Below are 55,297 nucleotides of genomic sequence, written 5' to 3' on the forward strand. Positions count from 1 at the left end.
GAGTCCATGCATATTGGCGAGTCTGAGAGAACATCAGAAATGGTTAAAGAATTTGACATCGATGAATACTCAGCTGTGAGCCATGAACACTTAGCTGGCCTATATGGAATGGATCACGGAAGTTTTTCAGGTACTTACTTTGGAAATGTGAGAAGAGGTGAAAATGAATTGCCTGCTATCCAGGATAAAAGACCTGCCTACCACTTTGTAGTAACTGAAGATAAAGGGTTATACCAAATTACAGATGATAAAACCTATGCAGCAGGTATAGGCAGTGGTGAGATCGAAGTCAGAGATGAAGAACTATGGCAGAATGAAGTCTTTCAAGAAGTACTGTCTGAGTGGTCAGAATGGAGAGATGATCAAAACATCTTGGGGACATTCGACACGAGAGACTTGAAAATACATAAGAATTTCTGAAGCACTATTGGGTCCTGTATCTTCTTATTTGTCTCAAGAAAGTCTGTGCATAAGATGATAGCATGACACTGATAATCTTCCGAATCAGATTGAACTAATACCAGATCGTGTGGTCCACTCTATGGATTTCATGGTCGTTTTCAGCTTCTTCTTTATAGTCAGTGAAAAGAGCTCCATCAAGGCCTGCGGCAGTAACTTCTTCGTCAGTGCGACTGTCAAGTTCGTTGATGAGATTTCTTCCGTGATAAACTGCTGCTGCCCGGAGTTCTGCTTCCCGTCGGCCACCTCCATCAAGTTCATTGCCTGCCTCGATGTCGTTGACAAGTTCTTCATCGTATTCGTGGAGGCCGAGATGGCGGAAGATATTGGGGAAATGATAGTCCGCTGCTATTTCGAAGTTCTCTTCATCTTCAACTTTTAACGGGTTTTCAGTCCCTGTTACTTCGAGATGTCCGAGCGGCATCCATACGGCAAGTTGTGCACGTTTGTAGAAATCGATTTCATTTCCATCAACTCTAACACTGTCATTATAGGTTTCAAAGTCAGTTATATTGTCTATTAAACCGTTTCCGTCGCTGTAAAGCCGTTTGTCTGATCTTTCAACGAGCTTATGGAAGCTTCCGTCATATTCTTCGCTGAGCTGTTCTCCTATGCTGTTGAGGATTGTTCTTCTATCTTCTAGCTGAGGGAGTTCGACATCGTTATCTGCGCTGAATAACTCTTTGATGTCGGTTTCGTCTAGTTCTGCTAATCGTTTGCCATTGAGAATGGAGGAGTCTTCCTCATAGGCGTTGTGAAGTGCGGCCCACATACCAAATGCTCCTTCGTGAAGCTGTCCGTTTCGTTCGTGACCATATCTTCGCCTGTTTTTGGATCGCGGAACTGGAAGTTGATGGCGTTTCCAACCATGAAGAAGTCGATAATATCTTTTTCACCTATTTCATCGGCATTCGGGAATGGCGGCCAGTTCCAGGGAACGTAGCCAAATTCTTTTTCTTCTATTTCGTCTACAACGTTTCCATAATTATCTTCTTTAAGATCTATGTGTTCAAGGTCATCTTCGACAAATTCTTGTACTGATGTGCGTACCGGATTCGTCATGAGTAAGGATTCCCTGTGTTAAGGCATAAAGCGTTGATTCTTAAATAGATAAGAGGTAATCAGCCCGTATTTCTTTTTAGTACGGATCGTCCAGTCAGCTGTATTTATGTCGAGGAATAAGTCTCTGAATGCTTTGGACCCAGTTTTTACTGAGAAAGTTTTGAATGGCTGAATCCTTCACATCAGAGGATTATTTTTGGGCTGTCGATGTCGCCAGCTACGGTGATTTAAATGAGGTATTATGGCTTTGGCTTGTCCTAAGACCTCTCCTTCTACTACAGCTTCTGCATAAGTATCTTTGGCTTCTTCAGATACATACTCTTCTACTTCAGAAAGAGTTTCTCCAGTGTAGGAATTATCGTCAACTATCAGCACGTCATCATTACTGTAATCGCCATCAACTTCTTGAACTGTTTCATCCCCGTGGTCGTTTTTTGAATATCTTACAACACTTAATTCGGCATCAAGAAGCTCTCCAGCGACAATACCTGGTTCAAGACCGCCAGCTGCTACAGGAACAACTTTTTCGATATTTTCTGGACCATAATCTAGTCTTTCAGCCCAAGACTCGATAACGGCGTCATCACCGGGAAGTCCTGATTCACGGGTTTCCCTGTCCGTTGTTGGTGTATAGATTTCTCCTTGGTTGTTTCCAGCATAAAAGCTCTTAACGTTGTCTAACGTGGAGTCCTTGACCTGAAGATACTCTTCCTCGGAGACTTTTCCTTCCAAGTATCCGTCTACAGCAATTTGGAGGGACTGGACTGACATATTTTTCTTTACTCTTGAGTTGCTCTTCTCATATCTTTCCTCTATTTCTTCTGAATCTCTTCCACCCAAATTTGTGAATCCGAGAGCTCTCTTACCGCCTCCTAACCGATCAAGGACTTCTTCCCAGGACATAGATGTTATTTAGTAGTAGTAACTTAAAAACTTTTTGGGTAAAAGGCTTTGCTCATGTAATGCCGATTGTCCACGATTCTTCATTCTTACGAACTCATGGGTAAAATGTCTGATCGTTCCTATCTTATGAAAACCCCTTTATCTGAGGGATCTTTTTCATCAGATACAAACTCTCTAGCGGATTTCTTCAGTGCAGATTCCATTTCCTCCTCATAAAATTGATCTAGTTTATCTACAGTCCGTCCAAGAGTCTCTAAATCCTCAGAAAGTTTTCCAGGCCTTAAATCAAAAGCCGGGGCTGAAACACGTATTATGCCTGTACTTACGATTTCTTTTTCGCTCAAGTCTTCCGGAATTTGATTCACATAGGTAGCATCTTCTGGAATTGCTTCACCTGCAGCTTTTCTATTCACTCGAGAAATCTCATCTTGGAAGCCTGCTAAAGCCGGCTCAAACCGATAGTTCAATGTTCCAGTTAACATTTTATCGTTCCTCACATCAGGAAATTGAAGATTGAGAGCGGCGTCTGTATCCTCTTTATGATTATCGTAGCTTAGAATCACTTGATACCCATTCTGTCCATCTTTATCCAATAAATTTTCCAGATTCTCTTCAACTTCAGCTACTATACGATCATATTTTCCAGGTGTTGAAGGTTTCCAGCCTTCAGCAGTCTCAAATATATCTACAATTTCGGACGTATAACTAGGTATTCCATCATTTGATTCTAAATCTTGAACTCTCTCAATCAGTTCCGACATATTAATCTGTTAGTTTTCAGTTCTTATATCTTTTAGCAGGTAACTGGTAGAAGAAAAACTTTTGGAAAAACTCCAACCCTATATAAAGCTTAACTCCGCTTAACCGGTTAAGAGGTTATTGAAATGGGAGATAGACCTGCAAGCATCTATAGAGAGAAACCGAACCAGCCGTACACAAGGAAGTCTCAGAAAGGGAAAGACAATTATATTAGCGGAGCACCAGCTCCAAGAGTCACACAGTACGATATGGGAGCCCGGAATACAGAGTTTGAACGCTCCATAGTTCTACAGGTAGAGGAAGGATGCGCCATTAGAAGCGAAGCACTGGAATCTGGAAGAATAGCAGCAAATTCTCATCTCAGCAAGGTTCTTGACCCTGAAGAAGAATACTACATGAAAATCCTGCCGTATCCTCATCATGTCCTGAGATACCACCCACTGGCAGGAGTAGCACAGGCAGACCGTTACTATGAAGGTATGAGGAAGCCGTTCGGAAGACCGATTGGCAGAGCAGCACTGGTAGATGATGATCAGACTGTAATGAGAGTTGAAGTAGAAGACGGAGATGAGCAGGAGGCAAGGAAAGCCCTAAAGAGAGCAAACCACAAGATGCCTGTCAGCTGCAGAGTCAAGATCGAGGAATAGAATTTTTTCCCCCAATTATTAATTTCTCCAATTTCCAATGTATTACATGGTTGAGTGGAAAGGCCATCTAGAAGGAGATATTGGACAGAAGGCGAGAATGCTTGACAGGGCTGAGAACTTTCAGGTACCTAATTTTTTCGTTATAACCTCGGAAGAACTCGAACAGATTTTTGACAATTTTACTTCCGCTGAACAGATACTTAACGCTAGTATTGGTTCAGATTATCGGAAGGAAATTAAGGATGCATACAAGGATATAGGGATGAGCTCCGAGGTCAGAAACTCGACAGGAAAAGCTAAGAACCTTGTCGGAGGACAGAGGAATAACCAGTTTGTATCGATCAGGGTATCAAATAGACGGGCGCATGCCAAATACAGGTTAAATGTCGGCTCGTCGGACCTCTTTGAAGCTTTGAAGGACGTAACCGGCTCTTACTATGAGAAAACCGGTGAAATGCCGTCTATAATTGTACAGAAAATGATTGAATCCGAGTACTCTGGTTCGGCTATTACGGGAGGTATGGAAACCCCTGGACTTGTCGAAGTTGTTGAAGGACTTGGTACCTCTTTGGAGGAAGGAGAGAACCGGCCCTACTTCTACACCCTTGACTCCGGAGAAATTGACTCGAAGAAGCCGGAGGAACACAGGAAGATCACCCGGAACCCTATGAACGGAGAGGAGAGACACAAAAAGGTTGAACCAGAGATGCCGTTTGAGGATTCAGAGATCAAGGAACTGCTTGGAAAACTTGACAGACAGGATATTAATGCCAAGTTTGCTTACAAACGCGGAGATTTCTATATTGTGGATGTTTGGGAAGAAAAGCCACGTTACGAAGTACTGAAAAATCCTGAGATACAGGGGTTAAAGGTATCAGAAGGCGATATCAGCGGAACTGTCGGCCAGGAAATTACTTATTCAGAAACTACATTGTCACCAAAGAAGTATAGAAAACATCTTGTGACTGGAGCAGGAGGTTACACCAGCAGAGATGCCGAAAAAGCCCGGGAAGAGGGCAAAACCGCTGTATTCAGCTTTGCTGAAAAACTTGAAAACGGGCAGAGAATCAATATGAAGGAGCAAAAAAGCGGTCGAAAGAATAAAAGACAGGCCAGAATGGACGGTGGAACCAGAGATAGTTTCCCATTCAGTCGAGATAGCAATGACTCCAGAGATACGAAAGCGATAACCGAAGATACTACTGATTCGCCGGTCGCCACAGAAGTTCTACCTCTTAATCCCAGAAACGGTAGAGGAGTTTTTACTTCGCCACCATACGGAGATGGCTACGTACTCAATGATAAGGCTGCAGGAGAAAATCAGTTCTCCAGAAAAAACTACGTTGATACAGCCGAACAGGCCTTCGTGTTCGACGGAGATAATTTAATGTTGGATGTGAGAAAGCTGGGGAGAGAAAGCAAAGAAATGATCAAGTATCTGGATGCCGAGAAAAAAGTTCTTATTGTAAATCGGCCGAAAATCGATGTTTTAAAAGAAGCAGTGGTAAAAGGTTACGATGCAGTTTCCTGTGAGAAACGTTTCATGGATGATTTGGAGAAAAAAGTTCAAAGAGCAGAAAAGAAGTTCATGCTGGAGAAAATCCGGGAAATTGATTCTAACTAAAAAAGTTTACCGCACATTCTTCTAACATGACTGGAGCTCAAAAACAGGAAAGACAACAGTACAACTACGAGACCTTTGAAGAAGTTCTTGAGGAACTGGAGGGAAAAGACTACGATAAGATCGGCCTCCAGGGCCCTGATGGCATTAAACCGCAGATAATTGACTTCGCATCGGATCTAGAGGATGAAGGATTTGAAACAGTTATAGTTGGAGCCTCGACTTTTGGCGCATGTGGAATTGCTGATGAAAAAGTGAATAGAATGGGTGCTGATGCCCTGGTTCACGTTGGCCATACACGGTTTCTGCACCCTGAGAAAGCAGATATGAAAGACTACGATGTATACTATCTTCCATACAGGGAGGATCGTGACCTCATGAGCGTGCTCGAAGAAAATTATGATGAAATCGATGAGGATGAGACATTGGGACTTGTCGGTGTTACCCAGTACATGGATAGAGCGGAAAAGGCTCGTGACTTCTTAGAAAGTAAGGGTTTCGAAGTGGTTGAAGGTAAGACCGGGCTTCGAACCTCAGAGCCTGGACAGGTACTGGGATGTGACGCAGGCGCCGCCCACAATATCGCTCATAAAGTAGATGCTTTCGTCTTTCTCGGCTCTGGACATTTCCACCCTTCACAGGTATCGGAGGCTGGAAAGAAAGTATATGTCGTAGATCCATACGAAAAACATATCTGGATCGAACCAGCTAATTCACTTGATGACAAGATGCAGGCAGAGTACGCCAGAGTTCTCAAGCACAAGGATAAGCAGAAATGGGGTATTGTAACCTCCTCAAAGAAAGGACAGAACTACATGAAAGCCGTTGAGATCGCTAAAGAGAAACTTGAGGAACATGGCAAAGATGTCTATGTATTTGTCGAGGATAGAATCTTCGAAGCAGACTATAGAGGATACGGAATCGATATCTATGTCAACTGTGCGTGTCCACGTATGACTAAAGACTGGCAGGACCTTGCATTTGTCTCCCCTAGGGCGCTAAGAGTTCTGGATGATGATTTTGGAGATGAATAAGGCTAGGATGAGGAGAGGATTATTCTGTTAATTTTCGTGTCATTTGCACCTCAGAGAACGTGAATTTCTGAACTGAGACCTAGGTCCAGTACTTTTTATCGAGCAGTTCTTCCCTGTTCTCAATTTTTTCTTTCTCTTTAATCATTCTCTTGATCTCTTCTTGTCCTTTAGTAAATCCTATCATTACAGCTCCAACAAGTCTTTTATCGTCAAAGAATAGTCTTCTGTAATGATTTTCTTCACCGTATTTTCTTGATAGAGTTTTTCCGGTCCAGTCCCCGATTGCCAAAAACTGTGCATTAAAATGTCCTACGCCATAAGTGTTTACATAATCAAATTCTTTTTCTGATCCAACCATGTTTTTTCCGGCGGTTTCTCCCATGGCTTCGCTGTGATCCCAGGAACCGTTTACAGTCTGTCGCTCAAATACAGGCGAGTAATATTCTACCATGTTCCCCGCAGCCAATATGTCTTTATCTGATGTCTGGAGATATTCATCAGTCTTAATCATTTTTGATTCGTTTCTCTCTACATCTACTATGTCAGAGTTCGGTACTTGGCCGATAGCGACCGCTACTGCATCACATTCATAGTTTTTGCCGTTACTCGCTTCCACACTTGTGACATCTCCGTTCTCAGCGTTCAATTCCTCTACAACGGTATTTGTTATTACTTTTACTCCTTTCTCCTCCAGTTTTCGATGTATGATCTCAGCGCCTCCAGCATTAATTCCTCTGTTCCACCAACACTCATCCTTTATCAGGTAGTATGTCTCGGCATCGTTCTCTGCATAAGCCATCGCAAGATCAATTCCAAGTAAACCACCTCCAACTACTACCGCTTTTTCAGCCTCCTCAGCTGATTCTTTAATTGTTTCTGCGTTCCCCATCGTCCACATGTAATGAAGATTGTTATAATCATCGTCCTGAGGAAGCTTTCTTGGTGATCCGCCTGTCGCAATCAGTAACTTGTCGTATTCAAATTTGTCGCCTTCAGCCGTCTCAACCATTTTTTTCTGACGATCAATGTTATCGACTTTCTTGTCAAGGTTGAGGTCGATATCTCTTTTTTCATACCAGTTCTCATCGTGAACCCGGGTGTACTGTTTCGGCAGTGTACCCTTCATGTATGTTTTCAACATTATACGATTGTACAATGGTTCGGACTCTTTGGTGACCAATTTTATATCTGCGTCTTGGTTTTCTTCTTTTATCGTTTCTGCTGCGGATGCTCCCGCTATTCCATCTCCAATAATTACGTGTTTCATTTCCCTATCTCCTCTTGATATATTTTCTCTAACTGATTGACTGTTTTATTCAATCCGTATTTCTGAACTGCTTCCCTAGTATTAAACTCTGAATTCAATGCTTCTTTAACTTTCTGTTTCAGATCTTTCTCTGAATTGTCTTTGTATAACATGCCGTTCTCAGATTTTATCGTCCTGTTGAAAGGAAAGACTTCTGGTGCTATCACAGGTGTTCCACAGGCATTGGCTTCTAAAGGGGAAAGACCGAGAGTATCTCCTGTTGAAGCAGTTACATAGAGATCTATACTTGAGTAAAAATCCGTAAGCTTATCTCTTGGTAGAAAATCAAATGTATAGACGTTTTCTGGTTTTATCCTATCTATCTTTTCACGAGTAGGGCCTTCCCCTACCAATAGAACTGTTCCATCAAACTGTTCAGCAAAATCTATTATCTCCTCTAAGTTTTTTTCCATGCTCATTCTTCCACTGTATCCTAAAACAGGTTCGTCCCAGTCCTCATCTTCTTTGAATTCCTGATCTGATGGCTGGAAAAACTCTAAATCTAGTCCCACAGGTAGTTGTCGAAACTGGCAGTTCCTTGAGGGCTCCCCTACGGATGCCGTTTTCACATCGTATTTTCTCAGATAATAGTTTTCCATCGGTACATAGATTCTCTTGAGGAACTCTGCCAAGGTATTGATGTGGATTGCTTGTTCGAAGTATTCCTCGACTGGAGTATGATGGGTATAAATTTTCGGTGTATCATGCAGGCAACCATACATTAAACCGGACATACTTGCAGGTCCAGGTCCGTGGCAATGAATTATATCTAGCTCATCGAACTCGAAGTTTAGCTGGAACAGTGGAGCTCTGTAACCGCTATAGAAAGGATTGGGTAGAGATCTTAATGGATGTTCATTTTCATCCGGTAAGTAATCAGGTGATCCCGGATAAATTATATGTACATCGTGACCTTTTTCTTCAAGTCTATCTCTCCAGGCTTTCAGGGTATAGGTTACTCCATCGATTTCCGGGAAGTAGCTGTCTGTGAAAAAACCAATTTTCATTTGATCGTATCACCGTCTAGGTCAACATAGATCTCTAAAAGTTTATTGCCTACATTTTGAAGCGTGTGTTTTTCTGCTGTTTCTCTGGCGTTCTCTCCAATTTTCCCTCTTAACTCTTCATTGTCTCTGAGTCTTTCAAGCTGTTTTGCGAATCCATCTACAGAGTCTGCTTTTAAACAGTTTACTTCATGTTCCAGAAGATCTTCATAAACTTCAATATCTCTCACTACTAAAGGTTTCTCCCGGTAAGCGGCCTCGAGAAGCGAAATTCCTTGATTTTCTTCTCTGGTAGGGAAAAAGAATACATCTGCAAGTGTGAAGGCATCTCTAACATCTTCGAGATATCCTGGAAACTTCACATTTTCCGGTGAATTTTCAACTAGTTTTTTGGTTTTTCTTTTCGCCGCAATTTTTCCACCGGTCGATCCAAACCATAATAGATTTTCATCAACTTTTTCTCCCACCTTGATGAAGTCTTCCAGGCCTTTTCTCTCAAGTATCATCCCGAGATTAACTGCATGGAAACCATTTGTCTCAAACTCTTTCTCCAGTCTGGATTTTGACTGGTTCTTTCCTTCAAGTCTTTCAGTATCTATGCCGTTTGTCAAGACTTTGATTTTGGTTTCTATTCCTCTCTGCTCCAGTATTCTTTTTGTATAATCTGATGGTGCAATTAAAAGATCGGCTTTGCTGTAAACAAAGTCAGAAATCCTCCCTACGATAGGCGCTAGTTTGTTCGAAAATTTGAAGCTGTCGCGGAAATCTTCTTCCGTTACGTGCGTGTGAAAAATTACTTTTTTACCCGATCTTTTCGCTCTGAACATCTGATAAATTGATATTGGATCACTAAGATTCAGATGTAGGATATCGTAGCCCTTTCCAGCTTCAGTTACCAAATCTATCTGTTTTTCTTTCTCTAACACTTTTCTCTGCTGTCTTATAGATCTCTTGATTCCTCCCTCAATCATTTCGTGAAAGGGTGAATAATGACAGATTGTTAATTCCACAAAACAAGGTTTGACTTGTGCTTTCTAAAGTGTTGTCGAGACACTGTAGAGTGTTTTTAAAAGACTTAGAGGTAAATAGAATTTTACCAGCGTGCGGAGCTGGTGTAGTCTGGCCCATCATATCACCCTGTCACGGTGATGACCCGGGTTCGAATCCCGGGCTCCGCGTAAACGATCCGCTATGAGCATGACAGCCGATCCGTTGAACCAGTTATTCGAGGGTTTTGGGCGTAGAGCCTTCGATCCTTCCGGCCAAAGATGGAAATCGATGGCTCGGTCTGATAGTAACAAGTCTGGAATCCTCGGGCTGAAAGTTCAATGGATTCTGGGAGATCAGCTATTCGAGGGATCGATAGGAGATCACCTGAAAGAAGCCTGGGGAGGCCTCCGTAGGGTGAACTCCGAACACCATCTACGGCCTCGATCCCTCGAGCTGAAAATCTCTCAGAAAACCATGAAACCGAGAATAAACATCTTTTTAAGTCAAAATGACAATTCTTTCCTATAGCCTTCAAGCAGGCATCACCTCGGTTATTACGTTGTTGATGTCCTGCTTGAAGCCCCAATCTTCCATATCGAAAGACATACTAAATTCTAAAGTCAAATCCATATATAAATCTGTTCACAGCAAAGGATTTCTTCTATCTCTGAAGAATTTAGCCGTAGGAGCTTTTCTTGTACTGCTTTTCGCCTACTTCGCATTTCCTTTACAGTTTGAGCTGAGAGTTCAAGATTTAAAATCTGACCTAGAAAATATTGAAATTGGATCCGAAGACTCTGATCTACCTTCTTTATGCGGAAAGAATAAGAAGCTCCTAATCAGCAATCTTAACGAACACGGAGAGATTAACTCGCCTCGAGATTATGGCTCTATTGCGTTGATAACTTATGATGGGGGAGGATTTGAGAATTGGGAAACTGAATTAAGTAGTCAGAGCTTCAGATGTTCTAAAGGATCCGAAGAAGGAGAAATAGAAAACCATCAATACTGTGATGGAAGGGGAAACCCGATGAAGTTGAAAAGAACGGTAACTGATGAAGAAGGAGAAATTATAGAGACAGATAGTCTGAAAATAAAAGAAATAGAACTCAATGAAAACGATAGAGTGGAGGATCTGAAATGTTCGAAAAACTAATATCTATCAAAAGCTGGGAAGATATATTCAAGTATGGAGGCCACCTTTTCACAATCCTTTTCCTATCCACAGCTTTCACAGGAACTACAGCAGAATCAGCTGGAAACATACTGAGAAATATGGCTTTTTTCTATGTGTTCTTCCTGGGAGCCAGATCTATGAACGATGAAGACCTAAATGAGAAAGAAAGATTCGAATATCTAAAACAGAATACCTGGATTATCCCTATTACCGCTGTTTGTTTCCTGATCGGGTTCTTCCTGCTGTGAAGGAATCCCTCTGGGTTCCAAGCCGGTCAGAGTTCCCTCGGTATCTTCTTCATCCGCTCTAATGCCGAGAGCTATACCTTCAATCGAAGGAGCAAACTCTCCCTCCGGCCTAGTAGCATCATCAGATCTGGAGCTCTCTCCGAATCCTCCTCCACCGATCAAAGGAGAACCTGGCCTTCCCGGAGGAGCAGCTGGAGGCCTTCTGACTCCTCTACCAGTAGGAGGTCTCAAAGGCTGCCTCTGCTGCAGCTGTTCTCTTTGAAGCTCTATCTGGCTAGTTTCAAGCTCTGTTCTCTGAGGCTGAAAAACCCCTACTTCCTGGAGCTCTCCTACTCCCTGCCTCTGAGGCTGACCCAGATCTTGATCAAGGCCTGAAACCTGTTCTTCTCGAGGAACAGCTGTTTCTCTCCGATCTTCTCTCTGAGGCTGATCTTCGAAGATGCCTGGAGATTGATCCAGAGGATCTCGAGTTTCTTCCTCAAGCCCTGGGCCTCCAGTATCAATTTCCTCTGAGGCGAAGCCAGGATCGGCATCCCGAACTGTCTCCTGACCTCCCTCAATTGTTTCCAAAGTTTCAGATCTGGATCCGAGAACAGGCTGTTCGCTGGTAGGAGCCCGTTCTACTTCCTGGCTCTGGGCTTCTCCCTGAAAAAGCCCTGAAGCCTGGGCCTGTTCCTGAGAACCTGTTTCCTGACCTCCGAAGATACTATCAGCTAGATCGGCCGTAGCTCCCTGGGCTCCTCCTCCAGATTGAGAAGTTCCGGCTGAAATCCCCACGGTATCTGAAACTCCTCTGGCTACTTGATCGGAGAAGTCGAACTGGCCATCTTGGAAGTCGGTTCGAGTCCTTGAACTGCCTTGAAGCTGGGCTCCGGAACCTCCTTGAGAGCCCCCAGTTCCTCGAACACCTGAACCTCTTTCAAAGCCACGGGTAGAAGGAGAATCTCTTATTATGTTGGTGGTTTCTGAGATAGCTCGAACATCTCCAGAATCCTCTGTAGATCTGGAAGCTGTTTCAACTACCCTGGCTTCTTCAGATCTGAACAGGCCATCAGAAATTTCCTGAACTTCCTTGGTTTGATCAGATTCTCTGATATTCCTGGAAGATCCAGTTCTGGTTTCAGTATTTCTGAAAAGCGGGCCCTCTGATTCAGATCTGAGAACATTCCTGGAGAGAGTTACTTCCTGGCCTGAAGGAGTTTCTCCAGTTCCTGTTCTGATGTTCACAGCCTCAAAATCCCTGGATTGAGTATCTCTTCCAGGAACATCTACTTCTAATCTTCCTCGGGCCTGGCTGGAAGATTCAAATCCAAAAGTTCTGAATTGGGCTCGAACAGTTCCTTCTCCAGATTCAGCTATACCTAACCTCTCTGAGATCCGGGGAGCCTCTACATTGAAACGGCCTTCGAACTGGCCAGATCCTTCAAAACCTCCTTCCTCAGTAGCTCGAAGCCTATTAGTTCCTTCTCCTCGAACCACTCTATCCCCAGAAGGAAGCCTGGAAACTTCAGGAGATAAAGCTCTGGAAGCTCCCCTGGCTCCAGCTGCGAAACCTCCGAACTCTGTTCCCAACTTCAGAAGGTTTTCAGTAGCCTCCTGGTTTTCTCCTTCCTGGAACTGCCTTCTGGATTCATCTACCTCGGAGGCAGCGTAAACTCCTCCGGCTACAGCTGCCGTTCCTTCTATTCCTTTAGCTGCCGTAGCTGCTTTTCCTCCCTGAGCTGCTAGGGCTGCGGTTCCTCCCTTGAATAAGGCTCCAGCTGCCCGAGCTCCGAAGGCCAAACCAGCCGGAGAACTCAATGTATCTACAGCTTCTTCTCCAGGATCGAAACCTGGATCTGTTCTCTGTTCTCTCCTGGATTCTACTATGTTTTCCTTGATTACCTGGGCTCCTGATTTATCTACCCAGGGAGCTGCCGTAGAGAGTTGTTCGAACCCTCTGTCAGAAGTGAAGGTATCGAAACTGGCAGCTGTCCGAGCTGGAAGCCCTGTTAAGGTAGCATCAGGCTCTCCTTCCTGACCTACGAAAGGAACATCTACATTAACCTGGGCATTATCCAGATCCATTTCTCGGGCTACTTCCTCAACAGATTTCGTGGTTCTACCTCCAGATTCCTCCAGGTTCTTAAGCTCTTCCTGAGTTAATACTGGATCCGGAGCTCCCTGACCTTGAGAAGCTACTCCGGAGATACCTGGAGCGGCTATTCCTAGAGGGTTCTCAGCTATCTCCTTCCTGGTATCCACAGCCCCCTCCAGTTCATCGATGTTGGAAGAGGCTTCTCCCTGGAAACTCTGGATCTCCTGTTTCTGGCTCCTAATCTGATCCCTTTTCTGTTCAAGATCCTGGATCAATTCCTCCCTGGTAATAGTTTCTCCTCCCTTCTTCAGTTCAGCTCCTTCATCGAAAGATCTGGCTCTCTTCAACCTGTTTTGAACGAATTTCTCCTGAGTCTCTAGCTGTTCTTTATTTCTCTTGGCTTCAGCCAATTCGAACTGCTGCTTCTGAAGCTTCTTCTGAGCCTCCTGAACACTTTCAGGGGCATCAGCATTTATAGTATCTATTTGAACTCCATCTCTAGAAGAACCTCCCTCTGGAGTCAATCGGGAAGCTGCTGCCTCTGTAGTAGCTACCTTTTTAGGGCCTGTAGGCTCCCCAAACTTATTCAATTCCTGCCTGATCACTTTAGCATTATCAGGAACTTCTTCTCCCTGTTCTACAGTTACTACAGATTTATCAGCCGTGTTACGATCCTGTTCATTGAAAAACTCCTCCATCTCCTGTTTAGCATCTTCAGGCATACCCTGATCCTGATTCGGATCCGGAGGAGAAACAGATTCTACAGTCCTGGAAACTGTTCCACCTGAAGACCCACCTCCAGAAGAAGAACTTCCGGAGCTGCCTCCTCCCGAAGAACTTGAAGAAGTAGAGCTCGAGGAACCCGAGCTGGAAGATCCAGAAGAACTACTTCCTGAAGAAGAGGAACCTGAAGAACTCGAAGAACTTGAAGAGCCTCCAGAACTGAAAGAGGATTCAGTAGTTTCCGTATCGGAATCATCAGAGCCTCCTCCTGATCCTCCCAGATCTACTCCAGTTTCCTCTTGAACCGTATCCTCAGCCTGATCTACGGCCTCTCCTACAGAATCAGCTACATCTTCGGCTTTATCCTGGGCTTCATCTACAGCATCCTTAACATCATCAAATAAACCCATAGGGGGAGACCTCCTATCAACTATTTAGAGAATCCGTTAATAAATCAGTTTTGCTTGTTCAGTCGAAAAGTCCTTCCAGAAGATGTTCCTTCTCCTCCAAGAATTTATCCTTCTTCAAGGCTCTCTTAACCACTTCATCCTCAGAAACCTCTTCCCCTCTCCTGGCCTCCAGAATATTCACTCTCTTCCTGATCTCCTCCTTCGTTTCCTTATCCGTTAATATAGGATGGTTTCTGGCCATCCTGTTCTACCTCCCCAGACCGGAGAAAATCTTCGATCCCATCTCCGTAAAGGTTTTAGCCACAATGTAAATGAACCACAGGAACAATGCCGGAATCATAATGTAGAGAGCTCCTGTCCCCAGATCCACTATACCGGAATAACCTGTTTCCCTGGCTACATTGATCACGGCCACGATAGAGAAAATCCCCATCAGCCAGCCGAAACCAAGAAACATAATCTTCTGACCTGGAGCTTCCTCCCCAAAAGCGTGGGCTATAGCTACCAGAAGAAATCCGAGAAATACGAAAGGAAGAGTTATAGCCATCTCCATTGTGGGGAAGCCTCCTATCTATCTATTAGACCCAAACCGATTAAATAAGCCAGGGCTACGGCTACAAAACCGGTTGATCCAAGGATTTCGAAGGCTAGGAGAAACATTGAGGCTCCGAGAGTGAGGAATCCAGCTGCCAGGTATCCCTTCATCAGATCTCCAGATCTAGCTCCAGCTACGAAACTCGGAACAAAAATCATAACCAGGAAGAGATAGCCGAGAATCCCTCCAGTAATTTCATTCGGATACTGGAACATCAGGCCCACAAAACCTTCTTGATCCGGAGTTCTGATACTTGCATTGGCAGCTCCCAAGGCCTGGGCTACCAAGAAGATCATCGAAGTTCCAAGAGCCGAGATTTTCTTCTTCAGTTTCATTTTATGAACTCCTCCTGGCCTCGAATACCAGAGTTATAAGGGCATACACGAAAGGAATACTGATCAGGCCTCCTACCCAAGCTGGAAGGGTTAATTCGGCCATAATCGTTCCTCCGATTGAAGGTATAGACAGGAACAGCTGAAACAAGGTTTTAATCACATCGAAAACTCCTCTGAGGTAGAAAAGCCCAGCCTCCAGCCCTGAATCTATGTTTTTAGTATTTTTTTCGAGGTTTCCTTCTGTAGAAGCTGTTCGAGAGTTCAGATCTTCGGATAGATCTTGCAGGTTTTCATCCTGAACATCTACATCATGAGATCCCAGCATCGAGGCTGAGAAAAACAGGATCCCTGAGAGCATAGCTCCGAAGAACATCAGATTCGTGGCTATATCTCTCATATCCATCAGATTCCAGCACCTCCTCCAGATCTACGCATCTTCCAAACTGTTACAGCTCCCAGCATCACCCAGGTAGCAGCTGCCTGGTATGTGATCCCCAAGAAGCCCAAGCTATAGCTGACCACTACGGCCAGAGTGGTTAAGGCCACCGATACCTCCGGGATCGGCCTAGGGCCTGAAAACCCGGCGAAGCCAAGGGTTACGAACAGGAAGAAGGAAAGGATTAGCCCCGTAGTTCCGAAGGAAGGATCCTTATCTCCAGAGGTTCCTGTTTCCAAGGTAATCGTGTTCCCGGCATCAGTTATAGCCTTGAAAGCATACTTGAAGGAGGAATCTGTAGCGTTCAATCCTTTACAGATTACCTCTCCGGAGGCTGTAGAGGCCTTATTCGAACAAACTTCTTTATACTGGATAGCCTTCTCCTCTGAAACCTGGAGCTCCATATAGTCGATAGGCTGTTCTGTAGAGTAGGAGCATCGAACCTGAGTGACGTTATACTGGCAGCTGTAGGAGATTCCCTGTTTAAATTCGTAGTAGCTGATTCTCTCCGATTCTCCTATCGTGAAACTCAGTAGATCTTGGGAGATAATCTGATCGGGCTCTTCCTGAACTAATTGATAGGATCCGGACTCATCTTTTCTGTAGAACTTGAAGCCGTAGTAGATTTCATTGGTTTCCAGGAAGGTTTCAGATCTTCCTTCAGATCCTGTACGAACCATAGCTACAGTCAAGGATTTATCGTTCTCCGGGAAGTAACGTTCTATCCTGATGATCGTTTCTGGAAGCTCTTCTCCGTTTTCATCTACTGTTTGGAAAGCTATCCTATCGGATTCTATAGCCTTAACATCGTAGAGCTCTATGGTTTCTGTATCGTTGTTGATAGGCTTCTCTAAGAGGAAATGGCTTCTCAATCTGTAGTTTTCGTTTACATCTTGATACTGGATCAGTTTATCCCCGGAATCTACAGTATATTCAGCCCAGCTGGGAGCTATACAGAGCTTATGAGTCTTTTTACCTTCTGAAGATGTATTGAAAACTCTCTTTTGAGAAGGATCCTTCCAGATCTCGAAGGCCATCTTCATAGTGGTATTCAGGAGCTCGGATCTATCCCTTTCATTATAGATCTTGAATTTCAATACCTCCGTAGAGTGGGTTCCGCATTTATCGATCTGGATCTTATGAGTGGTTATCTGATCCTGGGAAGAGATCTCCCTGGAGTATTCATCGAAGGAGATCTCGATACTGGTATTTAAGTCATCAGTTCTGGAGTTGGAGAAAACTTCTCCTGAGTAGGCCTCTCCCTCGAAAAAGATATAATTCGATGTAGATTTATCTGGAACTGTCAAAGATTCGTTATTTGAGGAATACCTGGAGAAGTTCAGCTCTCCATCCAGATTAGCCTTCGAACTCTTGTTTCCTACCTCTACCTGATGAAAAGCTGTTTCTCCTTCAATGATCTTCGATTCCTCTGGGTAAGAATCCTTGATCCAGTAGCTCCAGTAAACCTCCTGGCTCTGAGAGCTCGAAGAAATGTTCTTCGAGGAAGTAGTAGAGGCCTGGAAATCATCATAGTTCACCTGGAACTTATACTTCCAGTTCTTCGAAGTTTGATTCGAGGAAACCAATGGGATCTCGAAGTCCTGATCTGAATAGGTAGTAGTTATCGAGTTCCCGATCCCTACATTCTCAGAGGATTCTTGGCTTCCATCCCAGTAGAGGAAGGCTGTAACATTATTAACCATGGAACCGGCCTTAAAGTCGGATTCAAATGTTTCCGTATGAGCTTCATAGACCGGAGAATCAGCCTGGAGATTCTGGACTTCGAAGGAATCTATCCTGTAATTCTCTGAGGCAGAGCCCGTATTTCCGGAGCCATCGGAACAAGAAACAGTTAGATTGTGGCTTCCCAGATCCGAGCTGAGAGTTCCAGAGTAGCTCGAGTTCGTTCCCTCCTTCAAGTAAACCTCTTCATACAGGCCTCCATCCTTCTCCACATCACAATTCCAATCCTCTCCCGGTCTACTATCGGAATCAGATACATCGAACAGGAGAGAAGGACGATACTTGAAATACGTTGTGTTCCCTGGATCCTGGATGGAAACCTGGGGAGCATCATCCAAAAGATACTTATCCAATTCTTTCGTGGTTACAGCTGCCTGGTCATCTACAGCCTCTAATGTGGCGTTCAACCATTTGTCTCCGCTGTCCGGCTTGTAGATGTCGTCCCAAGACGGAGTTGTGCCTGTCCGTTTTTCATCAGAAACTACTGTAGAGCCTCCATGCTTCAAAGTCAAATTGGTGTATTGAATCGAGCCGTCCGGCTCGTAGACCTCAGCACCGTAGGAAACATTCTCCCCGATCAAAGGAGGATCAGAACTGACAGAAGTAGAATTAAATTCTGGAGACTGATTAGGATTTTCTTCCGTAGTTATAGCGAAGCCGGCCCGCATATATCCATCGTCTTGGGTTTTCCAGCTTCCGCCTCCAGTAAATCCAAGAAAGTTAATATACTGATCATCGTCATATCCTCCGCTTGAAACCGTAGCAGTGTCATAAGCCGATTGCGTGTTTTGATCTTGGACGATCGCATAATCTCCTGGCTCGACAATTACATCAAACTGGGCTTTATCACCTGTGCTGCTATCTCTCGCCACCGTACTACCTAAAGTCTCTGTATTTCTGTCCCAGTGAACAACCTCGACAGGTTTACCCTCAGAGGGTCCGTAGAGATCTACTGTCTTAATAATTCTCTCCTCTTTCAATTCAAATAGAAAACCCATTCTATCGCTATATGTATAACTACCGTCATTAGTGTTGTCACCAGCATTTCCTTGAGTGTCTGTAACTTCTGCTGCCGAAACACCGGAAACCATACCCATTAATACAACGAGGAGGAGCATCCAACGCCCCAACATTGTTGAGTCCGGTAGAGCTCGCTTACAGCTCGCTGCCATCAGTAGGCCGCCCTCTGCTTTCATATTCCTACCTCCTGAACTGTCCGGGTTTTGATATAGGTAGCTATGAAGAGAACAGCTCCCAGAGATCCTGTAATCACTCCGAAATTTGAGAATACCCGAGCTGTCAATGGAAACTGGTTGAACCAGCTTACCAACGCGGATTGTTCGGCTACTAGGAAGTAGGTATCTCCCAGAAGACCAGCCAGGTAGAGGGAAGCTAATAGGAAGAGAAAGCTGGGTATAGCGAAGATCTTCGAGGCATCTACCTGAAGAGCTGAGTAGATGGCTCCGAGGAAGAAAACCCCGATAAGGATTATAGCTCCGGCATCGATCAGGGTGAATACTCCGAGAACGCTTCCCATGAAACCGGTAGCTTTTCCGATCCCTGAAATATCGGAATCGTTGGATTCGTTGAGGCTCTGAAAGGAATCGTGAGCCTCCGATACACCTCCGTAAACCACTACTGAACTCATAGCTATAGTAAAGACTAGCACCAGAACAAAGGGAATATCTCTAACACTTCCTCGGACATTTGGAGAAAATTTCATTTCCTGGGGAGGCCTCCTATTTATTAACTAATTAGTTCTGATGGGCTTAAACTATTTTTCCCGGAAAAAAGAGAAAAGAAGGAGAGGGAAATGGCTCTCCGGTTTTTAGAGCCCTGAACGGCCCATCTTACCTAGGCCGAGTCGGCCTACAGCATACCAGAGAAGCCCGATCAATACAGCCACGAATCCGAATACCACGATCACTTCCAAGAGGCCAGGAACTACATCGAAAGCTCCAATAGATTTATTGATGAAGCCTTCTGCCTGGGTTTTCTCCTTCCAATCGTAGCTTATACGGTATTCATCTGATGTAGCGTTGATTTCATCGTTTCCATCTCCATCAAGATCAGCTGTATCGAAGTTGTAGGTTCCATTCGAAAGGGTTACTGAATACTCCGAGCTATCCAGCTTATAGGTAGAGCCATCGAAGGAATCATAGAGATAAACTCCCTGATCCTGTTCGAGGCCTTCTCCTACCTTGTCTACTTGGATAGCTTCTGGAACTGATCCCGAAGAGTTGTGGGTCTCGTTGGTTACTGAATTGACATCGTAATCTACCGCATCGGCCATACTTTCCAGGCCGAGAACTACTCCGGATCCGAAGAGAGCTATAAACCCTACTACGGCTATAACATTGATCAAGTCTTTAGCTGCCATCTTCGGCATTCTGAGATCACCTACCAGAGAATGAAGGTATCCCGGTATAAAAGGGAACTTCGAATACCACAGATAGCCCGGTAATCCAAGTTATCAAAGGAAATTATAGAAGAAAATAAAGAAGGGTTTCTGGGGCCCCAGATTGAGAGAGAAGACCTTTCTACAGTCCTCCTCTCATTCTCTGGCCGAGGCCCATCCGGCCCATAGCGTACCATAGGAGTCCTATGAGTACAGCTACGAAGCCGAATACCACGATCACTTCCAGAAGCCCTGGAACCACATCAAAGGCTCCTATCGAGTCCTGAACGAACTGATAGGCCTGAGATGTGTTATTTCCTGAAGGTTCTACAGCGTCAGCCATTGCTTCAAGTCCGAGGATAATACCTGAACCGAAGAGAGCTATGAATCCAACTACTGCTACAATCTGGATCAAATCGTTTCCGATCGCTCCCTTGACCTCGGATCCCATCTTCTGGGCTTGATCGTGGGCAAACTGTCGAGCACCATCTACGGCCTGAATAGTAATCACCTACCAGAGAATGAAGGTTTCCCGGTATAAAAGGGAACTTTGAATACCTGGGATTTCAACGGGATCAGGGGAATCTTGAAAAGTAGGGGTTAAACAGTTGTAGAGTTATGGAGGCCTCCCCCAATGCCAACGATAGACCCTGTTTCTACGAAAAATAAGAAGAAACTGAACCTCGCAAAAGTCGTTCTAACCGATGAAGAAGGCTCTGAGCCAACATTCGATGAAGTTCTAGACTGGCTGTTCGAATCCGAAGAGGTTCCTGATGAAATGATCAAGGAGGAGCTCCAGGAACTAACAATGGAGGAGATGATAAGTGCCAGATGACTCTAAAGCAGCGGAAAACTACGCAAAAAGCCAATCAGTAAAAGAACTAACCAGCTCTCAACCCGAAAAAGACGAATCAGCCTCAGAAAGCCTACAGAAAACAGATACCGTAAAGAACCGATTGAAGAGAACCTTACTCGGAAAGGAAATCAATGAATACTACGATGAAGAGAAAGGAGAATGGGTAGAAGAACTAGTAGACAAAGAAGGAGTAGAACCATTGATCAACCGCCAGGGATTGGAAGATCTATGGGCTATAGTAGAACCTGTAGTAAGTGAAACAGCTGCCGGATCCAACCTCTCAGGGAAAGATGTTTCCCAGGAAGGATTCCAAACTATGAAGGCAGTAGCCAAAGCCATAGCCGTTAAGCATCGAGAGTATGAGATTCAGGATCCAGAAGATGCCTCTATCATCGTTATGGCGTTCAACGATGCCTGTATGAACAACCTGAAGAAGGCTCAAGATGCCCGATTATTGAAACACCACGAAGAATCCACCCAGAGAAAAGTTTTCAGAACCGAGGGAGATCAGGAGAACTCCAGTTCCTCCTGGAACCCCTTCAGCTAGAGGCCGGAATAATGATTTTCGATGGAAAACATCCTCCAACTTGCGATTGTAGAACCTGTAGAAAAGGTATAACCGAACCAAAGGAGATACTATGAGAAGAATCACCCACTATGCGACACTTCCAGGAAGGAAGGCCATAGGAGCCGTAAAAGCTCCATTCAAAAAACGAGAGAAAAAATCTTATCCAGCTGAGGCCTGGATCGTAAAGCCGTTCAAGAACGATGTAGATATAGAGAAAGATCGGGCCAGGAGACTGGATGAAAAGGCTGAATCCTCAGATATTGTTTCCCAGGAATCCAGGTTTGAGCTCCAGGGAGGAGGAACTACTCAACCAGTTCCCTACAAACAGATCTATGATACCGATGATGGAGCCCTGGTAATCCTTCTCAGCCCTGAGAAGGGAACCTATCTACCGGCTGATTTCACTCTCCAGGATTTTACTTCAGTCCTGGAGGATCCGAAGAAGAAGCTGGAGGAGATAAAAGAACAGCTTCCTGAAGGAACAGAGCTCGGTATAAAGGAAGATGAATTTCAGGAAAAGATCAATGAACTTGAGGATCTGGAGCCTCTTCAGGCCCAGCTGGATGTAGCCCTGGATAACCAGGAGTGGCTGAGATGGGGGAAGAATACAGTTATGGATCTGAAGCTCTCTTGGGAACAAGATGAAGGCTGGTGGAAAAGAAACGCCGAGAAAGTGATCCTGGCCCTGGCAGCTATGATGAACCTGGGAGGAGCCATAGCCATCTACATGGGCATGAACAACCTGGGAGAAGCTGTAACAGAAGCCAATAAGAACCTTATACCTGTTCTCGGCCTACAGTTCAGAAACAAACTGGATCTGAGGAGGTAGTACGGGCTGATGAAAGGCCAGAAGAAGAAAAGCCAGGAGCTTGAATGGAACATAGCGAAAGAAAGGATCAAAAAGATAGCCCAGATCCTCTCAAAGCTCCGAGATGCCTACGAACAGGCCAAACACGATAGAACCCGGGAAAATGTAAAAGCCTACTACACCTACCTGAACAGTCTTTTCCAGGAGCTCTACATCTATCTTCCAGAAGATTCTGAAACCGGAGAAGATGAATGGGGAGCTGAAAAGTTCGAAGAAGAGATCCAAGAGCTTCAGAGAATTATGGATAAGCCTGGGAAGAGAGATAAGGTTTACCTGAAACACTTCCAGGATCTCGAGAAGATAGATAGAAAGCTCAATAAGAAGAGAATGGATCTCGGCCTCGATATTCCTCGAAAAGAATCCTGGGAAGAAGGAAAAGAACTTCTATTCTAGTGGTATAAAATGGCTTCAAGCATTGATACCGGACTGCCTGAAAACCTGAAGAAGAACCTGGAACACATCCAGGAAGAAGTAGATCCTTCGAAAGGAAATCAAGACTGGCCGTTCTGTCTGGAAGGAGGAGAAGGATCCGGAAAATCGGGTCTGGCTCAGGCTATAGCTATAGAAATCGAAGGAGAACAGTTCGATCCTGAGAAACAGATAGCGTTTAATGGAGAGGATTTTAAGGAAAAGGCTCGAGAGCTCGGGCCTGGCCGAGTATTGATCTACGATGAAGGAGTAGATGACCTGATGGCTACCGATACAATGACTTCAGAGGGCCGGAGCATCGTTAAGTTTCTCAGGAAATGCCGGGAGCTGAACCTGATCATCATCGTATGTTTCCCGGTATGGATGGAGATGAATAAGAAGATCAGGAAGAACCGTATGAAAACCCTTGGAAAAGCTATGAGAGAAGGTATGGGTTCCAATGCCTATCATTACGCACTTTTTTGGAATAAGAGCCAGATTAAGAAAAGTGATCTATCTTCGGATAAGAGCTCTGATGAAGTAAAATATCCTGATCCGGCTCTCTCCGTTTCCTGGAATAATCCGGAACAGGCCTGGCCGGAGATCTGGGAGAAGTATAAGGATTTGAAGGAAGGAGATATTCGAGATCCTGAAGAGGAAGAAGATGATATAGATCTCGGGCAGATCATCAGAATAGTTAAGAACCGATCAGAGGATTACATCGATACCTACGGAGATAGAAAATATATCAAGAAGGAACTAATCGAGTATGACTTCGATATAGGAGGCCGGAAATCGAACAAAGTTAAAGCAGTCGTTGAGAGAGATCTAGGCCTAAACAGATCTGAGTAATTCATAAAGATTTGGAATATCGTCACACACGGAGAATAAGGAATATCCTATACAATGGTTTACACGTACGCACGGGCACGGGCGAGGCCGAGGGCAAGGGGGAACAGGCCCCCTCCGGCCCTTTTCGAAGGGATTGAGGCCTCGAGAAGACGATGTTATTTAGTGGGATAACTGTGGTTACCAGAGTAGTTCTCGAAAACTTCAGGAGTTTGGTTCGTAGCTGAGTAGTTGGTATAGTTCCCAGGCGTAGCTCCGGATCCAAATACTTCAGAGCCGACCTTATCCCTGAGAACAGAGCATCCATACTGATCCAGCTGGGCCTGAAGCTGTTCTATGTTCTGGAATACTCCCTGAAGATGCCAGGCAGCCCAGAGAAAAGCAACTATCAAGATCAGGTTCGTAATCCTCTTAATCCAGAAAACCCTGTACGGAGTTAATCTCTCAGCCAGAAACTTCTCCGGCCTAGTTAATTCATCAGAGGGCTCTGGAAGATCTTCCTCTTCTTCAGAAATCATTCATCACCTCCATTCGAAGATCTATGATAGTAGTACCTTCCAGCTGTAGATCCAGCTGACATCAGCTTCATATTGATGAAGATGAAGATCACGGAGAGAAAAATAAGACTGTTAATAGCTGTAAACTGAGCAGCCTGTTCCTGACTGATCTGAGTAGGAAGCTTCCTGTAAATAGGCATGATCTCGATATAGAACCAGGAAATAGAGAGAGCTCCAGGAATCAATCCTCCAATCAGAGAGGCTTTTATCTCCCCAGAATCGAACTCTTCTTCCATCAGTTATCCTCCTCCTGAAACTCTTCGATGTAGCGTTTTACTGTAGAGGCTCCGAGCCCATCATCATAATGATCAGGAACTCGATCCTCGAAGATCTTCGAAAGAGATCTGTAGGAGAGATCTTTATCCTTCCAGAGTTCGTATAGCTCTCTTCGATCTTCCTGGGAGAGCTTCTTCGGCCTACCGATACTTTTCCCTTCAGCCTTTCTTCTCTCGATCATAGCCAGTGTTTCCTCTCTCTTCTTATTGGCGTAGAACTCTGAGAAGGCTCCCATAATCTGAAACAGGAGCTTCCCCTGGGCCGTAGTGGTATCCAGGTTCTCAGATAGGGAGATGAAATCAGTATCCTTCCTGCCCAGCTCCTCTATATCCTCGATCAAATTCTTCAGAGATCGGCCCATCCTGGAGAGCTCTCGAACTACTACAGCATCAAATTCCTCGATGGAGTCCATCATCTCCTGATACTGTTCTCTCTCCCTTTTCTGACCAGAAATCCCAGCATCCATAAAGATCTCTACATCGTAATCCTTCCTGGAAGCCCAGTTCTCCAGCTGTTCCTTCTGCCTCTCGTGAGCTCCTTCCTCCTTCTGCTTCTCAGTAGAAACACGGACATAACCAGCTACCTTCATTCAGAATCAGCCTCCTGAAGCCTTTCCACAGCTTTCTGGAGATCATTATGAGGAAGATCCAACCTTTTCCGAATAGCCTCCAGCTCCTGAGAAGTCAAAAGCTCAGGATCCGTATGTCGAACACCTGAACTCCCCTTAAGGCCTTCAAGAATATCTTGAGCCTCTCTAACCTTCTCCGAAGCTATTTCTAGATCTTCGGGCAAAGTCATTCTATCAGCTCCTCAAGATCTCCCTCGAACTCTTCCATACAATCAAGATGAAAGATTTTTCTGAAGTTGTAGGCTGTTTCATCCTCTGCCTTGATCTCCTCCTCACATATCGAACAGGTAATCATCGGAAAACACTGCCTCCGCACTCAGGGCATACTCTACCTGTTTCCTGAGCCATCTTCCTGAAGCTCCAGCCCTTCAGATACCAGGCTACGGAGAAGATCGAGAAGCCCATCCAAGGATCCTTCAAAACTCCTACTCCCAAGCCGATAACCAGAGAAGAAACAGATCCTATAGCTACTAAGTTGAGAGAGGTAGAAGCCTCCTTCATCATAACCTGATACTGAAGGCTTTTCTCTTCTCTATCCATCAACTAAACTCCTCCAGATCTCCCTGGCCTTCAGCCTTCTCCATCAGATCTGATAGATCCTTCAAAGCTACCTTATCATCCTTCTCAGCTATCCGGCCCGTACTCCAGGTTTTAACCTTGAAAACTCCATCTTCTTCATCTTCATTCTCAGGCTTCCAAGTAGTCTGAAACTCCGGCTTCTTCTCTCCATCAAACTCCTTCTTAACAACCTTCTCACACTGAAGAGTCTTAGCCATCTATACCACCTTTAGGAACTACTCTCTCCATCTTCTGCTTCCCATCATCACATCTTCTGCCGAAACAGTATTCCTCTATCTCCTCTTCATCTTTGTGCGGAAAAGCGTGAACCTGGAAGCACATACAGCATCGGTAGAAATTAACGTCTTCAGGCATTTCTACTCACCATACTCTGCATCAGGAGTGGGATCCCCTCGAACTCCTACTCTATTCCTCTGAGGATCAGATCTCATTTCATCCCGCTTCTTGATTTCTGTTCTCTTGATCAAATGCTTCTTACAAAGCTCATCGTCACAACACGTACCACAATCCTCTACTTCCTCCTGTAGCTTCTCAAGATCAGAGAAAGACATCAGAAAATGCCCTCCGGTGATTCTCTAAGGAGCTTGGTTAAAACATTGGAAAGATCATTCTCAGAGAACTTAACTATCTCTCCTTCATCCTTCAATTTCTCAAACTCCGAAACTGATATAGATTCTCCATAAACTATCTCGAATCCTCCGTCATAACTGTAGAGAATATATTCATCTCTATCAGAATAGGAACCATCCTGTTTCTCAGCTCTCAGAAGAATATCATCAGATTTTAGGCCATTCTGGGTCTGGGTAGAACTGTCCGTAGATGTGTCTTCCATTGTTGGGGGAGACCTCCGTATCCAGAAATGGGGAGTTGTAACCCTTATATGTTTCGATATTTTATATAGTCAGAACCGTTTCAGAGATTACCATTAACAAAACAGAAAGGCGAAAGATAGAAATCAAACCTACAAGAAAAAATTACCCAGGAGGCCCTCCCCAGAATGTATCAAATCCAGATCTCAGCCCTGATCTTCCTGGCCATCGTAACACTCTACGATCTCGAAAAGAGATCCATACCAGTATATCACTTCCTGGCCGGAGCCCTGATAACAGCATTGATCGGCTACCTGGTAGCTGGAAACAATTTTCTTCTCTACCTGGCTATCTTCGGAGGAATCTTCTCTCTAGGAGGAGCTCTCGGAGTCAAGTATGATGCCTGGTATAAGGGAGAGGCCCTGGTTATGCCGATCCTGGCAGCTGGAACCTACAGCCTTAATCTTCTGGCCTTTTTCATCTTCCTAGTAACACTTATTCCAGGAACAGCTTGGGCTCTCAGAAGAACAAATCTATACGAAGAGGAAGATGAACCTCTGCTCCCAGCCTTCCTACTGGTATTCCTACTTACCTGGATCTTCGAAATTTTCTGGGTTTAATCCAGGAACTCTTCTTCAGGATCGAAGAGACCTCCTTCCATCTCAGATTCCTCGATCTGATCCTCTACTTCTTCAGGAGCCAGATCCTTCTCCTTCTTATCAGAAAGTATTCCCATACCACCTTAGTTTTCAGGGATCAATTAAGTGATTTTTCCCGGAAAAACTGTTAGAAGCTAAAACCCAGGAAAACAGGGAGCTCTCAGAAAAGAACGTGTTTGTTGGCATATCTCGGCTCTTCATCCAGCCCTCTCAAGAAACACCCCTTAGAGAGAGCCTCTAAAGGTAATTTTTCAAGACCTTGGAACCCCGAAATCAGTGAATCGGTCAAGTTTCTTGGTAAGCTCTCAGATCAGTTTGATCATACAACGGAATATTCTCTCCTAGATACCGAGGGCCATCATCCTCCAAAGGATCCAGGCCAGGATACAAATTCCTGATCGATCTCTCTAAATCCCTCTGAGCCAACCTGATATAATACTTCGGAACCTGGCTCCCCCGAACCCAGCCAAAAAACTGGCACATCGAAGGCTGATTCATACCCTTCCTGGCCATATCCGTAGCACGAGCTCTTCTCCAGCCGTGAGGATTCCACCGTTTCTTCTCAACGATACAGGTTCTGGAGGCAGCTGAGTTAAGCTGTTGAGCTGCCGAACGGTAACTCTGCCTCCGAATCCCATCAGCTGCGTGAGAAGACTGAAGAATTGTAAACAACGGATCCTCAGGATCCCGGGAAGGATGCTCCCGTAACCAGTTTTTAACCAGTGGAATCGATTCTACAGTATAGAGCTTCCTCGGCCCTACTTTCCCATGTCTTATATTCACTCCCATCAATTCATCCTGGAAGTCAATATCTCGAACATCCAGGTTAAGGATCTCGGAAATCCTGGCCCCGGTATCCCAGAGCAAACCGAATAAGGCCTTATCTCGAGGATTCAAAGCCGAGTTAATCATTCTCTCAGCATCTCGAACACTAAGAAGTTCTTCAGGCTCTACACGGGGCTTCTTCGAATCAGGGATATACACCGACATGAACTCGATGACCTGAGGATCCTCTGAATCGTAGAACCACTTATAGAAATTCTTCAAAGCCCGTTTGTAATCCAAGAGAGTCCATGGACTGGTTTCACTTTTGGGATGAACTTCAGCCCTGTTTATCGTGGTTACCAGCTCCATAAGATCTTCTCGAGAGGCCTGATCCAACGGGAAATCGATAAGATGGCTGATAATCTTGAAACATTCCAGGTTTCCCTGGATCGTGATCTGTTCCTGGGAACCGGCCATCTTCTCCCGGTAAAACTTCTCCAGGAGCTCGATATTGTGTCTTGATAAGGAGCTTTTCTCTAAGCGTTTGAAACAGTTATCTACTCTTCTATCCGTTGCGTATATATCGGATTTCATCAGGAAAAGGGAGGCCTCCTTATCTTGTTATTACTTCCTAATGATTAAACAATTTATGGATCATTAGAAATAGTAAGCATCCGAATCAGAAGAACTATCCTCCTCCACAATAAGAGAATCATCTGAACCACTCTCCTCCTCTTCTACCTGGGAGCTCGAAGATCTACCCGAAGGATCCACGATCTCAAACCTGCCAGTTCCCAAAAGCCTAGCCAACTCATTTCGAGGCATCTTATTCCAAATCCGGAAACTTCCAGCCACCCTAACAGAAACCATGTCCAAGAAAGAATCATCTTTCTCCTGGAGCTCTATCTCCTGAACCTCCAGAAGAAGATCTTCCCGAAGATCCTTGAACCTGAAACCCCTCTCCAGAATCGAAGGATCTACAGCATACTCCGGCAGCTCCTCAAACATCGACTCAGAAGAACCATCATCAGAAGTAGAAATCTCAATTCTCACCAATTCAGCCTTATTAGGAACCTTAAGCCTGGTTTCCCTACCTTCTTCCTCCTCCATACCCTGGCCAGGAAGGGAAGATCCACCTACTTCCTCAGAGGAAACCGGATCCTCAACTTCTGAAGAGGCCATATTCTCTATCTTTTCTTCCATCTCCTCCACCCTAGAAACCAGCTTCTCGATCAATTGAGTCTGATGCGGAACCACTTCCAGAGTAGAATGAAGCTGAGGAACATTCTCCTGAAGAAGCTCCTGATTACTCTGAGCCAGGTTATTCACACTTCTAACCTGTTCCATAAGAGCATCCCTGGTTTTCTTCTCACTCTTTCGAGTTTCCTGGAGCTCCCTAGTAGTCTTAACCTGATTCTCCAGAAGAGTTTCCATATCAGAAACTTTCTTCTCCAGGCTCTCTACCTCTGTTACAGTTTCTCCCATCTGTTCCTGTATAGTAGAAACCTTCTGGATCTCCTGAACAGCTTGGGAGCCATCTAGGCCTTCCTGCTCCATAGTATTCTCGAAGTCTATCCTGTTTTCATGGGCCTGATAATTAACCGCATACTGCTGTTGCTGGGCCTCTAAAGCCTGAGCAATACGTTCAAAGTTAGGGCCTTGAGCCTCACCTTCAGGGAAACCAGGAGAAGCATCAAGCTTGAAAACCTGTTCCTGAAGATCCGGATCTATAGTTTTGAATCGGGAGAGAGGGATACCAGGAAGATCATCAGCTAGCTGAGCCTCTGGAAGATTCTCAAACGCCAGTTCCGCCCGATTGATGAAGTATCTACATTGAAGAGAAACCCCAGCTACATCCTCTATCCAGGAAGAAATCTTTTCGGTCTTCTGATGTAGCTTCCTGATCAGCTTAGAACTTGAGGTTCCTCTGATACTACAGTCCTTCCTCAGCTGGAAAGTAACCGCATCCTTATGGAATCGAAGGATCCAAATATCTCTGGCCATCTGGTAATCGTTATCCTGAGTAGAGATCCAGGAAACATCCTCCTTCTCCTGAAGAACTCCATACCATTCATCAGGGAGCATCGAAGAGCCCTGAACCTGGGCCTGAATAGTTACTCCGTGTAATCTTTTCGATCCTTCAGAAGAACTCCTTCGAACATCCATTCGAACATTTGAGTTACCATAGGGGGTAGCATCTTCGAACATCTCTTCAGCTATCTCTCGGCCCGTATCTGAGAAGGTATAGATGTTCGAGTTCCCAGAATCATCGATGGTTATAAGATCTGGAGCCATCCTTTTCAGAAGGCCCTCGGCAGCTCTCTCCGTAGTATCCCTTTCCTGAGCTACCTTCCTGGAAGTCACTATCTCCCCTTTATTATCCCATAATACTTTCAGAGCCTCGGCCTGGGATTTGGTTACTTCTTCAGGGAGGTTCTCCATAGGGGTTCGAAGGTTCCCTTCGAAGATCTTCGAAGGTTAGTTCCGGTTCCTATGAATCGGTTAGAAAGGGTCGGGTTCAAATCCCGGGCTCCGCGCTGTAATATTTACTCTTCATGTCCAAGTTATTTAGAGAAGGTTTGCGTTCTATTTCATATGGAGTTTGTTGTTATTTTTTGCATCCTGATATTTGCGGGTCTTATCAAGGGCTTAGTGGGATTCGGTGAGGCTATTATAGGTGTCAGCCTGATTAGCTTGATATTGTCACCTCAAGAGGCTGTTATACTGATGATTATTCCTGTCATGGTATCAAATATGTCTCTAGTGAGGGAAGTGGAACCAGATACGATGGAAAACCTGGTATCTAATAACAGAGTGCTGATTTCTTCAATACTTGGAGGCACAGTTTTAGGAATGTTTTTTCTCGGAACAGTTTCTTCAAATCTTTTATCTCCGATTATTGGGACTATAATGGTTCTTTACTCGGTAGTGAAGTTTAGAGGATTGAATCTTCATCTGACCTATTTTCATCAAATTCCGGGTAAAGTTAGGAGTTTTCTTGCATTTCTGTTGGGATCCTTAGGCGGTTTCATATTTGGATCTACAAGCATAGGTGCACTTATTGTGATCTATTTTGAGTATCTTGAACTTCCAAGGAAAAAATTTTTGGGCATCCTTGGATTTGTTTTTCTTCTAATATCCATTGTCAGGATCGGATTTTCGTATTACCTGGGATATTATACAGAGTCAAGTATTCTCTACCTATCAGCAATGGCATCGATTCCCGTCTTTATTGGTGTAAATATAGGAAAGTATATCGGTGAGGAAAATTCTAATGAGCTGCATAAGGAACTCGTTTTACTTTTGTTTTTGGTGATAGGGCTGCGGCTGCTCTTGGTTTGAAAAGAAATGTATGAAGTTGGAAAGACACACCAGTTCTAGATTTATGCTGTGCTTTCTGCTGTCAGATGTTCAGGTGTTTCTTCGTCCTCTATTTCGACAGGTATAGAGGTTAGCACCTGTAGTTCAAGTTCCATTGAATTTTTCCCTCCCGAGACCTATTTCTCTGTCCTGGCATTTAAAGTAAACCGTGTTACGATAAGGCTAACAGTCATGGTAAGAAAAGGAAAGATGAAGTAGGAATTTTTCTAGCTGAAAGTTCCAGAGACCTCGTTGTATCGGTTCTGTACATCGCTCCAGTTGATCAACTCAAAGATGTTATCTACAAAGTCGCCTCTGTCAGGACCGTAGTCGTGGTAGTAGCTATGCTCCCATACATCAACTGCGAGAACCGGGTGCGCTCCCCAGACCGCTCCCTCATCATGTTGATCCACTGCCACATTGTGTAGTTCGTTTTCTCGTGGAATATATACCAATAGTGCCCATCCTGAGGCGCTGGATGCTGCGGCTTTGAATTCCTTCTTCCAGTTTCCATAGCTTCCGAAGTCTTTCTCAATCTTCTGCATCAGTTCTCCTTCCGGTTCACCTCCACCTTCTGGACTCATATTATTCCAGAAGATTTGATGCAGGAAGTTTCCACAGAAGTTATGTGTAAAGCTGTTAAGGATTGATCCAGTTGACGAGAAATCATTGTTTTCTCTTTGCCTTCTAAGTTTCTCCTCTGCGTTGTTCGCCCCATCTACATAGCCTTGGTTATGGACGTCATGATGCCATTTCATCACCTGCTCTGAGATATGAGGGGTTAGTGCGTCGTATTCGTATGGTAGTTCTAGTAGTTTGTATTCTGTCATTTTCAATCACCTAGATATTATTTGTGAAAATGTTGACTTAACATTTTGGGGGAAGAAAAAAAGATTGGAAAAATGTTGGTGCCTTCCTCACTGTGTTGTGTTTCCGGAAGGCTCTTGTTGCTGTGCCTGTTCGATCAGATCGTCCACCTCATATGGGTTGGTTAGGAACGGACTCTGCACTTCTGGGAACAGAAGTTCTCCGTCGGGTGAGACATAAAAGCTCTGTGAAGATGTCTGTGTTCCGTTCTCAATCTCCTGTGAGATGTTGACGGTTGCATAATGCATTCCATTTTTATCCCTTACACTGATGCTTTCAGGAGAGTTACCTGATACCTCATAGAATTGCTGTAGGGAGTCTCTCACTTCTGACTGTGACGCGCTGTCCGCAGTATTAAATGCGAACCCTGCCACTAGGCCAATCAACACCCCCGCTAGTACTCCTCCTACTAGAATTTTATCTCTTTCAAATCCCCCGAGGAATCCTCCTTCAGTTTCATTTTCTATATCCTCTACTACCTCATCTTCAGCATCCTCAATTTTTTTATCTAGGAATCCCTTGATTGTTTTCCTGTCTCTACCTACTTTCTCTGCTGCAAGAAGTTCTTTGTAGTCTGGATCTTCGAGTTCTCTGATTGCTTCTTTTGTTTCATCGACATTCTGATCGACAAGTTCGCTATAGTCATCAGACATATGAAATATTATCCATAAAACCCTTTTATAAATTGGGCGTAGCTAGGGCTAATCGACAGTATTTCTTTATCTTTGGAGCTCCGCTAAGAAACTTCACAGGGGATAATAAAATAGGCTGCTCAAGCCATTACCTTGTCTTTCCAGTCATTGCTGTCAAGTTCATCTTCAGTATCTCTGTCTCCCTGTGTCTCTGCGTTATACTCTCTTATGCATTTCGTGCATTTGTTCATGTCTTGATGCTCTGTGATCTCAGCTCTGTTTCCGAACTCTTCCTCGAGTTCTTCGGTCGTTCTTCCACAAACTTTACAATTATCCATGGTGACAAACACACTTTTGACCCCAAAACTTAATAATCTTTCACTATTTTGTGATGACAACAACATTTTGTTTAAATGTATAACCTCTTCTAACTGTGTGGAAGGAAAAGTATTCTCTGGTGAGGGAAAAGCATCAGAATTTCTTCAGATAAAGGAATACTCCGAATTTATCGTTGAAAAAACCTCCTTCAAACCATTCCCAGGGACACTAAACTTACAGGGAAAACCTGAAGAGATAAAGAAATTGAAGAAAAATACAAAAAAAGACAAAATGGAAGGTTTTGAGAAAAATGGAAAAGAATTTGGAGGAATGAACCTCTATCATGTCAAAGTAGAGGGTATAAAATGCTGTTTAATTGAACCCGATCTCACAAGATATGGAGAAAATGTCGTAGAAATATGCAGCGAGTTCAGATTGCGCTCAAAACTTGATCTAGAGAATGGCGACAGGGTTAAGGTCGACAAAACTGCTTAGGTGATCTTATGTGCAGAATCGCATTCATGCTTGAAACCTGGAACCGGTTCGGTAAAAGAAACGAGTGATTTAAATGACAAGAAAATGTGTTAAAAAAGGATGTAGCAAACTGACGATGTTCGGGCTTTGCAACCGCTGTATGGAAGAATAAGTAGATTCAGGGATCGGAACAGTCTCTTATAAATCCGCATTCACGGCATCTGAGCTCACATGCTACATACTTCTCCATTTCCGAGCCACAACTCCAACACATCATTTCCATCATTCCTTTCTTTACTAGTACAGATTTCCAGTTGAAGAGTTGTCTGAACTGTTTGGTTTATCTCCGGATTTATTTTGGAGTAAATCGTCTGTGTCATTTATCGTATTGGATTCATTAGAGTCTCCGGAACCAAGACCAAGTGATTCTTCCTCACAGCCTTCAAACTCGGATGCTGTTTCCTGGTCGTCTACCAGTATACCTGTCTGTAAACTGAAATCACAGCTCAGATCTCCGTTCTTCGGTATCTGGAAATTCTGTTCCGCAATATCAAAGCCAAGTCGGAGATTTATTTCACCTGATGTCTGTTCACTCTGGGATGCGTGGCTTACAAACCAGTCATCGATTCTCTCGTTGGCCATATCTACCCGGAGCTTTATTTCTCGGGTTTCCCCAGGTGGAATAGCCCCATTCCCCGGAGCTTTCGAAACAGCTACCTCATTTGCCTGCCATTTCGCTACTTCCACTGAGTTCATAATCAGTTCTCCGTGGAACTGCGGTGTTGGAATCGGGTATTCGTTAGGATTCCTGATCTCAAATGTGACAAGTAGCGGCGTGGTTTCTTCCGTAACTTTTCCAAACTTGGCTGAACCATCTACAATCTCTATCTCCGTGTTCGAAATCTCTGCAGAGGTCGGACTCCAAGAATATGTTCCCTTGACCTGGCTGATAGCCTTATCCATCTTTGACTCAAGGTCGGTCTCAACAGAGTCTGTATAGGTTATTCCATCAACGCTAATAGGCTTTCCAAGGATCTCAAGATCAATGCTAAAGGGAACTTCTAGCTCCGATACCTCATCGTTGTTCATGTGTTGAACCCACCATTCCGGTACCTTTTCAGGATCAAGCTCAGTCTGAACACCTACAGTATTATTATCTTCAGCAGCTATATTCAGTCCTTCCTTACCGCCTTTTGCCAGCTCTATACCATTCATTTTAAGTCTGTAAGCAATGTTCAATGAGGAAATATTGATATCAAATGAGTTAGGGTTCCGAACAAATCCTTCGCTCCTAACACCGACAGATTCTTCGGTTGTATTCGCCCAGTCGCCTCTATCTTCCAAGCCATACTCAGGTTTATCTACAGCAAGGGCTATACCGGCTCCCGCCAGAACTATTACACCGATAACAGCCAGAATTTTCCTTGAGATCAGCATAATTAATCCTGGTTTCCGAAAGATTAAAAACTTCTGCTGTCTCTCAATACCATTCCGGCTCTGATATCTCTATATCACCGTAGACCTTCACCTGGCAGGATAAACGAAAAGAACCATCGAGAATCTCCTCTCCTTGAAACCGCCGCAGAGTATTTTTCTCATCTTCCTCCATATCTGAGATATTCTCCGATCCTTCCTCTATCTTAATCCTACAGGTTGTACAGTTGCAGAAACCACCACATGCATGCATCCAATCCACACCGCCTTCAAGTAAGGCATTTAGAACATCCTGACCGTCTTCTGCCTCAACCTCCTCGTCTCTATCTACTACTTCAATCGTATGTGTCATGGTATTTTTGGGAGGGTTGATAATTAAGAAAGGACTGGATACTACAGAGAGACTGCAACACTGTAGACCAAGACCATTATCAAGGACAGTAAAGCAATTCCGGACCAGGCATTCACATAGCTTTTTGCGTCCTCACCAATGACTCTCTCTACTACTGCCTCTAAAATATGGCCGCCATCAAGAGGCTTAGCCGGCAACATATTAAACAATCCAATACCTAGATTCAGGAACGCGATAACTCTGAAAAGTCCTAAAAACCAGCCCAGAAAGCCCGAGAAACCTTTGACGCTTTCATTATATTCGGTATCCAGCTGAACGAACTGAATTCCTATATAACCTCCTTCATATCCTTCCCTCTCTGCAGCCGTGACAGAGAAGTTTCCTTCTGAAGTTCTCAGAACTACAGATTCTCCCGGGTCAAGATCTTCAGTTGCGCGCTGAACGTCTTCTATGCTTCTAACAGTGTAATTATCAATGCCGGTCAAGGTACCGTTTGTCATCCCTGCAGTGGCGGCAGGATACTCCTCCTGTGCCTGATAAACAACGCCGTTTGAATGCGTTAAGGCCCCGGTTAAGCCAATCGCCAGAACCAGGAATACTCCGGCAGTGAGATAGTTTGCCCAGCTTCCTGCTGCAAGAACTTTGATGTTCGATATCCAGTCTCCCTCATTCCAGGCACCATGAGGTTTTCCTTCATCGCTTTCATTTCCAGGTAGGCCGCTTCCTTTCGGCTCCACAAACGCACCAGGTATAACGCCCAAAACAATAACACCGACAGAGTTTATTTCAAAGTCTTGAGCACGGGCAATTATGCCGTGTGAAAGCTCGTGTACAACCATCAGAACTGCTATAGAGATGAACCAGTACTCAGCAGGGACACCTATTGCACCGGGACTCTGTGTAACAGTACTGGCTGTACTTGGATATACCAGACCAGCCCCGCTTGAAGGCTCACCGGTCGAAACTACCTTATGGACTAACTTAGCCACAAAGTAAAGCATGGCAGGAATAGAAATAATCCCTGCCAGAATACCTCCCCAAGAATAAACATTCCAGAAACGAGGAAACTTCTTCGCAATCCTGTCGATCAGGTCAAGGCCTTTCCCGGTCCTCCGATAAAACATTATTCCTGCTCGCTCAACGTTTTCCCTATCCTTGTAAAGCAGCAAAAATATCAGGCCAATCATGCCAACAAGAAAACCAAGTCTAAGAGTCGACTGATCCATATGTTTCAATTCTGTAAGGTTAAGTTAAAAATCCCTGTCAGTAAACTGCTCCAATATAAAAAATTCCGAGCAAAAAGTATGAATTATGACAGATCAGCCATTGTTTTGGTCCGATCAACTAGCTTTTGGAACCACACAGAAATTCTCCGATGAAGAAACCTATGTTTGCGCTGCAGGTATTTCCCCTTCAGGAACTGTGCATGCGGGAAACTTTCGGGAGATAATCACTACAGACTTCGTCGTCAAGTCGCTGAGGAACATGGGAGAAAACGTCCGTTTCATCTATTCATGGGATGACTACGACAGGTTCAGAAAAGTCCCTGAAAACGTTCCGGATAAATTCGAGAAATATATAGGTCTTCCACTAAGCGAGGTTCCTGATCCGGAAGGATGCCATGACTCCTATGCTCACCACTTCGAATCCCGTCTAGAGGAGGAACTCGGAGGAATGCATATGGATATCGAGTTTATTCGGCAGACGAAAATGTTCGAGAAAGCAGAGTATGCTGATCTAATAAGGAAAGGTATGAGAAACCGGGATGGAGTCAAAGAAATTCTCGACCAGTACAGAAGGGAGCCGCTGGAAACACCTTACTATCCGTTGAGAGTCTACTGTACGGAATGTGGAAAAGATTTCACCGAAGTAACTGAATATGATGGAGAGTATACTGTTGAATACTACTGTGAAGAATGTGATGAGACAAGAGAACTGAACTTCAGGGAGAAAGGAAACGTAAAACCTCCATGGAGAATTGACTGGCCTATGAGATGGAGGTATGAGGGCGTCGATTTTGAGCCAGCCGGTAAAGAACACTCTGCAGCAGGAGGTTCCCGTGACACAGCCAATGAACTTGTTCAGGAAATTTACGATAATGACTTCCCTGTACATCAGATGTATGAATTTATTACCAAGGACGGTGCCAAGATCTCCTCAAGCAGTGGAGAAAACGTCTTTTCTATTTCAATGCTGAAAGAAATCTATTCTCCAGAAATGGTCCGATTCCTTTTCGCCAGTACGAAACCAAATAAAGCATTCGAGATTCCATTTGAGACAGAGGAAATATTCCAGAGATACAAAAACTTCGACAAGGTTGAGAGCGCATACTTTAACCCTGAAGAGGCTCAGGATGATAAACAGAGAGAACAGTGGAAACGAATATACGAACTCTCAATCGTAGATATACCTGATGAAAAACCGGCAAGAGTATCTTTCAAACATGCATCGTTTATAGCCCAGACCGTTCCAGAGGATGAATGGGAGCAAAAAGCGATTAAATCTCTCAAGAGAACCAGTCATGTATCCGAGAATATAGATGAGAAGGGAATAGAACAGGTTCTAAATAGGCTGGAAAGAGCCAAAAACTGGGCACAGAACTATGCACCGGAAGACTACAGGTACTCGATCAACTTTGAGGTAACGGAAGAAGCAGTAAATGATCTCTCCGAAGATCAGAAAAAAGCAATAAAGATTCTGGCAGAGAAGCTTGAAGTGGAAGATTATGAAGATTCAGATGATCTTGACAGCCTGATCTTTGATGCCAAGGATGAATCGGATCTCGGAGCAGGAGAGTTTTTCTCCACAACTTACACGGCAATGCTTTCTCGGGAACAGGGACCAAGACTTTCAACACTTATCATGTCTATTGGAAAAGAAAAATCACTGAACATCCTGAACCAGGTGAAGCAAGAATCAGTGTAGATATAAGCGACATATTCATAGAACTTCAAGAGAAACAGTTCAAAATACGTGAAGACCCTGAACTGGCTCAACTCTACATCAAAGCAACTAAACACCTAGAGCAGGCAGCAGTATACGAACAAAAAGAAGGTCACAACTACAAAAGAGATTATGAACTAGCCTCAGCATCCAAAGAACTTGAGAGATTTGAGTACGTAGCCAGGAATGATAAAGGAAGTATGAAACCATTCTACGATGAAGATGGAAACTGAAAAATTCAACTTTACCGCCCTCAAACTCTGTGGTGTTTTCGCCGTAGTCTTTGCCATACAGTTTTTCACAAATTTTGACCCGGCTTTCAACGCCTCGAGTTCTCCATGGTGGAAATTTTTCACATCATTTTTTGGACACGGCAGTCTTGAGCACCTGCTGAACAACCTGTTCTTCATCGGATTATTTGGTTCAATATACGAACGTTTTACCTCTTCCAGAGTTTTTCTCGCAACCTTTCTGATCTCGGCAGTTTTCGCCAACTTCTCCGCCTTCATATTCTTTTCCGAAACCTCGATTATTGGAGCCTCCGGCGGAGGAATGGGATTAATGGCAGCACTGGCAGTTTTCAAGCCGAGAAAAATCGGACTGGCACTGGGAGTTCCAGCCCCAATGTGGACGGTTCTGATAACCTATATCCTGATAAACGTCGCTGGGCTCTCAGCAGTCACAGACACAGCATATGAAGCACATCTTCTCGGTCTTCTATCCGGAGGATTAATCGGTCTCAAACTGAGAGATAAAGAAAAAGAGAGAAAACGACCAACTAATAAAGAAAACGAAGAGGATGACCTGAAAGATCAGATAAGAGAATGGGAGGAAAAATGGATGCTGAACTAGTTAACTGTTGGGATTGAAGTCCCGGGAACCGAAATCATCTTCTCCATCGTTTTCAAGCAGTTCATTTGGATCAGCTTCTTCCTGCTTCTCTTTGCTACCCTGCGTCTGTGGGCTCTGCCGGTCTTTTTTGTGTTTCTGGTTGCTTTTATCCTGCTCTCTCTGCTGGCCTTTCTGTTGAACGTTTTCGATAAATTCATCGGTATCAATCCCTGCTTCCTCCAGTGCGTTCAAACGTCTCTGGAGCTGAGAGTTAACAATCTGTATAAGCCGGGAAAGTTCTTTTTTCTCGTGTAGAAGTGTTTCAACTGCACCTTTGTGTTTACCTATCTGTTCTGACATAGGAACTTATCATCAAACGAGTCTTTAACTGTTTTTCCAGCTCAGACACCGGAGATGACCGAGGCAATATATCCTGCTCCGGCAAATGTAGCGATTCCACTTCCAACTGTAACCAATGCAAATGTGAGTATTATTCTGCCAACCTGGTTTCCCCAGAGCTCCGAATAATCCTCTATGTAGACTATATCCTCGAGTTCTCCCACACTTGGTGGATAGAATTTGGCCTCAAAGTATCCCGCTACCATTCCTGCTCCTAATGCCGGGTAAAGTGAGGTCAAAGGCGCTGAAATAAATGAAACCAGCCATGTAGTAAAGTGGGAACGAGCAGCTATGGCGCCAAGCATTGCTGCGAATCCGTTGGCGAGAATCCAGATTGAAGTTGCCTTTGTACCTGTTGCAAAATCAATACCTAGAAAAGCGTATACAAGCATAGAGATAATCAAGATTGGGAAGCCAAATCTGATAGCTTTCAGCCAAGGTATACCTGAGGAATTTTCTACTTCTTCTCTTTCAGTCTGCCCTTTCTCCAAAATCCGGGTCAATCCTTCTACATGGGCTGCACCGACAAATACTACAGCGTGATCAAAATCTTTCTCCAGAAGCCGATCCGCCATGTACTCGTTTCTTTCATCTAACAAGACTTTTTTCAGTTCGGGAAACTCTTCGTCCAGCTCAGATACTATCTGCGAGAGCATGTCGGATTCCTTCAGTTCTTCAACTTTTATGTCGGTCCCATCGAAGAAAAGTGAAGAAAGAAGAAACAGTTTATCAAAAATTCCAAGCTCTTCTTTGACCCGTTCAAGAGTAACACTAATATCCTGATCAATAACACTATAATTGATTTCATTCTCTTCAGCAGCCTCAACTGCTTCCAGAAGTTCAGCTCCTGGCTCAACGCCTTGCTTCATCCCTATTTTTCTCTGGTACATGGACATCAGGAGATTCAATGCCAGTACAGATCCTTTTCCTTCTCTGACCGCCTCTTTGATATCAATACTTTTCCAGCCTTCACGATCTTTCAGTGATTCAAGACGGTTCTCATCAAGCTCTACCCCGACAAAATCAGGTTGAAGCTCCTCAATAGTATCTCTTACTTCCTCTACGCTTCTATCCGATACATGGGCCGTACCGACAACCGTTACCTTCCTATCTCCGAGGTTTACCGTTTCCCTGACCATTAATTCATCCTTATTTCTCTAGACTTTTTATACCCCTTAAACCCAGTATCTAGATGATAAAGAGGGATAGTCTAAAGGAAGAACTAGAAGATTAGAGGGCGGGTCGAAGCGCTCATTCACAGCTAGGCTGTTCAAGGCCTCTCCTCAATGAGGAAAAGCTTGGCTTCCAAACCCTACCCGCCCCGATCACCGGGACTATTAAGGACCTCGATTTACGAGGTCTACTTTAAAATTATAGACAGATGATAAGTCACTTTTGGTCTCTATACAGACCTTAATATGATCAGAAACTTGTTTAAGGTTAACTTAAGCTGCGGGACTAATAGGGGAATACCGTTCCAATGAAGAGTCTGAACTCATAAATATTATTGATTCAAAAATTCAATCGTCTCCTCTATAACCAAGTTTTTCTTACCCTCGTAAGAATGACCTGTTTCCGATATCCTTTTGATTTCTGCTTCGGGTAGATTATGAACTATGCTTTCAGAATTCTCAATTTGAACAACTTGATCATTCTCTCCATGAATAACTTTTACTGGGACTTTATGCTCTAAAAACTCCGAATTAATTTGTATGTCAGTTACCTCCTCAACTTCTCCCAGTTTACTGTCTCTTAACTCCTCAATATTCGCTTTTTCCTGAAATCCTACTGCTGGAGCCCATAATACAGTCTTATCTACGTTATCAATGCTCCCTGCCAGCACCATCCCTGCACTGAAACTTTTCGCAACTATAAAGACTTTCAGGTCGTTTCGATCCTTTAAGTAGTCAACAGCATCATTGATCTCAGCGAATATGGAATCCACAGTCTTTTCTTGGAGTTCAGAAACATCCTCCCAGCTCTCATACCTCAAGACCTGGAAATTCTCCTCCACAGCTTTTTCCACGAACTGATCGAAAATACCTCCAAAAGGTCCAGAGCCTATGCCAGGCAATAATAATATCGATCCTTTTACCCCTCCTGAATGTACATCAAACTTGGCCTCAACACTATTGTTTCCAAACTCAATATCTTTGATCCTTTCAGATTTAACCATATCACAGTATTTTGGTAGAAACAGATTAAATTTTTGCACCAATTAATATTCAATAGAACGATATCTTCACGATACTTTATTTGGAATGATGCTTATCCAGCTGGTTTTGTTCTGGGAACCAAGTTTAAAAATACATTTTAGTTTTGTCAGCTCAGAACCAAACAAAGGCAACTTAAGGTTAGAGAATGAAAAAATTCTAGAAATAGATCATAATATCATCTATTCCTCTAAGACGTTTTCGATAGGATGACGATGGTTAGACTTTAGCGTATTATAAACAATCAATGTTTTAGTGCGGATAACTGCATCATCGAATTCTTGGAGAAAATCAACAAATTCCGAAAGTTCCTCCCTGTTCTGTACGAGGATTTCTACTAAAAGTTCATAGTCTCCGAAGAGGAGGTGAAGACCAGCAACATCCTTCCTTTTCTTGAGATTCTTTTCAAGCTCTTTTTCTTCTTCGCTTCTAGCTTGAGTCTTTACTAGTATGAAAGCTCTTAATCCCAGTCCGACTTTATCATTGCTTACATCTACTGTCTCGTTCTTGATTATACCTTTCTTTTTTAGCTGCTTTATTTTGTAAAAAATTCCTTGGCGAGTCATGTCAAGTTCTTCAGCCAGCGCAGCCTTTGATTTCTCTCCGTTCTTTATGAGTTCATTCAAAATATGTTTGTCTCTCTCATCTAAACCTTCCGCCATAGAGGAGACTACTTTATTAAATAATAAAAACTCTTCGAATATTTTACATTCGTCAATATAGTTGTTCAAAATAACATATATTGTAAAGCACCAATAAAAACATATGTCCCAATGGTCAGAGGTCAATCAATTTTTAGATAGACCTGAAGTAGATAATGCTATTTGGTTTATAGGTGGCGCAGATTGTTCTGAAGCTAATGTCGGAAAAATTTTAGACGAAGCAATGCAACAGTTTGAAGAAGAAAGCATCGGTGTTGTAACCGGCGGAACCGAAGAAGGTCTCCCAGAAATAGCCGCAAGAAGAGCTAAAGAGTACGGTATACCAACCCTAGGAGTTTATCCTGAAAGGGGTGAAAAATACTTCCTTGAAGAAGTCAATGATCACGGAGTAATAGTTTCACCCAGCTATGGCGAATCTACTTGGGGCGATGAATCTGAGGTAGGAGCTAAAATAGCAGACGGTGTAATAGTTTTTGGAGGAAGTGAGGGAACAATGGCGGAGTACTCATTGAGTCAAAAGGACGACTCAGCTTACGCAGTGGCTATTAAAGGAACAGGTGGTCTGGCCGACGACCTACATAATATGAACATCTACTCAGAATCTGACTATACTCCTGATTCAGACATTCAAAATGGCAGAGAGGCTGCTAAATTCATTCTAAACAATTTGAACGACGATAATTATGATTTCGAAACATCAGCAGCAGAAGTTTAGCGAATCCGCAAACCTAGAAAGTGGGAAAATTGTGGTAAAACCAGAATTTTCTATCTCACATGACCCTGATGTAGATGAAGAATGGATCGAATCCAAAATTGACACTTGGACCGGTAAAATTAATGCAAATCCAGACGTGCTTTACATTCCAGGAACATTCAACGAAGAATCTAATGGATATTTCCATACGACAATGCCTGTCATAGCAGATGGAGAAGTCCTAAATAACAGAAAAAAAGTTAAGTCAAATTATGAGGTTCATAATTGGACCGAAGCAGCAAGACAGCTTGACTTGAAAGACGAGTTCTGGCTAATAAGTGAGGCTGAAAGAACTTTAGGAAGTCCCTCAAAGAGTTACATGATTCCTTCTAACGCAAGAGAGGTAGATTCGATTCTTTACAAAGGCCCAAAGAATACAGTCTCAGATGAAGTTCACGAAGTAGCTACAGAAGAAGCACTTGAAACAATAGATACAGTTGAATTTAACGGTTATGAGGTTCTTCCTGTCATATGTAACGAACTCTCCAGAATTGAATTAGAAGACGGTATGAAACCTGATATAATAGTAGAGGCCAGTTATGACCTTCCTGCGTGGGAAGACGATTACAGAGAATTCTCAGAGAAAAACAATATTGATTCAACATACATCCTGAGAGCTGACGGAGTCTATCCTGAGGAAAGCGGAGTTTATCAACTTGAATCAGGACTGATCTCGGAGGCAGATCTATGACAGTAAAACTCAATGGAAATTCTTTATCAGTCGGCAAAACAGTGGCGGTCTCACGCAAAAAAGAGGAAATAGAGATATCAAATGAGGCTCTTGAAAAAGTGAAATCTTCAAGAGAAAGCCTAGAGGAAAGAATAGAAGATGGAGATACTATCTATGGTGTGAATACTGGATTTGGAGATCTAGCAGATCAAACTATCGATAATAATCAAATAGAAAAACTTCAACAAAATATAATCGAAAGCCATTCTTGCGGTGTCGGAGCTACCCTATCCGAGGAAGAGGCAAGAGCGTTGATGCTACTTAGATTGAACTCATTATTGATGGGTAACTCTGGTGTCAGAGTAAAGACTGTCCAAACCATCAAAGATGCACTAAATAAAGAAATATATCCATTTATTCCAAGGAAGGGGTCAGTGGGCGCCAGTGGGGATTTAGCACCTCTTTCACATATGGTCTTGGCTTTAACAGGCAGAGGTAAGGTAAGAGAAGAGGACAAATGGGTGCTGTCTAGAAATGTCCTACGGAAAAATGGAATTACGCCCCTTGAACTGAAAGAGAAGGAAGGATTAGCTTTGGTTAACGGCACGAACTTTATGGCTGCGTTAGGATGCTTGGCCTTATATGATGCGAAAAAACTGGCAGATGCAGCAGACCTAGCAGGCGCTTTAGCATTGGAAGCTATGAAAGGTATAGAAGATGCATTCAAGGAAGAAATACATAATCTCAGGCCTCATGAAGGTCAAAAGGAAACAGCTGAAAATATTAGAGAACTAGTGAAGCACAGCCAACTCGTCCAATATTCGAGCGATGATACTCGCGTACAGAATTCGTACTCTCTGCGTTGTATCCCTCAAATCCATGGAGCTACTAGAGATGTAATAAGTTTCGTAGAAGAGAAACTTGAAACCGAAATCAACTCAGTAACAGATAATCCTCTCATATTAGAAGATGGTCAGGTTGTCTCAGGAGGCAACTTTCATGGCCAGCCACTAGCACTAAGCCTCGATTCCTTGAAAAATGCAGTTGCAGAGTTAGCGAACGTAAGTGAAAGAAGAACAGCAAAATTAGTAGACGGAAATAATAACTTTGATCTACCTTCTTTCCTGATAGAGGACGGGGGCCTGAACTCAGGTCTCATGATACCTCAGTATACAGCTGCCTCTCTTGTGTCCGAAAATAAAGTGTTAACCCATCCTTCAAGTACGGATTCTGTACCTACTTCAGCAAATCAAGAAGATCACGTCAGTATGGGTGCAAACTCAGCTAATCATCTCGCTGAAGTAGTGGAAAATACAATGACTGTTATCTCTATAGAAATTTTCTCCTCATATCAAGCCCTATATCATAGAGAAAAAAGCCCGGGGAAAGGCACATCTCAAGCTATCAAAGAGTTAAATGAGGAAATAAATCCCGTAGATGAAGATAGAGTAATCAGAGATGACTTCCTCAAGGTAAAATCAATGCTGAAAAAGGAAACTCTCACAAAAATCGTATAAAGCTTACCACAAGAATTGTTATTACAAGGTGAATATATGAGTCAATCTAACACATCCTCATCAGCCCAAAGACAAAATATCGAAAACATTGAGTATGCAGATTTAGGTTTTGATTCTAAAGAGACAACATATCCTCTTTCTAAAGATGAGAATCTGGCTTCCTTAATAGGAGCCTTCCAAATGACCTTCAATGATTCTGTATACCAGGAAAACTGGGATTACGAGTTCACTAAGGATATAATCGCAGGATTGCAGGATGAAGACTATGAAGGGATTCTGGCACTTAATGAAGGCACAGTAGTAGGATTTGCTTGGGGTTATGTCCCGGAATCTGAAGAGATGAGAACGGATAACGACTTCCCCGATGAACTTCAAGAAGTAGATACTTCATTTCTGGACGGAGAGACTTATTGGTTCAATGAATTGGGAGTTGTTGAAGATTGGAGAAACCAAGGATTAGGTAAAAGATTGAAAGAAAAGGAGCTAGACAGGATTGCTGAGAGGCAGGATATAAGTAGAGGTTTAGAGAGAACTAACTTCGAAGACGAAAATGAAAAGAAACTTGGTTTAGATAGTGATTTAGGATTTGAGCCAGTTAATTACGAAGGGGAACCTTTAGTAAAAGAAATTGAACAGATAGGAGTAGAAGATGAAGAAGGCAATCCGATGACAGACCCTAGGGTTTATATGTGGAGAGAACTTTAGTCAAAAACTCTTTTTCCCTCTAATTCTTTAGGAGATTAAAATGCTTGAATCAATAGAGCTGACTCAAGAACTAGTGAAAATAAAGAGTACATCCCTAGAAGAAAAGGCAATAATGTTATATGCTAAAGAATATTTTGAGAAACATAATGTACCTGTTTCACTAGATGAATTTATCGTAAAACAGGATGAAAAGGCTGAGAAAACCTATAATGTAGAAGTGGGGAATATTGAAGAAGCGGAAGTTCTAATAGCCGCACATCTAGACACCGTAGAATTTGATAAAGAAAAGTGGAAAGAAAGTAAGCCACTTAGTGGAGACATCAAAGACAAAAAACTATATGGGAGAGGTTCCGCAGATACTAAATCCAATGCAGCGGCAGCGATGGTAGCTTTAAAGAATGCCTATCAGAAATATGAAAATCCTAATGTAGCCCTCATTCTAGAGGCGGATGAAGAGGGGAAATTTAGTGGAGCTAAAAGATTTCTTTCTAAGTATGAAGATAAAAGCTTAAATGTCAAATTCGCTGTAATGTGTGAGCCTGAGGATCTTAAAATTATTAATGAACATAAGGGCTTATTTCACTCGAAAGCAGTTATTGAAAGAGAAATGGATGAAACACATGCCTCAAAGGCCCAAAAAGTAGATGAATCTGACAGTGTCTATCAGCCTTCAGAACATGCTATTGAAGAGGCCATACCTGTTCTTAATGAACTAAAAAAGTTTAAAGATGAACTTATGAATAGAAAATCAGGTAAACTTGGGCCAGTTACTTTTACTATAACTGTTGCTCAGGGCGGAAAAAGCAATAATATTATCCCACAAAAATTTATTATTGAAACAGACTCAAGAGTTCCTCCAAGATATAGTAGCGAAGAACTTGCAAGAGAACTAAAAGAAAGAGTTAGTCCTCTAACAAGAGAGGGAGAATTCAAGACATATGCTGTTCATGAGGCTGTAAGGACACAAGAAAACAATCAGTGGATGAAACTTTTCCAGGAATCTGTTGAAGAGGCAGGTGTAGAACCGGAGACTGACACAACGGATGCTTTTACTGAGTTAGGACTTTATCAAGAAGCCTTGGGTACATCTGGAGTTATCTTTGGCACATCTCCTAACAAGGTTATCCATAATCCAGATGAATACGTAGATATTGAAAGTATTCCTATAGTTCAAGAGACTTTTGAAAATATGATAGAGAAAATAAATTAGAGGAGAGAAAATTCAATTTACTCTATCTCTTACCTCTCCCAGTTTTTGGCCTGCTTGACTTGAAGGAATTTCGTATTCTTCTCCCGAATCCATGTCTCTTATTGTAACAGTTTCTGCTTCTCTTTCATCCGGACCAACTACAGCTGCATATGGGATATCCTGGTTGTCGACATAGGAGAAAGCCTGCCCTATTGAACGACCGCTGAAGTCTATGTCAGTTTCCATTCCGTTCTGTCTTATATCAGTAGATGCCTCGATAGCGTATTCGAGATCCTCTTGGTTGTCCGTTACAGGGATCATGTAAACTCTTGCACCGGGCATGTCTTCATCCCATTCTCCATTTTCTTCAAGTACGTCTATTATTCTGTCATTTCCTAGGGCAAACCCTACTCCAGGGGTAGCTTCACCGCCAATGTCACTTATCAAGTCATCATATCTTCCGCCTCCAGCAATCGAGCTATCAGCGTCTTCATGGAATCCTTCGAAGACTATTCCTGTATAGTAGTCGAGCCCTCTTGCTAAAGTTGGTGAGAACTCAACACTATCTGCTGCATCATATGATTCAAGGTAACTTCTAAGCTTTTCTAGTTCATCAATACCTTCCTGAGCAGCTTGGTTTCCTTCAAATTGCTGTCTTAGAATATCCAAGTCTGAGAAACCATAATCCGAGTTTAGGAATAGAAGTACATCTTCAAACTTTCCTCTATCTATTCCTTTGTCATTCTCTGCTTCATCCAGGAGTTCAGATCTTTCTTTCTTATCCAGCTTATCAAGGATCGTTAGGGCACCTTGTTCCTGTGATTGAGGTATACTGTATTCGTCAAGAACACCGCTGATGAATTTCCTGTTGTTTAATTCAAAATAAGCATCTTCTAGCCCTACATCCTCTAGCTGTTGATTTGCAAGTGCAACAGCCTCTGCGTCATGAGCAAGTTGCTCTGTTCCAAGATACTCTATTCCTGATTGCCAGAATTCCCTGAGTCGATCTTCGCCTGTATCTTCATACCTCCAGACAGGTATATTGTAGAACCATTTAGCTGGCTTTGAAACATCTTTATTTTCAGCCATTACTCTAGAAACACCGACTGTTCCATCGAATCTTAAACCTGTGTCAATGAAATCTTGCGGGTTTAGTTCTTCTACAGACTTTCCTTCCTCAGCAGCCTCATTCAACACGTTGAATGATTTAGGTGTGAATGTGTAGAACAATCCTTCTTCTCTAAGTTCCTCACTTGATTTTGAATTTAAAAGGTCTGCAGATTCGATTGCTGGCGGTATTACTTCTTGAGCTCCAAAATTTCTAAAATTTTCTCTGAAAGTTTGTTCCATCTCCCTTCTAGCATCTGCTTCCCCTGCAAAATAGTCATTTGTACCTTTCGTTTGTCCGAATTCTGACATTTTATTTCCCCTTAATTATATTTCAAAGAATAAAGTATTTACATGTTGCTTTTTACCGGTAAAAACTGGGTTGAGGGCGGAATTTGAACCCGAGTCCCGACCGCCACAAGGTCGGAGTATAGACCAGCTAACCTATCTCCGACATCATTTTATATAACTGACTAGGTCAGATTTCTCAACTATCTCTTCGCTGCCGTCATCCATTGATTTGACTTCAACCCTACTGCTAGCTGTTTGATCTCCCACTATGACTACATACTTTGCATTGATATTGTCGGCATAGCCAAGTTGGTTTGAGAAACTTCTCTTGGAAAGGTTTACTTCTGTTCTGATTTCCTGCTTCCTGAGTTCCTTAGTGAGTTTTAACGCTTCTCTAGACTTATTCTCATCTACGTTAAGTATATAGACATCCGTTGATAGTTCTTCATCTGGCCACTTGTTTTTCTCCCTCATGATTTCCTCTAGAACAGCATCTCCCATACCAAATCCCACTGCAGGAAGCTCCTGATTTCCAAAGAGCTGAAGGTAATTATTGTATCTACCTCCGCCGAATATTGCTCGATATTCGCCTTCAGAGTCGAAACCTTCAAAGACAAGACCGGTGTAGTAGTCAAGACCTCTAACAATACTTAAATCGATCCTACATTTGTCTCGTATATTGTAGGCTTTAAGGAATGTTTCCAAATTTTCTAATCTTTCAAAAGCCTCCCTTGCTTTCTTATCCTCCGGTATTTTACTCTCTATTTCCTCCGTTTTCTGGCTTATTTTTCCTGATATGTCTGTCAGCTCATCCGCTTTTTCAGCAACTGAGTGGCTTAAGCCTAGGGTCGTAAGATCTTCTTTGAACTCTTTTTTTGTCAACTTTTCTTTGTCGTCAATAACCTTCATGACTTCCTCTGTTTTACTTATTCCATAGGATTCTAGGATTGATTCAAGAAGTCTTCTGTCGTTTAATCGGATCAGATAGCTGTCCTCTAGGTTAAGAATTCTCATTACTTCTGTGGCGGAGTAGAGTAATTCTGCGTCAGTTTTAGCATTATCTGAACCGATAATGTCACAGTTAAGCTGGTAGAACTCTCTCAGTCGACCTTTCTGTGGTGATTCGTACCTCCAGCATCTGGGTATTGAATACCACTTTATTGGCTTGTTCAGATCCTTTCTGTTCTGAATCATTCTTGCTACTGTAGGTGTTAGTTCTGGTATTAACGTGATCTCTCTACCGCCGTGATCTTCAAAGTTGAAAGTTTCATCAAGAATCCCTTCTCCGGATTTAATTCTGTAGAGATCTACCTCTTCAACTGCTGGAGAGTCTATTTTTCTGAATGCGCAACTTTGAACCGCTTTTTCTATTTTATCGAAAACTTTCTGTCTAGCCGCGTTTTCATCTGGGTAAAAGTCTCTAAATCCCTTTAGTTTTTCACAGTTCGTCATCTAGATCACCTAAAAGTACAGCTTCTGATTCAAATAGGGTGTCTATAACCTCTAGACTGTTTTCATCTATTGTAGTTCCTGAGTCTACTACTTCCACTACTCCATCAATACTGTCGAACTGAGGGAAGACCTCTACAGAACCTTCGGCTTCTACGAGATCGTAGTCTTCGAATTTGTTAGAGAGATATTCCTCTGCTATGTTGGGATAACTTGTTGCAACAGAAACAGCATCTTCTCTCAAGATATCTCTATCTCCTGTTGCAAACACTATTTCTACATCTCCAAACCCTAGCTCCTCATAAACTGAAGTCTCCTGTTTTGACTGTTCTCCGAGTAGATAGTCCATCAGAACTTCATACTGAGGAGTATCAGCTTCAACATCTTCCCCCAATGTATATTCAATTAGTAGATCATAGCCTGTTACTCCCGAATCAATCTCTCCATTGAAGAACGCCCAAGGAACATCTTGTGGTCTAAGAAGATATACTTCTGCGTCTTTAACTTCTTGATTATATGTTCTAGAATTTGTATCTAGGCCGAAAAGGTCTAGTCCTGTGTTTTCATAGGTTTTAATCGCTTCTTGTTGGAATGAGCCGTTCTTGGGAACTCCAATGAACATACCCACCCTTAGTTTGTGGTTGGTCTAGTTCTTGCATAATGAATCACCTTGAGAATTGTATAGCGAAAGCTGGATGATGAGATCAATGAATACTGATGTCAGAGTGAACGCATCCACCAATCATTATCATAATAGATTTATAACGTCTTAAATTTATAAAGGCATTTACGTTTTATTCTAGTCGTCAGTCATTCTAGCGGCGGAGAAATGACTTGGAAACATTGGCAAGGCCGGGCCTGAGTTATCCAAGAATTTCATATTCCATATGATTGATTTTTAACTATGGGAGCTCTTCCTGAATTTGAGTATGAACAAAGAAGAGATAGTTCTGGCAACATCGAACGAAAAGAAGTATGAGATGATTAAGGAAGTCTTCGGGGATGAATTAAATCTTAAACAGCAGGGTGTGGATATATACGAAGTTCAATCTCTTGATCGGGATACTGTGGTTCGAGAGAAGGCAAAAAGTGCTTACGATAAAATTAGTGAGCCTGTGATAGTTGACGATTTCTCATTTTACTTTGAGGGTCTTGGCAGATTTCCAGGTCCATTGATCAAGCATGTTCTGAAGGAAACTCAGTTGGAAGGTCTCGAAGCACTGCATAATGCATCAGAAAAAGAATGTAGAATGGTGTGTAGTGTCGCATACTACGATGGTAGCGAAGTGGTGGTTGCCGAAGGACAACTGGAAGGCCGACTTGACTTTGAAAAAGCTGATCCTACGGCAAAACTGACTTTAATGACTGCTTTTGTTCCGGAAGGGTACAGCCAGAGACTAGGAGATTTGAATATACAGAATCATCGACACAAAGCATACCAAAATCTCTCAGAAATGTTAGAACCCTAAAGGTCTAAGAAATTACTTTTTCTAAAAAACTTCAAGAGTTTAGTGAGTGTAGCGCCTCAAGATATCTTCATGTTAAGGGAAAGAACGATAAATGGAAGTGTTTTTAATAATACAATGTGGGACCGGAGTTAGTTACTGATATCGATCAAAATTCTTCCGTAGCTGAAGAACAGGAGAAAGAAACAGGTCTTCAAGTTGAAAAAACTCTATCTGTAGACAAAATCTATGAGAAAGTACAGGATTACGACCTGGTTTTCACCGCAGAAGCATCGCTCAGAGACGCACTGAACACTAGACTGGAAGAACCAATACTTGGACACTTTGCCACCACGCCGATGATCTATATCCTCAGTAATTACCAGAATCAGGATGTGGTTAAGGAGCGAGGTTTGTTTCTAGAAGCAGTAGAGCAGACAGATCTTTCCTGGAAACAAACGTCATATTTGCTTGAGAACATTATCCAGTACTGGCTTGAAACAGGAGAACTTGAAGCGATACTAGACTACGAGAAGTTCGACAACCAGCCAACTAGAAAAATTATCGAAGCTATAGAAAATACTGAGAACGTCTACTCAAAGATGCAGGATTTCCAGGTTGATGAGGAAAAAGATGTGGCCATAGTTAATCCTCACCAGTTCAACGGACTGGATAAAAAAGTAGTTCCTGACGATGCAGACGAATTCAGTGTTTTCACAGATGAAAAGAAAGAAGTTCCAGAATTCAAGTTCTACAACTCTACTACAGAGATAGTAAGAGCTGTCCAGGAAAATATCACGGAAGAAAACTGTCAGGACGTAGCTATTGTAATCAATCCTGAAAGCATGTACGGATCCTTGATAGAGTCAGCCTTACGATCTGAAGGAATACCTTTCATGGCTCAGAAAGGATTCTCTGAATCCGAAAAGCTACGTACATGTCTCCAACTTATCCAGCTATCATTATCTGAAAGAGTGCTGGTGAAAGAGTGCCAACCAGTCCTCAAAAGACTGGACAAAACAGTGTCTGTCAAGTCGAACAACGACTACTTAGAAGAGATGGAAAATAGCGAACTTGAAGACTTCGAAAGCCTACTACAGGAAGTACGTGAGGGAACTTTCGGCGAGGCAATCGAATTATTCGAGGACGAGCTTGGCGAAGACTGCACAGAACTCGAAGATAATTTAGAAGAGCTAGGAATACTAGACCAGAAAGTTACAGAAGACAATCTCAGCCGAATACAATACTACCTTGACACCTACGACATAGAGTCGGAAAAAACCAGCAAAGGAGTACTACTGGCGTCCCCCAAGTCATCTGCATACGTTGACAGACCAATCGTATTCTACCTAGGAATGGACTCATCCTGGAACTCAAGCATACCGGAAAAGCCGTGGATCGATCAAGAAAAACAGGAGGATACCAACCTGAGAGACTTCAAAACTTTGATACAGAACGGAGAACAACAGCACTTTCTAGTACAGGAGAAACAACTGAACGAAGAAATAACGCCGTGTCTATACTTCAACGAGCTTACTGATGAAACAATAGAGTCCTTCAACAACCTCAAGAAAGAAGAAAACCAATACACTATCGACCTATCAAGTCAGAAACAAGGCTTCAAGAAGAAAGAATACGACATAGATAAAAAGGAAGTAGAAACTATAAGCCAGTCATCTCTCAATAAGCTTGCTTACTGTCCTAAAGACTACTTTTTCTCTAAGTTGACGGAGTCTGCAGATCAAGAATACTTCCGTAAAGGCAGCATATTCCATGATTTCGCAGAGTTCTACGTCAATCATCCAGAGACAGTAGAAGAAAAAGGAGATGAGAAATTCATTGAGATGATGTTAAAAGAGATGAGTTCGATCGTGGATGATCTCCAGAAGGATATACTTAGAACGGAGTTTGAAGTCGGGATCAAAAACATCAAGCAGTTCATAGATAGGACCGGGTTCGAGTCCCAGGCGGAGCTGGATGGCTTCACTGATAGAGAGGATGAAAACTTCTTCTCAGACTACTTCGACAAGGAGTTGGAGAAGAATGTTACTGAGGCTTGGTTCGAAAACCCTGATCTAGGCGTTAAAGGGAAGGCAGACCTTGTAGTTTCGCAGAACAAGATTGTTGATTACAAGAGTGGTGACAGGAAAACCGCCTCAAGCATTGTTAGAAAATCCAACCTAGAACTACTGGACCGGAAACCCAATTTCCAGGCAATGCTTTACCTGGTACAGCTCCGCTCCGCAAACCCAGAGCAGAAACTGGAGTTCACCTTCTTCCACTTCCTCAACAACCTTGACGAAGAGATGTCGGGCGGCGGAGAACTAGATGACAACATCGTAACAATCTCCTACTTTCCCAACAGGTTCAACGAAGGCCTTCTGAACGAAGATATACGTGATTATCTTTACAGCGCCAAGAAACGCAGGAGCCTGATCGACAATCTAGGTGAAACAGGCTATAGTTCGGTTATGGAAGACCTGAAACTGGAGAAGGAAGCGCAGTACGACAAAGACCTTGCACTAGAAAAACATCTCGAAGACTTCACCGACCTCTGTCGGGCTCATATAACCATAGGTAGAGGTAGCGGAAAGCTAACAGAAAACCAGTTAGAGAAAGGATGCAAATCAGTACTGAAACAGTTGGTCTACTTCCGAAAGGAGAATTACTTCAAGGATGACCTTGATTCATTCCAAGAATTCTTACAAGACGAACTGGACGATCTTTCACAGTTCCAATTAGATGGCTTCCCGCTAGAAAACTCATTGGAAATCAAGATCGATCACTCAGATCTAGACCACGGAGACATGATACCTCGATGATAAGCTTCTCAGAATTCAAGGAAATAGCGAAAGGACTGTATTATAAGGCAAAGGGAGAGTGTGTCTTCTGTAAAATAGTAGAGGAAAATGACCCTGAAAAGGTAATTTATCAGAACGAGACAGTTGCGGTATTTCCACCGCTTAAGAGCGACATTTTGGCAAAAGGACATCTACTCGTCATCCCGAAAGAACATCATAGAGACATCTTTGACCTGCCTGAGGATACTTTAACCGAATTAACTCTGACAGCTAAGAAAGTTGCTGAAACACTTGAACAGGAATCCAGTATTACTGGTTTCAATATTCTACATGCAAGTGGGAAATCTGCTCAGCAATCAGTAAACCATTTCCATCTACATCTAGTTCCTAGAAGAGATTCTGATGGCTTGGATCTTTGGCCGGATACAGATTATAAGGAGGAAGAGTTTTCAGAAAATTATTCGAAAATCAGGAAGGCTTTAGAGGATGCCAAATCCTAAACACTATTTAGAAAAATGAAAGTGTTTGCAGTAAATTGAAAACTCTTATAAAAATTTGAGAACATTGAGTTAATATGAACACAAAAAAATCTCCCGAACCCGATAAACTTCTGAACGTACTGACATCCAGCTACAAGGAGGAAGTATTGAAGGAGCTGCTGGACAATCCCGGATACACCTATACAGTGAACGAGATAGTTGAAGAAGTAACAGGATCCTACAACAGCGTTAAAAACTTTCTCAGAGAACTGGAAGGATTCGACATAGTCAGCTTTCAGAAAAAAGGAGGGACATACCTCATCCAATATAACCAAGACTCAAGATACCATAAAGTTATCAAAGCTCTTTTCACGGCAGAGAACCAGCCCTTAAAAGAAGCTGCAGAAAAATACGCAGAAAAATTAATGAAAGAAGAGTTCTCTGAAAAAATAAAATCAATAATTTTGTTCGGAAGCGTTGCCAGAGGAACAGCCGATGTAAACTCTGATATCGATGTACTTATCTTAGTAGAAGACCAGGAAGACGTAGAACCAACCAAGTCGAAGGCCAGGAACCATAGTGAAAGAAAACTGGAGATCGTAAACGAGCTTGTACCGGTAGTTGAAACAGTTGAAGAATTCAGAGAAAACCTGGGA

At 43.1% G+C, this 55,297-nt stretch carries 64 protein-coding genes, 2 tRNA genes and 1 pseudogene (2 of these 67 cut by a window edge); 27 read left to right on the forward strand and 40 right to left on the reverse strand.

All coding sequences use genetic code 11. The annotated features are described in order from the left end of the window. Nucleotides 1-420 carry the 3' portion of a hypothetical protein gene (locus BRC29_03320; GenBank protein ID PSG99131.1) on the forward strand. 33 nt of this gene lie to the left of the window's left edge, so the window shows 420 of its 453 coding nt (coding positions 34-453); its start codon lies off the left edge, out of view; it ends in the stop codon at nt 418-420. 94 nt (nt 421-514) lie between these two features. Here BRC29_03320 and BRC29_03325 read toward each other — a convergent pair whose 3' ends face one another. From BRC29_03325 to BRC29_03340, 4 genes are all read right to left on the reverse strand, one after another. Next, the gene (locus BRC29_03325; protein ID PSG99132.1) at nt 515-1,231 is read right to left on the reverse strand and encodes a hypothetical protein; all 717 of its coding nucleotides are present in this window, start codon (nt 1,229-1,231) and stop codon (nt 515-517) included. Next, nucleotides 1,168-1,521: a hypothetical protein gene (locus BRC29_03330; GenBank protein PSG99133.1), complete on the reverse strand. Its 354-nt coding sequence runs from the start codon at nt 1,519-1,521 to the stop codon at nt 1,168-1,170. Before BRC29_03330 ends, BRC29_03325 begins: the two co-directional genes overlap by 64 nt. A gap of 177 nt (nt 1,522-1,698) precedes the next feature. Further along, nucleotides 1,699-2,424 carry a hypothetical protein gene (locus BRC29_03335; protein ID PSG99134.1) on the reverse strand — a complete coding sequence of 242 codons (726 nt, stop codon included), beginning with the start codon at nt 2,422-2,424 and terminating at the stop codon, nt 1,699-1,701. Nucleotides 2,425-2,543: 119 nt separating this feature from the next. Next, the gene (locus tag BRC29_03340) at nt 2,544-3,185 is read right to left on the reverse strand and encodes a hypothetical protein (GenBank protein ID PSG99135.1); all 642 of its coding nucleotides are present in this window, start codon (nt 3,183-3,185) and stop codon (nt 2,544-2,546) included. 123 nt (nt 3,186-3,308) lie between these two features. Between BRC29_03340 and rpl10e the strand changes: the two genes are divergently transcribed. From rpl10e to dph2, 3 genes are read left to right on the forward strand one after another with little or no spacing between them, the layout of a single operon-like run. Further along, nucleotides 3,309-3,830, forward strand: a complete 522-nt coding sequence (gene rpl10e / locus BRC29_03345; GenBank protein ID PSG99136.1) for a 50S ribosomal protein L16 — start codon at nt 3,309-3,311, stop codon at nt 3,828-3,830. A 37-nt stretch (nt 3,831-3,867) separates the two neighbouring features. Continuing rightward, a complete protein-coding gene (locus BRC29_03350; GenBank protein ID PSG99137.1) occupies nt 3,868-5,454 on the forward strand; it encodes a hypothetical protein in 1,587 nt (528 codons plus the stop codon). Between the two features lie 26 nt (nt 5,455-5,480). Next, on the forward strand, nt 5,481-6,485 hold the full coding sequence (gene dph2, locus BRC29_03355; GenBank protein PSG99138.1) for a diphthamide biosynthesis enzyme Dph2: 1,005 nt from the start codon (nt 5,481-5,483) through the stop codon (nt 6,483-6,485). A gap of 79 nt (nt 6,486-6,564) precedes the next feature. Here the strand turns inward: dph2 and BRC29_03360 are convergent, their stop codons facing one another. From BRC29_03360 to BRC29_03370, 3 genes are read right to left on the reverse strand one after another with little or no spacing between them, the layout of a single operon-like run. After that, nucleotides 6,565-7,752 (reverse strand): NADH oxidase, encoded by a 1,188-nt coding sequence (locus tag BRC29_03360; protein PSG99139.1) that lies wholly within the window; start codon nt 7,750-7,752, stop codon nt 6,565-6,567. After that, nucleotides 7,749-8,798 (reverse strand): glycosyl transferase family 1, encoded by a 1,050-nt coding sequence (locus BRC29_03365; GenBank protein ID PSG99140.1) that lies wholly within the window; start codon nt 8,796-8,798, stop codon nt 7,749-7,751. The genes BRC29_03360 and BRC29_03365 overlap by 4 nt, the downstream gene beginning before the upstream one ends. Next, on the reverse strand, nt 8,795-9,766 hold the full coding sequence (locus tag BRC29_03370) for a glycosyltransferase (GenBank protein ID PSG99141.1): 972 nt from the start codon (nt 9,764-9,766) through the stop codon (nt 8,795-8,797). Before BRC29_03370 ends, BRC29_03365 begins: the two co-directional genes overlap by 4 nt. 132 nt (nt 9,767-9,898) lie before the next feature. Between BRC29_03370 and BRC29_03375 the strand changes: the two genes are divergently transcribed. The 4 genes from BRC29_03375 to BRC29_03390 all read left to right on the forward strand — a co-directional run bounded on the left by BRC29_03375 (nt 9,899) and on the right by BRC29_03390 (nt 11,210). Continuing rightward, nucleotides 9,899-9,973, forward strand: a tRNA-Asp gene (locus BRC29_03375). A 19-nt stretch (nt 9,974-9,992) separates the two neighbouring features. Beyond that, a complete protein-coding gene (locus tag BRC29_03380; protein PSG99142.1) occupies nt 9,993-10,313 on the forward strand; it encodes a hypothetical protein in 321 nt (106 codons plus the stop codon). Between the two features lie 37 nt (nt 10,314-10,350). Further along, nucleotides 10,351-10,941, forward strand: coding sequence for a hypothetical protein (locus BRC29_03385; protein ID PSG99143.1), 591 nt, complete (start codon nt 10,351-10,353; stop codon nt 10,939-10,941). Next, the gene (locus tag BRC29_03390) at nt 10,926-11,210 is read left to right on the forward strand and encodes a hypothetical protein (GenBank protein PSG99144.1); all 285 of its coding nucleotides are present in this window, start codon (nt 10,926-10,928) and stop codon (nt 11,208-11,210) included. The genes BRC29_03385 and BRC29_03390 overlap by 16 nt, the downstream gene beginning before the upstream one ends. 2,847 nt (nt 11,211-14,057) lie before the next feature. Here the strand turns inward: BRC29_03390 and BRC29_03395 are convergent. The 9 genes and pseudogenes from BRC29_03395 to BRC29_03435 form a co-directional block, all read right to left on the reverse strand. Next, nucleotides 14,058-14,237: pseudogene (locus tag BRC29_03395) on the reverse strand (peptidoglycan-binding protein). Nucleotides 14,238-14,478: 241 nt separating this feature from the next. Then, nucleotides 14,479-14,661, reverse strand: coding sequence for a hypothetical protein (locus tag BRC29_03400; protein PSG99145.1), 183 nt, complete (start codon nt 14,659-14,661; stop codon nt 14,479-14,481). 6 nt (nt 14,662-14,667) lie between these two features. After that, nucleotides 14,668-14,973, reverse strand: a complete 306-nt coding sequence (locus BRC29_03405; GenBank protein PSG99146.1) for a hypothetical protein — start codon at nt 14,971-14,973, stop codon at nt 14,668-14,670. Between the two features lie 14 nt (nt 14,974-14,987). Beyond that, on the reverse strand, nt 14,988-15,350 hold the full coding sequence (locus BRC29_03410; protein PSG99147.1) for a hypothetical protein: 363 nt from the start codon (nt 15,348-15,350) through the stop codon (nt 14,988-14,990). Nucleotide 15,351: 1 nt separating this feature from the next. Further along, on the reverse strand, nt 15,352-15,753 hold the full coding sequence (locus tag BRC29_03415; protein ID PSG99148.1) for a hypothetical protein: 402 nt from the start codon (nt 15,751-15,753) through the stop codon (nt 15,352-15,354). Then, complete coding sequence (locus BRC29_03420; GenBank protein PSG99149.1) at nt 15,753-18,626, reverse strand: hypothetical protein; 2,874 nt, start codon at nt 18,624-18,626, stop codon at nt 15,753-15,755. The genes BRC29_03415 and BRC29_03420 overlap by 1 nt, the downstream gene beginning before the upstream one ends. Nucleotides 18,627-18,721: 95 nt before the next feature. Next, complete coding sequence (locus tag BRC29_03425; GenBank protein PSG99150.1) at nt 18,722-19,252, reverse strand: hypothetical protein; 531 nt, start codon at nt 19,250-19,252, stop codon at nt 18,722-18,724. Between the two features lie 105 nt (nt 19,253-19,357). Further along, a complete protein-coding gene (locus tag BRC29_03430) occupies nt 19,358-19,918 on the reverse strand; it encodes a hypothetical protein (GenBank protein ID PSG99151.1) in 561 nt (186 codons plus the stop codon). A gap of 151 nt (nt 19,919-20,069) precedes the next feature. Next, nucleotides 20,070-20,438, reverse strand: a complete 369-nt coding sequence (locus tag BRC29_03435; protein PSG99152.1) for a hypothetical protein — start codon at nt 20,436-20,438, stop codon at nt 20,070-20,072. A gap of 123 nt (nt 20,439-20,561) precedes the next feature. Between BRC29_03435 and BRC29_03440 the strand changes: the two genes are divergently transcribed. The 5 genes from BRC29_03440 to BRC29_03460 all read left to right on the forward strand — a co-directional run bounded on the left by BRC29_03440 (nt 20,562) and on the right by BRC29_03460 (nt 23,479). Further along, nucleotides 20,562-20,762 (forward strand): hypothetical protein, encoded by a 201-nt coding sequence (locus tag BRC29_03440; protein PSG99153.1) that lies wholly within the window; start codon nt 20,562-20,564, stop codon nt 20,760-20,762. Beyond that, nucleotides 20,752-21,330, forward strand: a complete 579-nt coding sequence (locus tag BRC29_03445) for a hypothetical protein (GenBank protein PSG99154.1) — start codon at nt 20,752-20,754, stop codon at nt 21,328-21,330. The genes BRC29_03440 and BRC29_03445 overlap by 11 nt, the downstream gene beginning before the upstream one ends. 91 nt (nt 21,331-21,421) lie before the next feature. Continuing rightward, nucleotides 21,422-22,180, forward strand: a complete 759-nt coding sequence (locus BRC29_03450; protein PSG99155.1) for a hypothetical protein — start codon at nt 21,422-21,424, stop codon at nt 22,178-22,180. Between the two features lie 9 nt (nt 22,181-22,189). Next, on the forward strand, nt 22,190-22,612 hold the full coding sequence (locus BRC29_03455) for a hypothetical protein (protein PSG99156.1): 423 nt from the start codon (nt 22,190-22,192) through the stop codon (nt 22,610-22,612). A gap of 9 nt (nt 22,613-22,621) precedes the next feature. Further along, entirely contained in the window at nt 22,622-23,479 is an 858-nt protein-coding gene (locus BRC29_03460; protein PSG99157.1) for a hypothetical protein, read from the forward strand. A 155-nt stretch (nt 23,480-23,634) separates the two neighbouring features. Here the strand turns inward: BRC29_03460 and BRC29_03465 are convergent, their stop codons facing one another. From BRC29_03465 to BRC29_03500, 8 genes are all read right to left on the reverse strand, one after another. Continuing rightward, nucleotides 23,635-23,994, reverse strand: coding sequence for a hypothetical protein (locus BRC29_03465; protein ID PSG99158.1), 360 nt, complete (start codon nt 23,992-23,994; stop codon nt 23,635-23,637). Continuing rightward, nucleotides 23,991-24,269 carry a hypothetical protein gene (locus BRC29_03470; GenBank protein PSG99159.1) on the reverse strand — a complete coding sequence of 93 codons (279 nt, stop codon included), beginning with the start codon at nt 24,267-24,269 and terminating at the stop codon, nt 23,991-23,993. Before BRC29_03470 ends, BRC29_03465 begins: the two co-directional genes overlap by 4 nt. After that, nucleotides 24,269-24,898, reverse strand: a complete 630-nt coding sequence (locus BRC29_03475) for a hypothetical protein (protein ID PSG99160.1) — start codon at nt 24,896-24,898, stop codon at nt 24,269-24,271. The genes BRC29_03470 and BRC29_03475 overlap by 1 nt, the downstream gene beginning before the upstream one ends. Beyond that, nucleotides 24,895-25,107 (reverse strand): hypothetical protein, encoded by a 213-nt coding sequence (locus tag BRC29_03480; protein PSG99161.1) that lies wholly within the window; start codon nt 25,105-25,107, stop codon nt 24,895-24,897. Before BRC29_03480 ends, BRC29_03475 begins: the two co-directional genes overlap by 4 nt. A 121-nt stretch (nt 25,108-25,228) precedes the next feature. Further along, nucleotides 25,229-25,477 carry a hypothetical protein gene (locus BRC29_03485; protein ID PSG99162.1) on the reverse strand — a complete coding sequence of 83 codons (249 nt, stop codon included), beginning with the start codon at nt 25,475-25,477 and terminating at the stop codon, nt 25,229-25,231. Next, nucleotides 25,477-25,713 carry a hypothetical protein gene (locus BRC29_03490; GenBank protein PSG99163.1) on the reverse strand — a complete coding sequence of 79 codons (237 nt, stop codon included), beginning with the start codon at nt 25,711-25,713 and terminating at the stop codon, nt 25,477-25,479. Before BRC29_03490 ends, BRC29_03485 begins: the two co-directional genes overlap by 1 nt. Nucleotides 25,714-25,872: 159 nt before the next feature. Then, nucleotides 25,873-26,067, reverse strand: a complete 195-nt coding sequence (locus BRC29_03495) for a hypothetical protein (protein PSG99164.1) — start codon at nt 26,065-26,067, stop codon at nt 25,873-25,875. Next, nucleotides 26,067-26,348 (reverse strand): hypothetical protein, encoded by a 282-nt coding sequence (locus BRC29_03500; protein PSG99165.1) that lies wholly within the window; start codon nt 26,346-26,348, stop codon nt 26,067-26,069. The genes BRC29_03495 and BRC29_03500 overlap by 1 nt, the downstream gene beginning before the upstream one ends. 165 nt (nt 26,349-26,513) lie before the next feature. Here BRC29_03500 and BRC29_03505 point away from each other — a divergent pair, with 165 nt between their 5' ends. Further along, nucleotides 26,514-26,945 (forward strand): hypothetical protein, encoded by a 432-nt coding sequence (locus BRC29_03505; GenBank protein PSG99166.1) that lies wholly within the window; start codon nt 26,514-26,516, stop codon nt 26,943-26,945. Between the two features lie 324 nt (nt 26,946-27,269). Here the strand turns inward: BRC29_03505 and BRC29_03510 are convergent, their stop codons facing one another. Then, a complete protein-coding gene (locus tag BRC29_03510; GenBank protein PSG99167.1) occupies nt 27,270-28,343 on the reverse strand; it encodes a hypothetical protein in 1,074 nt (357 codons plus the stop codon). Nucleotides 28,344-28,406: 63 nt separating this feature from the next. Further along, a complete protein-coding gene (locus tag BRC29_03515) occupies nt 28,407-30,191 on the reverse strand; it encodes a hypothetical protein (protein PSG99168.1) in 1,785 nt (594 codons plus the stop codon). Between the two features lie 51 nt (nt 30,192-30,242). On the opposite strand from BRC29_03515, the gene BRC29_03520 reads away from it, so the two are divergent. Then, entirely contained in the window at nt 30,243-31,091 is an 849-nt protein-coding gene (locus tag BRC29_03520; GenBank protein PSG99169.1) for a hypothetical protein, read from the forward strand. Nucleotides 31,092-31,336: 245 nt separating this feature from the next. Here the strand turns inward: BRC29_03520 and BRC29_03525 are convergent, their stop codons facing one another. The 3 genes from BRC29_03525 to BRC29_03535 all read right to left on the reverse strand — a co-directional run bounded on the left by BRC29_03525 (nt 31,337) and on the right by BRC29_03535 (nt 32,946). Beyond that, on the reverse strand, nt 31,337-31,939 hold the full coding sequence (locus BRC29_03525) for a superoxide dismutase (protein ID PSG99170.1): 603 nt from the start codon (nt 31,937-31,939) through the stop codon (nt 31,337-31,339). Between the two features lie 87 nt (nt 31,940-32,026). Then, nucleotides 32,027-32,629, reverse strand: coding sequence for a hypothetical protein (locus BRC29_03530; GenBank protein PSG99171.1), 603 nt, complete (start codon nt 32,627-32,629; stop codon nt 32,027-32,029). A 119-nt stretch (nt 32,630-32,748) separates the two neighbouring features. Next, nucleotides 32,749-32,946 carry a hypothetical protein gene (locus BRC29_03535; protein ID PSG99172.1) on the reverse strand — a complete coding sequence of 66 codons (198 nt, stop codon included), beginning with the start codon at nt 32,944-32,946 and terminating at the stop codon, nt 32,749-32,751. Here BRC29_03535 and BRC29_03540 point away from each other — a divergent pair. Beyond that, a complete protein-coding gene (locus BRC29_03540; GenBank protein ID PSG99173.1) occupies nt 32,945-33,421 on the forward strand; it encodes a hypothetical protein in 477 nt (158 codons plus the stop codon). The two genes, BRC29_03535 and BRC29_03540, sit on opposite strands and share 2 nt — an antisense overlap. Nucleotides 33,422-33,697: 276 nt before the next feature. Here the strand turns inward: BRC29_03540 and BRC29_03545 are convergent, their stop codons facing one another. From BRC29_03545 to BRC29_03555, 3 genes are read right to left on the reverse strand one after another with little or no spacing between them, the layout of a single operon-like run. Beyond that, nucleotides 33,698-34,837 carry a hypothetical protein gene (locus BRC29_03545; protein PSG99174.1) on the reverse strand — a complete coding sequence of 380 codons (1,140 nt, stop codon included), beginning with the start codon at nt 34,835-34,837 and terminating at the stop codon, nt 33,698-33,700. Between the two features lie 43 nt (nt 34,838-34,880). Continuing rightward, a complete protein-coding gene (locus BRC29_03550) occupies nt 34,881-35,186 on the reverse strand; it encodes a 2Fe-2S ferredoxin (GenBank protein PSG99175.1) in 306 nt (101 codons plus the stop codon). A gap of 41 nt (nt 35,187-35,227) precedes the next feature. Continuing rightward, nucleotides 35,228-36,412: a hypothetical protein gene (locus tag BRC29_03555; protein PSG99176.1), complete on the reverse strand. Its 1,185-nt coding sequence runs from the start codon at nt 36,410-36,412 to the stop codon at nt 35,228-35,230. A gap of 85 nt (nt 36,413-36,497) precedes the next feature. On the opposite strand from BRC29_03555, the gene lysS reads away from it, so the two are divergent. Together lysS and BRC29_03565 are read left to right on the forward strand one after the other, a co-directional pair. Then, on the forward strand, nt 36,498-38,111 hold the full coding sequence (gene lysS / locus BRC29_03560) for a lysine--tRNA ligase (protein PSG99177.1): 1,614 nt from the start codon (nt 36,498-36,500) through the stop codon (nt 38,109-38,111). A 234-nt stretch (nt 38,112-38,345) separates the two neighbouring features. Then, nucleotides 38,346-38,981, forward strand: a complete 636-nt coding sequence (locus tag BRC29_03565) for a hypothetical protein (protein PSG99178.1) — start codon at nt 38,346-38,348, stop codon at nt 38,979-38,981. On the opposite strand, the gene BRC29_03570 is transcribed toward BRC29_03565, so the two are convergent. From BRC29_03570 to BRC29_03585, 4 genes are all read right to left on the reverse strand, one after another. Then, nucleotides 38,982-39,320 (reverse strand): hypothetical protein, encoded by a 339-nt coding sequence (locus tag BRC29_03570; GenBank protein PSG99179.1) that lies wholly within the window; start codon nt 39,318-39,320, stop codon nt 38,982-38,984. Nucleotides 39,321-39,361: 41 nt separating this feature from the next. Further along, on the reverse strand, nt 39,362-40,498 hold the full coding sequence (locus BRC29_03575) for a hypothetical protein (protein PSG99180.1): 1,137 nt from the start codon (nt 40,496-40,498) through the stop codon (nt 39,362-39,364). A gap of 365 nt (nt 40,499-40,863) precedes the next feature. After that, nucleotides 40,864-41,535 carry a hypothetical protein gene (locus BRC29_03580; protein ID PSG99181.1) on the reverse strand — a complete coding sequence of 224 codons (672 nt, stop codon included), beginning with the start codon at nt 41,533-41,535 and terminating at the stop codon, nt 40,864-40,866. A gap of 219 nt (nt 41,536-41,754) precedes the next feature. Next, nucleotides 41,755-42,234, reverse strand: a complete 480-nt coding sequence (locus tag BRC29_03585; protein PSG99182.1) for a hypothetical protein — start codon at nt 42,232-42,234, stop codon at nt 41,755-41,757. Between the two features lie 103 nt (nt 42,235-42,337). Between BRC29_03585 and BRC29_03590 the strand changes: the two genes are divergently transcribed. Genes BRC29_03590 through BRC29_03610 form a run of 5 tightly spaced genes read left to right on the forward strand, consistent with a single transcriptional unit; the run spans nt 42,338 to nt 47,090 of the window. Then, nucleotides 42,338-42,949 carry a hypothetical protein gene (locus BRC29_03590; protein PSG99183.1) on the forward strand — a complete coding sequence of 204 codons (612 nt, stop codon included), beginning with the start codon at nt 42,338-42,340 and terminating at the stop codon, nt 42,947-42,949. Further along, nucleotides 42,918-43,679 (forward strand): hypothetical protein, encoded by a 762-nt coding sequence (locus BRC29_03595; GenBank protein ID PSG99184.1) that lies wholly within the window; start codon nt 42,918-42,920, stop codon nt 43,677-43,679. The genes BRC29_03590 and BRC29_03595 overlap by 32 nt, the downstream gene beginning before the upstream one ends. After that, nucleotides 43,676-45,175, forward strand: a complete 1,500-nt coding sequence (gene hutH, locus BRC29_03600; protein ID PSG99185.1) for a histidine ammonia-lyase — start codon at nt 43,676-43,678, stop codon at nt 45,173-45,175. The genes BRC29_03595 and hutH overlap by 4 nt, the downstream gene beginning before the upstream one ends. 36 nt (nt 45,176-45,211) lie before the next feature. Continuing rightward, entirely contained in the window at nt 45,212-45,880 is a 669-nt protein-coding gene (locus tag BRC29_03605) for a hypothetical protein (GenBank protein PSG99186.1), read from the forward strand. Between the two features lie 40 nt (nt 45,881-45,920). Continuing rightward, nucleotides 45,921-47,090, forward strand: a complete 1,170-nt coding sequence (locus BRC29_03610) for a hypothetical protein (protein PSG99187.1) — start codon at nt 45,921-45,923, stop codon at nt 47,088-47,090. A gap of 12 nt (nt 47,091-47,102) precedes the next feature. Here BRC29_03610 and hisS read toward each other — a convergent pair whose 3' ends face one another. The 4 genes from hisS to hisG form a co-directional block, all read right to left on the reverse strand. Continuing rightward, the gene (gene hisS, locus BRC29_03615; GenBank protein ID PSG99188.1) at nt 47,103-48,488 is read right to left on the reverse strand and encodes a histidine--tRNA ligase; all 1,386 of its coding nucleotides are present in this window, start codon (nt 48,486-48,488) and stop codon (nt 47,103-47,105) included. Nucleotides 48,489-48,556: 68 nt separating this feature from the next. Beyond that, nucleotides 48,557-48,630, reverse strand: a tRNA-His gene (locus tag BRC29_03620). Between the two features lie 2 nt (nt 48,631-48,632). Then, nucleotides 48,633-49,919, reverse strand: coding sequence for a histidine--tRNA ligase (locus BRC29_03625; protein ID PSG99189.1), 1,287 nt, complete (start codon nt 49,917-49,919; stop codon nt 48,633-48,635). Continuing rightward, the gene (gene hisG / locus BRC29_03630) at nt 49,906-50,538 is read right to left on the reverse strand and encodes an ATP phosphoribosyltransferase (protein PSG99190.1); all 633 of its coding nucleotides are present in this window, start codon (nt 50,536-50,538) and stop codon (nt 49,906-49,908) included. Before hisG ends, BRC29_03625 begins: the two co-directional genes overlap by 14 nt. A 307-nt stretch (nt 50,539-50,845) precedes the next feature. On the opposite strand from hisG, the gene BRC29_03635 reads away from it, so the two are divergent. The 4 genes from BRC29_03635 to BRC29_03650 all read left to right on the forward strand — a co-directional run. Then, the gene (locus BRC29_03635; protein ID PSG99191.1) at nt 50,846-51,385 is read left to right on the forward strand and encodes a hypothetical protein; all 540 of its coding nucleotides are present in this window, start codon (nt 50,846-50,848) and stop codon (nt 51,383-51,385) included. Between the two features lie 116 nt (nt 51,386-51,501). Then, on the forward strand, nt 51,502-54,183 hold the full coding sequence (locus BRC29_03640) for a hypothetical protein (GenBank protein PSG99192.1): 2,682 nt from the start codon (nt 51,502-51,504) through the stop codon (nt 54,181-54,183). Next, on the forward strand, nt 54,180-54,662 hold the full coding sequence (locus BRC29_03645) for a histidine triad nucleotide-binding protein (protein ID PSG99193.1): 483 nt from the start codon (nt 54,180-54,182) through the stop codon (nt 54,660-54,662). The genes BRC29_03640 and BRC29_03645 overlap by 4 nt, the downstream gene beginning before the upstream one ends. Nucleotides 54,663-54,736: 74 nt before the next feature. Further along, a protein-coding gene (locus BRC29_03650) for a hypothetical protein (GenBank protein PSG99194.1) crosses the window boundary here: on the forward strand, nt 54,737-55,297 show its 5' portion. It continues 78 nt past the right edge of the window; 561 of the gene's 639 nt are visible here — the first part of the coding sequence; the start codon lies at nt 54,737-54,739; the stop codon falls past the right edge of the window.

The sequence above is a fragment of the Nanohaloarchaea archaeon SW_7_43_1 genome (genome assembly GCA_003009795.1).
Classification (GTDB): Archaea; Nanohalarchaeota; Nanosalinia; order Nanosalinales; family Nanosalinaceae; genus SW-4-43-9.

Bases quoted from the DNA above. Each gene is read 5' to 3' on its own strand.
- BRC29_03325 (PSG99132.1), bottom strand. From the start codon at position 1,231: ATGTGGGCCGCACTTCACAACGCCTATGAGGAAGACTCCTCCATTCTC.
- BRC29_03330 (PSG99133.1), bottom strand. From the start codon at position 1,521: ATGACGAATCCGGTACGCACATCAGTACAAGAATTTGTCGAAGATGAC.
- BRC29_03335 (PSG99134.1), bottom strand. From the start codon at position 2,424: ATGTCCTGGGAAGAAGTCCTTGATCGGTTAGGAGGCGGTAAGAGAGCT.
- BRC29_03340 (PSG99135.1), bottom strand. From the start codon at position 3,185: ATGTCGGAACTGATTGAGAGAGTTCAAGATTTAGAATCAAATGATGGA.
- rpl10e (PSG99136.1), top strand. From the start codon at position 3,309: ATGGGAGATAGACCTGCAAGCATCTATAGAGAGAAACCGAACCAGCCG.
- BRC29_03350 (PSG99137.1), top strand. From the start codon at position 3,868: ATGTATTACATGGTTGAGTGGAAAGGCCATCTAGAAGGAGATATTGGA.
- dph2 (PSG99138.1), top strand. From the start codon at position 5,481: ATGACTGGAGCTCAAAAACAGGAAAGACAACAGTACAACTACGAGACC.
- BRC29_03360 (PSG99139.1), bottom strand. From the start codon at position 7,752: ATGAAACACGTAATTATTGGAGATGGAATAGCGGGAGCATCCGCAGCA.
- BRC29_03365 (PSG99140.1), bottom strand. From the start codon at position 8,798: ATGAAAATTGGTTTTTTCACAGACAGCTACTTCCCGGAAATCGATGGA.
- BRC29_03370 (PSG99141.1), bottom strand. From the start codon at position 9,766: ATGATTGAGGGAGGAATCAAGAGATCTATAAGACAGCAGAGAAAAGTG.
- BRC29_03380 (PSG99142.1), top strand. From the start codon at position 9,993: ATGACAGCCGATCCGTTGAACCAGTTATTCGAGGGTTTTGGGCGTAGA.
- BRC29_03385 (PSG99143.1), top strand. From the start codon at position 10,351: ATGTCCTGCTTGAAGCCCCAATCTTCCATATCGAAAGACATACTAAAT.
- BRC29_03390 (PSG99144.1), top strand. From the start codon at position 10,926: ATGTTCGAAAAACTAATATCTATCAAAAGCTGGGAAGATATATTCAAG.
- BRC29_03400 (PSG99145.1), bottom strand. From the start codon at position 14,661: ATGGCCAGAAACCATCCTATATTAACGGATAAGGAAACGAAGGAGGAG.
- BRC29_03405 (PSG99146.1), bottom strand. From the start codon at position 14,973: ATGGAGATGGCTATAACTCTTCCTTTCGTATTTCTCGGATTTCTTCTG.
- BRC29_03410 (PSG99147.1), bottom strand. From the start codon at position 15,350: ATGAAACTGAAGAAGAAAATCTCGGCTCTTGGAACTTCGATGATCTTC.
- BRC29_03415 (PSG99148.1), bottom strand. From the start codon at position 15,753: ATGGATATGAGAGATATAGCCACGAATCTGATGTTCTTCGGAGCTATG.
- BRC29_03420 (PSG99149.1), bottom strand. From the start codon at position 18,626: ATGGGTATGGTTTCCGGTGTTTCGGCAGCAGAAGTTACAGACACTCAA.
- BRC29_03425 (PSG99150.1), bottom strand. From the start codon at position 19,252: ATGAAATTTTCTCCAAATGTCCGAGGAAGTGTTAGAGATATTCCCTTT.
- BRC29_03430 (PSG99151.1), bottom strand. From the start codon at position 19,918: ATGCCGAAGATGGCAGCTAAAGACTTGATCAATGTTATAGCCGTAGTA.
- BRC29_03440 (PSG99153.1), top strand. From the start codon at position 20,562: ATGCCAACGATAGACCCTGTTTCTACGAAAAATAAGAAGAAACTGAAC.
- BRC29_03450 (PSG99155.1), top strand. From the start codon at position 21,422: ATGAGAAGAATCACCCACTATGCGACACTTCCAGGAAGGAAGGCCATA.
- BRC29_03455 (PSG99156.1), top strand. From the start codon at position 22,190: ATGAAAGGCCAGAAGAAGAAAAGCCAGGAGCTTGAATGGAACATAGCG.
- BRC29_03460 (PSG99157.1), top strand. From the start codon at position 22,622: ATGGCTTCAAGCATTGATACCGGACTGCCTGAAAACCTGAAGAAGAAC.
- BRC29_03465 (PSG99158.1), bottom strand. From the start codon at position 23,994: ATGATTTCTGAAGAAGAGGAAGATCTTCCAGAGCCCTCTGATGAATTA.
- BRC29_03470 (PSG99159.1), bottom strand. From the start codon at position 24,269: ATGGAAGAAGAGTTCGATTCTGGGGAGATAAAAGCCTCTCTGATTGGA.
- BRC29_03475 (PSG99160.1), bottom strand. From the start codon at position 24,898: ATGAAGGTAGCTGGTTATGTCCGTGTTTCTACTGAGAAGCAGAAGGAG.
- BRC29_03480 (PSG99161.1), bottom strand. From the start codon at position 25,107: ATGACTTTGCCCGAAGATCTAGAAATAGCTTCGGAGAAGGTTAGAGAG.
- BRC29_03485 (PSG99162.1), bottom strand. From the start codon at position 25,477: ATGGATAGAGAAGAGAAAAGCCTTCAGTATCAGGTTATGATGAAGGAG.
- BRC29_03490 (PSG99163.1), bottom strand. From the start codon at position 25,713: ATGGCTAAGACTCTTCAGTGTGAGAAGGTTGTTAAGAAGGAGTTTGAT.
- BRC29_03495 (PSG99164.1), bottom strand. From the start codon at position 26,067: ATGTCTTTCTCTGATCTTGAGAAGCTACAGGAGGAAGTAGAGGATTGT.
- BRC29_03500 (PSG99165.1), bottom strand. From the start codon at position 26,348: ATGGAAGACACATCTACGGACAGTTCTACCCAGACCCAGAATGGCCTA.
- BRC29_03505 (PSG99166.1), top strand. From the start codon at position 26,514: ATGTATCAAATCCAGATCTCAGCCCTGATCTTCCTGGCCATCGTAACA.
- BRC29_03510 (PSG99167.1), bottom strand. From the start codon at position 28,343: ATGAAATCCGATATATACGCAACGGATAGAAGAGTAGATAACTGTTTC.
- BRC29_03515 (PSG99168.1), bottom strand. From the start codon at position 30,191: ATGGAGAACCTCCCTGAAGAAGTAACCAAATCCCAGGCCGAGGCTCTG.
- BRC29_03520 (PSG99169.1), top strand. From the start codon at position 30,243: ATGAATCGGTTAGAAAGGGTCGGGTTCAAATCCCGGGCTCCGCGCTGT.
- BRC29_03525 (PSG99170.1), bottom strand. From the start codon at position 31,939: ATGACAGAATACAAACTACTAGAACTACCATACGAATACGACGCACTA.
- BRC29_03530 (PSG99171.1), bottom strand. From the start codon at position 32,629: ATGTCTGATGACTATAGCGAACTTGTCGATCAGAATGTCGATGAAACA.
- BRC29_03540 (PSG99173.1), top strand. From the start codon at position 32,945: ATGGTGACAAACACACTTTTGACCCCAAAACTTAATAATCTTTCACTA.
- BRC29_03535 (PSG99172.1), bottom strand. From the start codon at position 32,946: ATGGATAATTGTAAAGTTTGTGGAAGAACGACCGAAGAACTCGAGGAA.
- BRC29_03545 (PSG99174.1), bottom strand. From the start codon at position 34,837: ATGCTGATCTCAAGGAAAATTCTGGCTGTTATCGGTGTAATAGTTCTG.
- BRC29_03550 (PSG99175.1), bottom strand. From the start codon at position 35,186: ATGACACATACGATTGAAGTAGTAGATAGAGACGAGGAGGTTGAGGCA.
- BRC29_03555 (PSG99176.1), bottom strand. From the start codon at position 36,412: ATGGATCAGTCGACTCTTAGACTTGGTTTTCTTGTTGGCATGATTGGC.
- lysS (PSG99177.1), top strand. From the start codon at position 36,498: ATGACAGATCAGCCATTGTTTTGGTCCGATCAACTAGCTTTTGGAACC.
- BRC29_03565 (PSG99178.1), top strand. From the start codon at position 38,346: ATGAAGATGGAAACTGAAAAATTCAACTTTACCGCCCTCAAACTCTGT.
- BRC29_03570 (PSG99179.1), bottom strand. From the start codon at position 39,320: ATGTCAGAACAGATAGGTAAACACAAAGGTGCAGTTGAAACACTTCTA.
- BRC29_03575 (PSG99180.1), bottom strand. From the start codon at position 40,498: ATGGTCAGGGAAACGGTAAACCTCGGAGATAGGAAGGTAACGGTTGTC.
- BRC29_03580 (PSG99181.1), bottom strand. From the start codon at position 41,535: ATGGTTAAATCTGAAAGGATCAAAGATATTGAGTTTGGAAACAATAGT.
- BRC29_03585 (PSG99182.1), bottom strand. From the start codon at position 42,234: ATGGCGGAAGGTTTAGATGAGAGAGACAAACATATTTTGAATGAACTC.
- BRC29_03590 (PSG99183.1), top strand. From the start codon at position 42,338: ATGTCCCAATGGTCAGAGGTCAATCAATTTTTAGATAGACCTGAAGTA.
- BRC29_03595 (PSG99184.1), top strand. From the start codon at position 42,918: ATGATTTCGAAACATCAGCAGCAGAAGTTTAGCGAATCCGCAAACCTA.
- hutH (PSG99185.1), top strand. From the start codon at position 43,676: ATGACAGTAAAACTCAATGGAAATTCTTTATCAGTCGGCAAAACAGTG.
- BRC29_03605 (PSG99186.1), top strand. From the start codon at position 45,212: ATGAGTCAATCTAACACATCCTCATCAGCCCAAAGACAAAATATCGAA.
- BRC29_03610 (PSG99187.1), top strand. From the start codon at position 45,921: ATGCTTGAATCAATAGAGCTGACTCAAGAACTAGTGAAAATAAAGAGT.
- hisS (PSG99188.1), bottom strand. From the start codon at position 48,488: ATGTCAGAATTCGGACAAACGAAAGGTACAAATGACTATTTTGCAGGG.
- BRC29_03625 (PSG99189.1), bottom strand. From the start codon at position 49,919: ATGACGAACTGTGAAAAACTAAAGGGATTTAGAGACTTTTACCCAGAT.
- hisG (PSG99190.1), bottom strand. From the start codon at position 50,538: ATGTTCATTGGAGTTCCCAAGAACGGCTCATTCCAACAAGAAGCGATT.
- BRC29_03635 (PSG99191.1), top strand. From the start codon at position 50,846: ATGAACAAAGAAGAGATAGTTCTGGCAACATCGAACGAAAAGAAGTAT.
- BRC29_03645 (PSG99193.1), top strand. From the start codon at position 54,180: ATGATAAGCTTCTCAGAATTCAAGGAAATAGCGAAAGGACTGTATTAT.